Origin of the sequence: Sedimentitalea arenosa (assembly GCF_016428585.1) — a bacterium.
Taxonomy (GTDB): Bacteria; Pseudomonadota; Alphaproteobacteria; order Rhodobacterales; family Rhodobacteraceae; genus Sedimentitalea; species Sedimentitalea arenosa.
In genome coordinates this window covers 112,917-167,935 of record NZ_JAELVR010000005.1, presented here as the reverse complement: position 1 = coordinate 167,935, position 55,019 = coordinate 112,917, and the positions used below count along the sequence as shown (strand labels likewise).

At 62.4% G+C, this 55,019-nt stretch carries 62 protein-coding genes, 1 tRNA gene and 3 pseudogenes (2 of these 66 cut by a window edge); 26 read left to right on the top strand and 40 right to left on the bottom strand.

The features are described 5' to 3' along the window. Positions 1-543 carry the end of a Hint domain-containing protein gene (locus tag JF290_RS19775; RefSeq protein ID WP_199024514.1) on the top strand. 717 nt of this gene lie to the left of the window's left edge, so 543 of the gene's 1,260 nt are visible here — the last part of the coding sequence; its start codon lies off the left edge, out of view; its stop codon occupies positions 541-543. Between the two features lie 15 nt (positions 544-558). Here JF290_RS19775 and olsA read toward each other — a convergent pair whose 3' ends face one another. The 3 genes from olsA to JF290_RS08970 form a co-directional block, all read right to left on the bottom strand. Continuing rightward, positions 559-1,404 carry a lyso-ornithine lipid O-acyltransferase gene (gene olsA, locus JF290_RS08980; RefSeq protein ID WP_199024513.1) on the bottom strand — a complete coding sequence of 282 codons (846 nt, stop codon included), beginning with the start codon at positions 1,402-1,404 and terminating at the stop codon, positions 559-561. Then, complete coding sequence (gene olsB, locus JF290_RS08975; protein WP_199024512.1) at positions 1,401-2,165, bottom strand: L-ornithine N(alpha)-acyltransferase; 765 nt, start codon at positions 2,163-2,165, stop codon at positions 1,401-1,403. The genes olsA and olsB overlap by 4 nt, the downstream gene beginning before the upstream one ends. Positions 2,166-2,282: 117 nt before the next feature. Continuing rightward, positions 2,283-2,465, bottom strand: coding sequence for a DUF3553 domain-containing protein (locus tag JF290_RS08970; RefSeq protein WP_199024511.1), 183 nt, complete (start codon positions 2,463-2,465; stop codon positions 2,283-2,285). Positions 2,466-2,491: 26 nt separating this feature from the next. Here JF290_RS08970 and JF290_RS08965 point away from each other — a divergent pair, with 26 nt between their 5' ends. Then, positions 2,492-3,088: a histidine phosphotransferase family protein gene (locus JF290_RS08965; RefSeq protein WP_199024510.1), complete on the top strand. Its 597-nt coding sequence runs from the start codon at positions 2,492-2,494 to the stop codon at positions 3,086-3,088. 19 nt (positions 3,089-3,107) lie between these two features. Here the strand turns inward: JF290_RS08965 and JF290_RS08960 are convergent, their stop codons facing one another. The 11 genes from JF290_RS08960 to JF290_RS08910 all read right to left on the bottom strand — a co-directional run bounded on the left by JF290_RS08960 (position 3,108) and on the right by JF290_RS08910 (position 12,941). Further along, positions 3,108-4,373 carry a glutamate-5-semialdehyde dehydrogenase gene (locus tag JF290_RS08960; RefSeq protein ID WP_199024509.1) on the bottom strand — a complete coding sequence of 422 codons (1,266 nt, stop codon included), beginning with the start codon at positions 4,371-4,373 and terminating at the stop codon, positions 3,108-3,110. 68 nt (positions 4,374-4,441) lie between these two features. Next, the gene (gene proB, locus JF290_RS08955; protein WP_199024508.1) at positions 4,442-5,548 is read right to left on the bottom strand and encodes a glutamate 5-kinase; all 1,107 of its coding nucleotides are present in this window, start codon (positions 5,546-5,548) and stop codon (positions 4,442-4,444) included. After that, positions 5,536-6,570, bottom strand: a complete 1,035-nt coding sequence (gene obgE, locus JF290_RS08950; protein WP_199024507.1) for a GTPase ObgE — start codon at positions 6,568-6,570, stop codon at positions 5,536-5,538. The genes proB and obgE overlap by 13 nt, the downstream gene beginning before the upstream one ends. 120 nt (positions 6,571-6,690) lie before the next feature. Beyond that, positions 6,691-7,473, bottom strand: coding sequence for a COG3904 family protein (locus tag JF290_RS08945; protein ID WP_199024506.1), 783 nt, complete (start codon positions 7,471-7,473; stop codon positions 6,691-6,693). After that, complete coding sequence (locus JF290_RS08940; protein ID WP_233155223.1) at positions 7,470-8,768, bottom strand: hypothetical protein; 1,299 nt, start codon at positions 8,766-8,768, stop codon at positions 7,470-7,472. The genes JF290_RS08945 and JF290_RS08940 overlap by 4 nt, the downstream gene beginning before the upstream one ends. Positions 8,769-8,946: 178 nt before the next feature. Next, positions 8,947-9,483, bottom strand: coding sequence for a GNAT family N-acetyltransferase (locus JF290_RS08935; protein WP_199024505.1), 537 nt, complete (start codon positions 9,481-9,483; stop codon positions 8,947-8,949). Then, positions 9,480-10,088 (bottom strand): LysE family translocator, encoded by a 609-nt coding sequence (locus tag JF290_RS08930; RefSeq protein ID WP_199024504.1) that lies wholly within the window; start codon positions 10,086-10,088, stop codon positions 9,480-9,482. Before JF290_RS08930 ends, JF290_RS08935 begins: the two co-directional genes overlap by 4 nt. 79 nt (positions 10,089-10,167) lie before the next feature. Beyond that, positions 10,168-10,437, bottom strand: coding sequence for a 50S ribosomal protein L27 (gene rpmA / locus JF290_RS08925; protein WP_199024503.1), 270 nt, complete (start codon positions 10,435-10,437; stop codon positions 10,168-10,170). Positions 10,438-10,448: 11 nt separating this feature from the next. Next, on the bottom strand, positions 10,449-11,090 hold the full coding sequence (locus JF290_RS08920; RefSeq protein WP_199024502.1) for a 50S ribosomal protein L21: 642 nt from the start codon (positions 11,088-11,090) through the stop codon (positions 10,449-10,451). Between the two features lie 184 nt (positions 11,091-11,274). Continuing rightward, the gene (locus JF290_RS08915) at positions 11,275-12,090 is read right to left on the bottom strand and encodes a DUF2059 domain-containing protein (RefSeq protein WP_199024501.1); all 816 of its coding nucleotides are present in this window, start codon (positions 12,088-12,090) and stop codon (positions 11,275-11,277) included. After that, a complete protein-coding gene (locus JF290_RS08910; RefSeq protein WP_425503945.1) occupies positions 12,090-12,941 on the bottom strand; it encodes a DUF2059 domain-containing protein in 852 nt (283 codons plus the stop codon). Before JF290_RS08910 ends, JF290_RS08915 begins: the two co-directional genes overlap by 1 nt. Positions 12,942-13,062: 121 nt before the next feature. Here JF290_RS08910 and JF290_RS08905 point away from each other — a divergent pair. Together JF290_RS08905 and JF290_RS08900 are read left to right on the top strand one after the other, a co-directional pair. Then, a tRNA-Ser gene (locus tag JF290_RS08905) sits at positions 13,063-13,152 on the top strand. Positions 13,153-13,475: 323 nt separating this feature from the next. Beyond that, positions 13,476-14,413: pseudogene (locus JF290_RS08900) on the top strand (integrase core domain-containing protein). A gap of 96 nt (positions 14,414-14,509) precedes the next feature. Here the strand turns inward: JF290_RS08900 and JF290_RS08895 are convergent. The 8 genes from JF290_RS08895 to JF290_RS08860 form a co-directional block, all read right to left on the bottom strand. Next, positions 14,510-15,367, bottom strand: coding sequence for a fumarylacetoacetate hydrolase family protein (locus JF290_RS08895; protein WP_199024644.1), 858 nt, complete (start codon positions 15,365-15,367; stop codon positions 14,510-14,512). A 28-nt stretch (positions 15,368-15,395) separates the two neighbouring features. Further along, the gene (locus tag JF290_RS08890; RefSeq protein WP_199024500.1) at positions 15,396-16,106 is read right to left on the bottom strand and encodes a ThuA domain-containing protein; all 711 of its coding nucleotides are present in this window, start codon (positions 16,104-16,106) and stop codon (positions 15,396-15,398) included. Beyond that, entirely contained in the window at positions 16,103-16,972 is an 870-nt protein-coding gene (locus JF290_RS19770; protein WP_199024499.1) for an NAD(P)-dependent oxidoreductase, read from the bottom strand. Before JF290_RS19770 ends, JF290_RS08890 begins: the two co-directional genes overlap by 4 nt. Then, a complete protein-coding gene (locus JF290_RS08880; RefSeq protein ID WP_199024498.1) occupies positions 16,972-18,483 on the bottom strand; it encodes a sugar ABC transporter ATP-binding protein in 1,512 nt (503 codons plus the stop codon). Before JF290_RS08880 ends, JF290_RS19770 begins: the two co-directional genes overlap by 1 nt. After that, the gene (locus JF290_RS08875) at positions 18,480-19,481 is read right to left on the bottom strand and encodes an ABC transporter permease (RefSeq protein WP_199024497.1); all 1,002 of its coding nucleotides are present in this window, start codon (positions 19,479-19,481) and stop codon (positions 18,480-18,482) included. The genes JF290_RS08880 and JF290_RS08875 overlap by 4 nt, the downstream gene beginning before the upstream one ends. A 15-nt stretch (positions 19,482-19,496) precedes the next feature. Next, positions 19,497-20,471, bottom strand: a complete 975-nt coding sequence (locus JF290_RS08870; protein ID WP_199024496.1) for an ABC transporter permease — start codon at positions 20,469-20,471, stop codon at positions 19,497-19,499. Positions 20,472-20,540: 69 nt separating this feature from the next. After that, a complete protein-coding gene (locus tag JF290_RS08865; protein WP_199024643.1) occupies positions 20,541-21,338 on the bottom strand; it encodes an SDR family oxidoreductase in 798 nt (265 codons plus the stop codon). Positions 21,339-21,419: 81 nt separating this feature from the next. Then, positions 21,420-22,379 carry a sugar ABC transporter substrate-binding protein gene (locus tag JF290_RS08860; RefSeq protein ID WP_199024495.1) on the bottom strand — a complete coding sequence of 320 codons (960 nt, stop codon included), beginning with the start codon at positions 22,377-22,379 and terminating at the stop codon, positions 21,420-21,422. A 301-nt stretch (positions 22,380-22,680) separates the two neighbouring features. On the opposite strand from JF290_RS08860, the gene JF290_RS08855 reads away from it, so the two are divergent. From JF290_RS08855 to JF290_RS08830, 6 genes are all read left to right on the top strand, one after another. After that, entirely contained in the window at positions 22,681-24,429 is a 1,749-nt protein-coding gene (locus tag JF290_RS08855) for an ABC transporter substrate-binding protein (protein WP_199024494.1), read from the top strand. Between the two features lie 18 nt (positions 24,430-24,447). After that, positions 24,448-25,257, top strand: coding sequence for an SDR family NAD(P)-dependent oxidoreductase (locus JF290_RS08850; protein ID WP_199024493.1), 810 nt, complete (start codon positions 24,448-24,450; stop codon positions 25,255-25,257). Positions 25,258-25,322: 65 nt separating this feature from the next. Further along, positions 25,323-26,621, top strand: coding sequence for a M24 family metallopeptidase (locus tag JF290_RS08845; protein WP_199024492.1), 1,299 nt, complete (start codon positions 25,323-25,325; stop codon positions 26,619-26,621). 2 nt (positions 26,622-26,623) lie between these two features. Then, positions 26,624-27,388 (top strand): glucose 1-dehydrogenase, encoded by a 765-nt coding sequence (locus JF290_RS08840; RefSeq protein ID WP_199024491.1) that lies wholly within the window; start codon positions 26,624-26,626, stop codon positions 27,386-27,388. Positions 27,389-27,396: 8 nt separating this feature from the next. Then, positions 27,397-28,140: an SDR family oxidoreductase gene (locus tag JF290_RS08835; RefSeq protein ID WP_199024490.1), complete on the top strand. Its 744-nt coding sequence runs from the start codon at positions 27,397-27,399 to the stop codon at positions 28,138-28,140. Further along, positions 28,128-29,279, top strand: a complete 1,152-nt coding sequence (locus JF290_RS08830; protein WP_199024489.1) for an alpha-hydroxy acid oxidase — start codon at positions 28,128-28,130, stop codon at positions 29,277-29,279. Before JF290_RS08835 ends, JF290_RS08830 begins: the two co-directional genes overlap by 13 nt. Positions 29,280-29,328: 49 nt before the next feature. Here JF290_RS08830 and JF290_RS08825 read toward each other — a convergent pair whose 3' ends face one another. The 6 genes from JF290_RS08825 to JF290_RS08800 form a co-directional block, all read right to left on the bottom strand. Further along, positions 29,329-30,291: a transglutaminase family protein gene (locus tag JF290_RS08825; RefSeq protein WP_328701224.1), complete on the bottom strand. Its 963-nt coding sequence runs from the start codon at positions 30,289-30,291 to the stop codon at positions 29,329-29,331. A gap of 224 nt (positions 30,292-30,515) precedes the next feature. Next, the gene (locus JF290_RS08820) at positions 30,516-31,049 is read right to left on the bottom strand and encodes a hypothetical protein (protein WP_199024487.1); all 534 of its coding nucleotides are present in this window, start codon (positions 31,047-31,049) and stop codon (positions 30,516-30,518) included. Positions 31,050-31,125: 76 nt separating this feature from the next. Beyond that, a complete protein-coding gene (locus JF290_RS08815) occupies positions 31,126-31,461 on the bottom strand; it encodes a hypothetical protein (RefSeq protein ID WP_199024486.1) in 336 nt (111 codons plus the stop codon). 60 nt (positions 31,462-31,521) lie between these two features. Then, on the bottom strand, positions 31,522-32,433 hold the full coding sequence (locus JF290_RS08810; RefSeq protein ID WP_199024485.1) for a hypothetical protein: 912 nt from the start codon (positions 32,431-32,433) through the stop codon (positions 31,522-31,524). Further along, a complete protein-coding gene (locus tag JF290_RS08805) occupies positions 32,430-32,774 on the bottom strand; it encodes a hypothetical protein (protein ID WP_199024484.1) in 345 nt (114 codons plus the stop codon). The genes JF290_RS08810 and JF290_RS08805 overlap by 4 nt, the downstream gene beginning before the upstream one ends. Beyond that, a complete protein-coding gene (locus JF290_RS08800) occupies positions 32,771-33,085 on the bottom strand; it encodes a hypothetical protein (protein WP_199024483.1) in 315 nt (104 codons plus the stop codon). Before JF290_RS08800 ends, JF290_RS08805 begins: the two co-directional genes overlap by 4 nt. 267 nt (positions 33,086-33,352) lie before the next feature. Between JF290_RS08800 and JF290_RS08795 the strand changes: the two genes are divergently transcribed. The 3 genes from JF290_RS08795 to JF290_RS08785 all read left to right on the top strand — a co-directional run bounded on the left by JF290_RS08795 (position 33,353) and on the right by JF290_RS08785 (position 34,596). Further along, positions 33,353-33,784, top strand: coding sequence for a hypothetical protein (locus JF290_RS08795; RefSeq protein ID WP_199024482.1), 432 nt, complete (start codon positions 33,353-33,355; stop codon positions 33,782-33,784). Then, positions 33,781-34,194 (top strand): hypothetical protein, encoded by a 414-nt coding sequence (locus tag JF290_RS08790; RefSeq protein WP_227362631.1) that lies wholly within the window; start codon positions 33,781-33,783, stop codon positions 34,192-34,194. The genes JF290_RS08795 and JF290_RS08790 overlap by 4 nt, the downstream gene beginning before the upstream one ends. Positions 34,195-34,407: 213 nt before the next feature. Further along, positions 34,408-34,596 carry a hypothetical protein gene (locus JF290_RS08785; RefSeq protein ID WP_199024481.1) on the top strand — a complete coding sequence of 63 codons (189 nt, stop codon included), beginning with the start codon at positions 34,408-34,410 and terminating at the stop codon, positions 34,594-34,596. Positions 34,597-34,654: 58 nt separating this feature from the next. Here JF290_RS08785 and JF290_RS08780 read toward each other — a convergent pair whose 3' ends face one another. Beyond that, positions 34,655-35,389 (bottom strand): Crp/Fnr family transcriptional regulator, encoded by a 735-nt coding sequence (locus JF290_RS08780; protein WP_199024480.1) that lies wholly within the window; start codon positions 35,387-35,389, stop codon positions 34,655-34,657. A 147-nt stretch (positions 35,390-35,536) separates the two neighbouring features. On the opposite strand from JF290_RS08780, the gene JF290_RS08775 reads away from it, so the two are divergent. The 4 genes from JF290_RS08775 (at position 35,537) to JF290_RS19715 (ending at position 38,112) form a co-directional block, all read left to right on the top strand. Further along, on the top strand, positions 35,537-35,773 hold the full coding sequence (locus JF290_RS08775) for a hypothetical protein (protein WP_199024479.1): 237 nt from the start codon (positions 35,537-35,539) through the stop codon (positions 35,771-35,773). A 133-nt stretch (positions 35,774-35,906) separates the two neighbouring features. Beyond that, complete coding sequence (locus tag JF290_RS08770) at positions 35,907-36,194, top strand: co-chaperone GroES (RefSeq protein WP_199024478.1); 288 nt, start codon at positions 35,907-35,909, stop codon at positions 36,192-36,194. A gap of 44 nt (positions 36,195-36,238) precedes the next feature. Then, positions 36,239-37,867: a chaperonin GroEL gene (gene groL / locus JF290_RS08765; RefSeq protein WP_199024477.1), complete on the top strand. Its 1,629-nt coding sequence runs from the start codon at positions 36,239-36,241 to the stop codon at positions 37,865-37,867. A 116-nt stretch (positions 37,868-37,983) separates the two neighbouring features. After that, positions 37,984-38,112 (top strand): hypothetical protein, encoded by a 129-nt coding sequence (locus JF290_RS19715; protein ID WP_268911998.1) that lies wholly within the window; start codon positions 37,984-37,986, stop codon positions 38,110-38,112. A 12-nt stretch (positions 38,113-38,124) separates the two neighbouring features. Here JF290_RS19715 and JF290_RS08760 read toward each other — a convergent pair whose 3' ends face one another. From JF290_RS08760 to JF290_RS08730, 7 genes are all read right to left on the bottom strand, one after another. Then, positions 38,125-38,346, bottom strand: coding sequence for a hypothetical protein (locus tag JF290_RS08760; RefSeq protein ID WP_233155222.1), 222 nt, complete (start codon positions 38,344-38,346; stop codon positions 38,125-38,127). Positions 38,347-38,348: 2 nt separating this feature from the next. After that, complete coding sequence (tnpC, locus tag JF290_RS08755) at positions 38,349-39,980, bottom strand: IS66 family transposase (RefSeq protein ID WP_199024475.1); 1,632 nt, start codon at positions 39,978-39,980, stop codon at positions 38,349-38,351. 60 nt (positions 39,981-40,040) lie between these two features. Then, positions 40,041-40,391, bottom strand: coding sequence for an IS66 family insertion sequence element accessory protein TnpB (tnpB, locus tag JF290_RS08750; RefSeq protein WP_090736633.1), 351 nt, complete (start codon positions 40,389-40,391; stop codon positions 40,041-40,043). Continuing rightward, positions 40,388-40,792 carry an IS66-like element accessory protein TnpA gene (gene tnpA / locus JF290_RS08745; protein ID WP_199024474.1) on the bottom strand — a complete coding sequence of 135 codons (405 nt, stop codon included), beginning with the start codon at positions 40,790-40,792 and terminating at the stop codon, positions 40,388-40,390. Before tnpA ends, tnpB begins: the two co-directional genes overlap by 4 nt. Positions 40,793-41,332: 540 nt before the next feature. Next, positions 41,333-41,761, bottom strand: a complete 429-nt coding sequence (locus JF290_RS08740) for a GFA family protein (RefSeq protein WP_199024473.1) — start codon at positions 41,759-41,761, stop codon at positions 41,333-41,335. Positions 41,762-42,655: 894 nt separating this feature from the next. Then, the gene (locus JF290_RS19710) at positions 42,656-42,871 is read right to left on the bottom strand and encodes a helix-turn-helix domain-containing protein (RefSeq protein ID WP_199024641.1); all 216 of its coding nucleotides are present in this window, start codon (positions 42,869-42,871) and stop codon (positions 42,656-42,658) included. Between the two features lie 161 nt (positions 42,872-43,032). Next, positions 43,033-43,650, bottom strand: coding sequence for an AraC family transcriptional regulator ligand-binding domain-containing protein (locus JF290_RS08730; protein WP_199024472.1), 618 nt, complete (start codon positions 43,648-43,650; stop codon positions 43,033-43,035). A gap of 612 nt (positions 43,651-44,262) precedes the next feature. Here JF290_RS08730 and JF290_RS08725 point away from each other — a divergent pair. The 6 genes and pseudogenes from JF290_RS08725 to JF290_RS08705 all read left to right on the top strand — a co-directional run bounded on the left by JF290_RS08725 (position 44,263) and on the right by JF290_RS08705 (position 48,051). Then, positions 44,263-44,574, top strand: coding sequence for a hypothetical protein (locus JF290_RS08725; RefSeq protein ID WP_199024471.1), 312 nt, complete (start codon positions 44,263-44,265; stop codon positions 44,572-44,574). A 15-nt stretch (positions 44,575-44,589) separates the two neighbouring features. Next, positions 44,590-44,859, top strand: a pseudogene (locus tag JF290_RS19705) (DUF1254 domain-containing protein); the annotation flags it as partial. 54 nt (positions 44,860-44,913) lie between these two features. Next, entirely contained in the window at positions 44,914-45,684 is a 771-nt protein-coding gene (locus JF290_RS19765) for a DUF1214 domain-containing protein (RefSeq protein WP_328701229.1), read from the top strand. Between the two features lie 20 nt (positions 45,685-45,704). Then, positions 45,705-46,634 (top strand): DUF1214 domain-containing protein, encoded by a 930-nt coding sequence (locus JF290_RS08715; RefSeq protein WP_233155221.1) that lies wholly within the window; start codon positions 45,705-45,707, stop codon positions 46,632-46,634. 559 nt (positions 46,635-47,193) lie between these two features. Then, positions 47,194-47,607 (top strand): hypothetical protein, encoded by a 414-nt coding sequence (locus tag JF290_RS08710; protein WP_199024469.1) that lies wholly within the window; start codon positions 47,194-47,196, stop codon positions 47,605-47,607. A 78-nt stretch (positions 47,608-47,685) separates the two neighbouring features. After that, positions 47,686-48,051, top strand: a complete 366-nt coding sequence (locus JF290_RS08705) for a zinc-binding dehydrogenase (RefSeq protein ID WP_328701223.1) — start codon at positions 47,686-47,688, stop codon at positions 48,049-48,051. 4 nt (positions 48,052-48,055) lie between these two features. Here the strand turns inward: JF290_RS08705 and JF290_RS08700 are convergent, their stop codons facing one another. Continuing rightward, positions 48,056-48,943, bottom strand: a complete 888-nt coding sequence (locus JF290_RS08700; RefSeq protein ID WP_199024467.1) for a LysR family transcriptional regulator — start codon at positions 48,941-48,943, stop codon at positions 48,056-48,058. Positions 48,944-49,046: 103 nt separating this feature from the next. Here JF290_RS08700 and JF290_RS08695 point away from each other — a divergent pair, with 103 nt between their 5' ends. Next, on the top strand, positions 49,047-49,538 hold the full coding sequence (locus JF290_RS08695) for a lactoylglutathione lyase family protein (protein WP_199024466.1): 492 nt from the start codon (positions 49,047-49,049) through the stop codon (positions 49,536-49,538). A gap of 111 nt (positions 49,539-49,649) precedes the next feature. Continuing rightward, positions 49,650-50,324: pseudogene (locus JF290_RS08690) on the top strand (IS5 family transposase); the annotation flags it as partial. Between the two features lie 154 nt (positions 50,325-50,478). Here the strand turns inward: JF290_RS08690 and JF290_RS08685 are convergent. Continuing rightward, the gene (locus JF290_RS08685; protein WP_199024465.1) at positions 50,479-52,098 is read right to left on the bottom strand and encodes a long-chain-fatty-acid--CoA ligase; all 1,620 of its coding nucleotides are present in this window, start codon (positions 52,096-52,098) and stop codon (positions 50,479-50,481) included. A 189-nt stretch (positions 52,099-52,287) separates the two neighbouring features. Here JF290_RS08685 and JF290_RS08680 point away from each other — a divergent pair, with 189 nt between their 5' ends. Further along, positions 52,288-52,761, top strand: coding sequence for an acyl-CoA thioesterase (locus JF290_RS08680; RefSeq protein ID WP_199024464.1), 474 nt, complete (start codon positions 52,288-52,290; stop codon positions 52,759-52,761). Here the strand turns inward: JF290_RS08680 and pgi are convergent. Together pgi and pgl are read right to left on the bottom strand one after the other, a co-directional pair. Continuing rightward, entirely contained in the window at positions 52,758-54,377 is a 1,620-nt protein-coding gene (gene pgi, locus JF290_RS08675; protein WP_199024463.1) for a glucose-6-phosphate isomerase, read from the bottom strand. The two genes, JF290_RS08680 and pgi, sit on opposite strands and share 4 nt — an antisense overlap. Before the next feature lie 2 nt (positions 54,378-54,379). Continuing rightward, positions 54,380-55,019, bottom strand: the 3' portion of a protein-coding gene (gene pgl, locus JF290_RS08670; RefSeq protein WP_199024462.1) for a 6-phosphogluconolactonase. It continues 32 nt past the right edge of the window; only the last 640 of its 672 coding nucleotides appear in the window; its start codon lies off the right edge, out of view; the stop codon is at positions 54,380-54,382.

The window sequence follows — 55,019 nt, the reverse complement described above, 5'->3', positions numbered from 1 at the left end:
GGCACGCGGGTCGGCACTCCGGATGGCGATGTCCCGATCGAGCAGCTCGCCGCGGGCGACTTGGTCCACACGCTGGACAACGGTCCGCAGCCAGTGCGCTGGATCGGACGGCGTACCGTGCCGGGTCGCGGCCGGTTCGCACCGATCTGCTTTGAGCCGGACAGCATCGGCAACCGGCGGCGCATCCTCTTGTCTCCGCAGCACCGCGTTTTGCTGACCGGCTGGCGCTGCGAGCTTCTGTTTCACGAGTCCGAGGTGCTCTGCGCCGCCAAGCATCTGCAGGACGGCGACAGGGTGTTCTCCGCTCCCTGCGACGAGATCACCTACTTTCACGTGATGTTCGATCGACACGAGATCCTGTTGTCCGATGGCGCGCTGCTGGAAAGCTTCTTTCTTGGCGATCACGTCACCCCCGACGAGCGCCCGACACGCGCGGAACTGCTGGACATGTTCCCAGAGCTTGACGCCCATACCTGCCCCACGCACAGCGCCGCACGTCCTTTTGCAAGGTCCTTCGAAGCCGGTCTGCTGCGTCCTAGCTGATCCGCTCATATGGCTCTAATCCTGAGGGTTCAGAGCCTTCAGCCGCGCGTCGAGACCACGGCGCACATCGCGTTCGCACCGCGCGGCCAGCGTCTTGCGATCAGGAAACTCGGCGACCCTCAGCGCGGCGTGATAGACCAATTCCACCGAACCCTGCCGACGCGCGGCCAGCGTCTTGAGAAGGTGGCTGCCGAAATCCATGTCGCCCCACCAGCCATAGTACCGGGCCTCTTCGCCGGCCGGGGCGTGATAGATCACGCTGACCGGCTGGATCCATGTTTCGTTCTTCAAATCTGGCGTGAAGAACGCGGCGAAAAGCGTTGTCTTGAAGGGCAAAACCCGCAATCCATCGGTCGAGGTGCCCTCGGGAAAGAAAAGCAGCTTGTGACCGGCCATCAGCCGCGCCCGAAAGGTCTCGGTCTGCTCACGCGCCCGGGCCGGGTTGCGTTCGATGAAAACGGTGCCCGTCGCGCGCGCCAGCAATCCGATACCGGGCCAGTCCGCGACTTCGGACTTGGACACGAAATAGACCCGCTTGCGCGCGTTCAGCGCGAAAATATCAAGCCACGACGCGTGGTTGGCCACCACGGCGCCCGGCTCTGGCATCAGCGCACCACGGGTTGCAAAGCCCATCCCGAGCACGCGAAAGGCGTTGCGGCAAACGAACTGTGTGATGTGGGGTGTCACCGGGCGCTGCATTCCGCACAAGGGCCTCTCGATCAGGCGCACCAGCAACAGAATCGCCAGCCCACCAAAGACCAATGTGCCCAGCATCAGCCCGCGCAACGCGACGCGCAACCATCCGGCGGGCCCGATCACGACCGGTTCGGGCGCGCTGTCGCTGTCCCAGGTCGGGCTCATCCCGGGTCGGCTCCGCCATAGGCCTTGCGTTGGCGCGGCGTCATGCGCGCGGTGTCGAGCAGAAGGCAGACATCGGTGGTGTTGAACGCATGATCCACGAACGCACCCTCGCCCACGAAACCGCCCAGACGCAGATAGGCCTTGATGAGTGCCGGCACCTGTTTCATTGCCACCACCCGGTCGATGCAGTCGGACGGAACCAAATCCATCGGCTGGAAATGCTCGGGCCACGCCCGCACCCGCAGATCCTCGGGCGCGAGATGGGCGTGGTGAAGCTGCGACAGCGGCTGCGCCAGGCGCTGCGGGTCGGTGCCGTGAAAGCTGGCCACGCCGAACAGCACATCGATGCGATGCTCGCGCACATAGGCCGCCAGGCCGGTCCAGAGATGATGCATGGCCAGACCGATGCGATGGTCCGGATGGATACAGGACCGTCCGAGTTCGAGCAGCCGCCGCCCCGTGGAGGTCAGGCGCGACAGGTCGTACTCGCTCTCGGAATAGAACCCGCCCGCCGCCTTGGCCTGATCCGAGCGCATCAGGCGATAGACGCCAACGATCCGTCCGCTGGGACGGTGGATCGACAACAGGTGATCACAGAACGGATCGAACCGGTCGCGCTCCAGCCCCGCCGCGTGATCGACCAGCGGCCCGTCGCCACCCAGTTCCCGCACGAAGACATCATAGCGCAGCCGCTGCGCCGCGCGCAGGTCGTCCTCTGTTCGCGCCAGGCGGAGGGAAAAGTCAGCCGTGAGATCGGGCATCGCCTGCGTATCGGTGGCCGTTGCAAAGAAGATAGCAGCCGCTTATCGCGAATTGGTGCCGATTGACAACAGCGGGGCGACGGAGGCGCGCATCCGTTAACCCTTCGTCAACCAGTTTCACGGATCAAAGACCGGAACCAGAGCAACCCGGGCGCCGTCGATGACGACCTTTCCTTCCTCGCGGAAATTCACGGTGATCTTGCCGCCGATGTTGGATTGCACCTGCCCTATGCCCCACTCGGCGAATTCCGGGTGGCGCACCAGCATGCCGGGTGCGAGTATGGCGTTCAGATCGGTCATGTCGGCAGTCCTGACGGAGGAATTTCATGGGGCAAACTAACCTCAATCTGGCCGCCTTGATAGGCTCCAGAATCTGCCATGACCTGATCAGCCCGATCGGTGCGATCAGCAACGGGCTCGAGCTTCTGGAAATGGCCGGCGGCATGCAGGGCCCCGAGAAGGACCTGATCACCGACAGCGTCGGAAACGCCAAGGCGCGCATCCAGTTCTTCCGCATCGCCTTCGGCGCCTCGGGCGAGCAGATGATGGGCCGCCCGGAGATCGTGACCGTGCTCGAGGATGTCTCGCGCGGGGGACGGCACGCGTTTCGCTGGGCCCCGCTGGAGCCGCAGCCCCGCGGCATGGTACGGCTGGCCTTCCTGGCGCTGCAATGCTGCGAGACCGCGATGCCCTATGGCGGCGCGGTCCGCGTGGTGGTCGAGGACGACGCGTGGACGGTGATCGGCGAGGCCGACAAGCTATCGGTCGAGGAATCCCTCTGGGCCGGGCTCTCCGACATGGACAAGATGGCCGAGATCACACCGGCGCTGGTCCAGTTCGCCCTGTTGCCCACCGTGGCCTCGGACCTCGGGCGGCGGGTCAAGTATTCCCACAGCGACCGCCAGGTGATGATCCGCTTCTAGACCGACTTCGTCGCTGTCGTCAGGGACGGACGGTGCCGTTGCCGCGCACCAGGTACTTGAAGCTGGTCAGTTGTTCCGCCCCCACCGGGCCACGCGCGTGCATCTTGCCTGTGGCGATGCCAATCTCGGCCCCCATGCCGAATTCGCCGCCGTCGGCGAACTGTGTCGAGGCGTTGTGCATCAGGATCGCGCTATCCAGCCGCTCGAAGAAGCGCGCGACAGCCGCCTCGTCCTCGGTCACGATACAGTCGGTGTGGTTCGATCCGTAGCGTCGGATATGCGCGATCGCGGCATCAATGTCAGGCACGGTGCGGGCGGCGATCACCATGTCGAGGTATTCGCGCCCCCAATCCGTCTCGGTGGCGGGCGTGGTGCCGTCGATTCCGGCCAGACTGCCCTCGGCATGCACTTCGACCCCGGCGTCGATCAGCGCCTCGATGACGCTGCGCCCCAGGTCCTCGGCGATCTCCTCGTGCACCAGCAGGCATTCCGCGGCCCCGCAGATCCCGGTGCGGCGCGTCTTGGCATTCAGAACCACGTCGAGCGCCTTTTGCGGATCGGCGGCCTTGTCCAGATAGATATGCACGATGCCTTCGAGATGGGCAAAGACCGGCACTCGCGCCTCGCGCTGCACCAGCCCGACCAACCCCTTGCCGCCACGCGGCACGATCACGTCGACGCTGTCGGTCATGGTCAGCAGTTCCGTCACCGCGGCCCGATCGCGCGTCGGAACCAGCTGGATCGCATCCTCGGGCAGGCCGGCGGCGCGCAGCCCCTCGACCAGGCAGGCATAGATCGCCTGCGAGGAATGAAAGCTTTCCGATCCCCCGCGCAGGATCACCGCGTTGCCGGATTTCAGACAGAGCGCGCCCGCATCGGCGGTGACGTTCGGGCGGCTTTCATAGATCACCCCGATAACGCCGAGCGGCGTCCGCACACGACTGATATGCAAGCCCGAGGGCCGATCCCATTCGGCGAGGACCTGGCCAACCGGGTCGTCCTGCCCGGCCACGGCGCGCAGCCCTTCGACGATGCTCTCGATACGAGACCCGTCCAGCATCAGGCGGTCCATCATCGCCGCCGACAAACCCTTTTCGCGTCCGAACTCCAGATCACGCGCATTGGCAGCGATGATCTCGTCCCGGTGGGCCGAAACCGCATCCGCCGCCGCCATCAGGGCCGCGCGCTTGCTGTCGGCGCTGGCAAAGGCCAGTGTCTGGCTCGCGATCCTCGCGCGCCGGCCGATATCGGCCATGACGTCGGATATGGACTCAAGATCTTTCATCATCAGCGCCCCTCGTGATGCCGGGCCGGGTGCGTTCCCCGGCGAAAATGGTTCTAGCCCGAAGCGGATCAGAAGGCCATATCGTCGCGGTGGATCAGCGCGGCGCGGCCCGGGTATCCCAGCACGGTTTCGATCTCGGCCGAGCGACAGCCCATGATCGCACGGGATTCGGCGGCCGTATAGCGGCAGAGTCCCTGGCCGAGGCTGATCGCGTCGGGGCCAAGCACCTCGACCGGATCGCCGCGCTGGAAACTGCCGGTCACCTTTGTGACCCCGGCCGGCAACAGGCTCTTGCCGGTGCGCATGGCGGCGACCGCGCCTGCATCGACAGTGATCTGGCCGCGCGGCTTCATCGCGCCGATCCAGCGTTTGCGCGCCGCCTGCGGGTCGATCTGAGCGGTGAACCAGGTGGCGGCACCGCCCTCCTGAAGCCGCCTCAGCGGGTTCAACGCCGAGCCTTCGGTGATCGCCATCGCGCAACCGCCCGCGGTCGCGACCCGCGCGGCCATCAGCTTGGTCTTCATGCCGCCCTTGGACAGGCCCGAGCCCGCGTCGCCCGCCATCGCTTCGATCTCGGGCGTGATCTGCTCGATCACGTCGAACCGCGTGGCCGTCGAGTCCTGCGACGGGTTGCCCGAATAGAAGCCGTCGACATCCGACAGAAGGATCAGCGTGTCGGCCCCGATGGTGACGGCGACCTGTGCCGCCAGCCGGTCATTGTCGCCGTATCTGATCTCGTCGGTGGCGATGGTGTCGTTCTCGTTGACGATCGGTACCGCGCCCAGCCCCAAAAGGGTTTCCAGCGTGGCGCGCGAATTCAGATAGCGGCGCCGGTCGGTGCTGTCCTCCAGCGTCACCAGCACCTGCGCCGTGGTGATGGCATGAGGCGCCAGCGCCTCCTCGTAGGCGCGGGCAAGACGGATCTGACCGACCGCCGCCGCCGCCTGCGACTGCTCCAGCGCCAGATCGCTGCGCGGCAGTCCCAGCACCCCGCGCCCCAGCGCGATAGAGCCCGAGGAAACCAGGATCACGTCCGCCCCCTGCCCCTTGAGCCAGGCCACATCCGCGGCCAGGGATTTGAGCCAATCCGAGCGCAGCGCCCCGGTCATGCGATCCACCAGCAGCGCCGAGCCGATCTTGACGACCAGCCGGCGCGCCTCGGTCAGGGACGCCACGGCGCATCCTCCACCTGGGGTTTCTGGCGCAGTCGGTCCTCGTCGATCTGCCGGCGCAGGGCCCGCAGCACCTCGGTCACGCCATCCCGGCTGACACCCGACATGGCCAGCACGGGTGCGCCCGCCGCGTCTTCCAGCTCGGCCTGCGCGGCGGCGCGCTCCTCGTCGTCGAGCACGTCGATCTTGTTCAGCGCGGTGATCCGCGGCTTGTCGGCAAGATGGCCACCATAGGCTTCAAGCTCGCCTATGATGGTGTGGTAATCCTCGGCGATCATTTCGGACGTGCCGTCGACCAGGTGCAGCAGCACCGCGCACCGCTCCACATGGCCAAGGAACCGGTCGCCGATGCCGCGTCCTTCATGGGCCCCGGCGATCAGGCCGGGAATGTCGGCGACGACGAATTCGACTCTGTCGACCCCTACCACCCCAAGGTTCGGATGCAGCGTGGTGAAAGGATAGTCGGCAATCTTGGGCCGCGCGTTGGACGTGGCGGCCAGAAAGGTCGACTTGCCCGCGTTGGGCAGACCCAGCAGCCCGACATCCGCGATCAGCTTGAGCCGCAGCCACAGGGTCCGCTCGACCCCCTCCTGTCCCGGGTTGGCGCGGCGCGGCGCCTGGTTGGTCGAGGACTTGAAATGCAGGTTGCCCCAGCCACCGTTGCCGCCACGCGCCAGCAGCACGCGCTGGCCAACCTCGGTCATGTCGGCGACCACGGTCTCTTCGTCCTCGTCGAGGATCTCGGTGCCGACCGGCACCCGCAGCACGATGTCGTCGCCATCCTTGCCGGTGCGCTGCCGCCCCATGCCCGGTTGGCCCGACTTCGCAAAGAAATGCTGCTGGTAGCGAAAATCGATCAGCGTGTTCAGCCCCTCGACCGCCTCGGCCCAGACCGAGCCGCCGCCGCCGCCATCACCGCCATCGGGGCCGCCATATTCGATGAATTTCTCGCGCCGGAAACTGACGCAGCCCGCGCCACCACCGCCGGATCGGATATAGACCTTCGCGAGATCGAGAAATTTCAAGGCCCTGCCCCCGTGTCGCCGACGCGGCACCCCTACACGGGACCCGCTGTCGGAATGTTGAACGAAACCGATGTTCCGCGCCCGGCTCTACTTGATACGCGGCAAGCCGGCAAGACGGCGTCAGTCGGTGACACTGGTCGCAAGCCCGGTCTCCAGGAGTTCGTCGCGGACCAGGGCATAGATCTCCTCGGGCGGAGTCTGCAGCGAATAGAGCATCAGCGACGGTGCGATCCCCATGTCGATCAGGTATTGCAGCGTCTCGCCCTGGCTGAACTGGATGTCCTTGACCGCGAACATCGCGGGCAGAACCATCGTGGCGTCATAGTAATGCTGGTGCATCCCGACGATGCCGCTTTCCGACACTTGCCGGTCGATCCCGGCGGCGAGGACATAGGGACAGGCCGACACGCAATAGCCCCCCGCCAGAACGGCAGTGGACAGTTCGCGCGCGCGCAGCATTCGCCCGATCTCCTGTGCGTCGCCGACACTGCCGCCGGGACTATGCAGGACCACGCGCTCCGGCAGGCTGCTGCGCGCCTCGAGTTCCCGCTCGAACCGGTCGGCATCGCCCGGCGCGATCTGCCCGCTCAACATCAGGACCGCGCCGAAAGGATCGACGTCGCGGTCCAGAAAGGCCAGCCGGTCGGGAAATTCGCCCGGATAATCCGCTCCCGGCGGACCCGTCATCAGGTCGGGCGTCGGGCGGTCGGTGCGGTATTCGCGCCGCTGGTCGCCGGGCGTGACCGGACCGGTCGCGGGTGCACTGCGCTGCCCGGGGCCGAGCGCGGGCCAATGCTCCGACACCTGGAACAGCACCAGCAACCCCGCCAGCGCCACCTGCGACAGCATCGCGTAGCGGATCGCCTTCTTGACGTGGAGATCTTCAAGAAAGCCCGGCTTCATGTCGATTTCCCCGGCGCCTCGCCCTCCGGTGCACGCTCGCCCCGTTCAAGCCGCGCGGCATCCGCCGCGCCCATGGTCAGCTCAACCTCCTTCATCGCGTTCATCGCCGCCTTGAGGTCCGCCAGCGTCAGCGTCTGTTCGATATCCATGCCATCGCGCCCGTTGCGGATCGCCGACTGGGTGATCGCCAGCACGAAGACCAGCACCGCGGGCAGCAGATCGATGGCGATGGCCCCGGCCCAGGAGGGCACGAAATTGCCCGCATAGCGGATCACGGCGTCGGCGCTTGAGATCGGGTTGTAGGCGGTCTCCAGCGGCGGCTCCAGCGCCAGCACCTCCTCGGCAGCCCGTTGCAGGGTGCGGCTGCGCTGGTCCAGCGCATCGAGGACCGAGGTGATCGTGGCGGATTGCGCATCGCGGATGCTGGCGTTGCGCCCGTCCAGCTCGGGCAGGACGACCGAGGACGGCAGGTCCTCGGCGGCGCGCACGACCAGCGGCGCCACGTTGTACTGGTTCAGCCGCGAGATCACCCCGGCAAGGCGCACGCTTTCCTCGGAAAACCGCACCGAGCGCTGATCGACCGGCCCGGCGGCCACGGTAAGCTCGCGCATCCGCGACAGGATATCGTTGCCCTCGCGGAAGGCCTCTTCGATCAGCGGCTGCTGGGCAGCGATCTGTTCTTCGAGCCCGCGCAGTTCCTCGGTCTTTTGGGTCAAAACGCGGAACACCGCGCCGCGCCCGGCCGTGCCGGACAATTCGCCCGACTGTTCCTGCGCCGCGAGATCCTCGAAGCTGCGCCGCGCCCGCTCGACCTCGCGCCCCAGAGACTGCCCGCTCAGCGCGATGTCATGGGCGCGCTGCACCGCGGTCTGGTAGTCGCGCACGGTGTTCTCCAGATGCTGCTCGACCGCTGCCGCCCCGGCCAGCGCAGCGGCGTTCAGCCAGCTCGACATGGCGATGATCGCCAGGGAACCGACCATGGTCGACACGGTCAGCCCGATGAAGCCCGCCGCCGAGCGCATCGAGGGCAGCAATCGCAGGATATAGCTCCAGAACACGAAGATCCCGACCGACACGGCGATCGAATAGGCGACGGCTGCGAAGAAGGACACGGCGCCATTATCCTCCAGCAGCGAGGACACGCCGAGATAGGTGTAGATTCCCGACGCGATGGCCAAAACGCCGAGCGCTGCCGGGGTGAAGGTGTCAAGCCAGGCGAGGTGGCCTTCGAGCTCCCGTGCAGTGCGCAGCCCCTTCGTTTCCTCGGCCGTCAGCCGCCCGCGTTCGTCCACCATGACACACCCCTTGCGATACCCATCCGACGCCAACGGCGCGGAACGGGCTTTCGGCCCGGCTCCGCGCCACCGACGTTCGGTTCATATAGGTATCCGCAAGAGGCATGAAATCGGAATCTGGGCCAAATCAGCCGGTTGTGATGGCGGATCGGCGCAGAATCGCTGCCCGGGGCGCGTATCAGAGCTTCTTGCTGTAGGTCCAGGTCGGCACCGTCGTGTCACGCGCGACCGAGTAACCCTCCGCATCGCCGAGATACTGGAATCCGCAATGGGTCAGCACCCGCGCCGAGGCCGGGTTGTCCTGAAAGACCGATGCGAACATGGTCGCGCTGTCCAGCGGGTTGGCCGTGACCAGCGCCTGCACCGCATCCGAGGCGAGCCCGGTGTTCCAGAACGGCGGCGCCACCCAATACCCGACCTCGGACTGGTTGCGATCCATCTTTTCCAGCGAGATCAGGCCCATGAGCTCGGAACCGCCGGACTTGGTGCCGTCCATCGCCCAGATATCCTCGTCGCGCTCCTCGGCCATGGCACGGGCGACGAAGGCCTCGGCAACACCGGGCGGCAACGGATGCGGAATCGACGTGGTCATCCGCGCCACGCGCGCGTCCCCGCCATACATCTCGATCAGGCCCATGTCGGACCTGCGCAGCGGGCGCAGGTCGAACCGCTCCGTCTCGATCACGGGTTGGTTGATGATCTGGTCCAGCTTCATGCGCTTGCCCCTCCTCCGAACAACACAAAAACCACGGACAGGACCGTAAGGGCGGCCAGTGTCCACATGAGATAGGCTTCCGCCGGCGTTCCCGCAACGGTCGCCGCGATCCGGTCGCCCGCGAAGGTCCAGACCGGGTGCAGCAGCAGCTGGCAACCCAGCAGCACCGCGGCGATGATCCCCGTTGCCTCGACCGGCGGCGTGCCTGCCGCGACGAAGCTGGTGAATCCGGTCACGATCATCGCCCAGGCCTTGGGATTGAGCGGATGCACGATCAGCCCGGCCCAGAACCCCGGCGGTTGTACGTCTCCCCCCTCCTGCGTGAGCCGCAGGTTCGCAACCTTCCAGGCCAGCCAGCAGATATAGGCCGCCGACACCCATTTGAGCGTCTCGAACACCCAAGGCGCGCGGCTGGACAGCTCCATCAGGCCCAGCCCCACCGGCCAGATGACCAGTTGCTTGCCGAGCGCCACGCCCAGCACGAACGGCAGCGCGGCGCGAAAGCCGAATCGCGCGCCCGTCGCCAGCAGCGCCATGTTGGCAGGGCCCGGCGTGCCGACCTGGCTGGCGGCGAAGACGATGAAACTGGCAGTCGCGACGGCCATGACGGCTCCTGCGCAAAGAGAAGGGGACCGGCGGTTCTCGCCGATCCCCCTTAATTTTTCATTAAGCTCCGGTTTCGGCTTACTCGGCGGCCTCCGCCGCGGGCAGGACCGATACGAAGGTACGGCCTTTGAGGCCCTTGTGGAAGGTCACGCTGCCTTCAGCCGTCGCGAAGATGGTGTGATCCTTGCCCAGGCCAACGCCCTCGCCCGGCCAGAACTTGGTGCCGCGCTGACGCACGATGATGTTGCCCGGAATGGCGGTCTGGCCGCCATAGAGTTTCACGCCAAGGCGGCGACCTGCTGAGTCGCGACCGTTACGGGAGGAACCGCCTGCTTTCTTGTGTGCCATGCTTTCTCTCCTTAGCCTTTGGCCAGCTCTTTGGCCTGTTCGATCCAGCCTTCACGCTCGATCCGGCCCTTGAACGACAGTTGCTCGTCAATAGCAGCAACATCGGCCTCGGTCCATGCCGCGATCTGGGCGAAGGAAGTGACGCCAGCGGCGTGCAGCTTCTTCTCGAGCGCCGGACCGACGCCCGACAGCTTCTTGAGGTCATCCGCACCGGCGGGTGCCTCGGCCTTTTCCGCAGCTTTCGGCGCGGCGGCCTTCTTGGCGGGCTTCGCGGCCTCGACAGCGACGGACGACACCGATCCGGCCCCGACAGCGGCCTTGACGCCGGTCTTGTCGGCACCCGAGGTCAGGATGTCGGTCACCTTGATCAGGGTCAGCTTCTGACGGTGGCCCTTGGTGCGCTGGCTGCCGTGCTTGCGGCGGCGCTTGACGAAGTGGATCAGCTTCTCGCCCTTGACCTGGTCGATGACCTCGGCCTGGACGCCCGCGCCGTCGATCAGCGGCGCACCGACAACCGGGCTGTCGCCGCCCAGCATCAGGATCTCGTTGAACTGAATGGTTTCGCCAGCGTCAGCAGCCAGTTTCTCGACGCGGAGCGTGTCGCCCGCCTGAACCCGATACTGCTTGCCGCCGGTCTTGAGGACCGCAAACATGCGCTTCTTCCTTTATCTCTCGCGTTCTGTGGTCCCCGGAACCGGGCGTTGCGACCCTCTGGCGGGGTCACCTCGAACAGCGCGCCCGTGTGTGGGCGTAGTGACGAATAGACCCGGCGCGATGCGTCGGGCCGGGATGCGCGCTTATGGTCGGATCATCCGGCCCTGTCAACCGTTTTCGGGATCAGATGTCGCTGCCGTCCAACGCCCCCGAGGTGGCCAAGCCGAGTGCATGGGAAATCGTGCGATACATCTCGTCGAACCCCTCGAAAAACGCGCCGTTCAGCACCTGCCCTGACTCTGTTTCCGAGAAGTCGATATAGGCGTCCAGCTCGTCCTCCGTCAGCGGCCGGTAGGCCATCAGCAGGAAACCGAACAGCCAGTTCTCGGTGTCCTCGCGCAACTCCGTCTCCTGCGCCCAGACTTGCGCCAGGATCTCGTCGTCCGACAGCCTGTCGCCGCCCCCATCGACGAAGCCGCGAAAGAAATGGTAGTTTGAGTTGAGCGCTGAGGCGACGTTGCGGTCCACCAGCTCGTTCACCTCGACGAAGCGCGCCACTTGCGCCAGGCGCGGATCGTCGCTGTCCCTGAGGTCGTCATGGTTGGCACGGGCGATCTCCTCGACCGCGGGATCGGACATCGCCTTGCGCGCCGCGTTCTCCAGCGTCAGGATGCGCTGGCCCAGATCGGATTCGAAGAACGCCGTGGTGGCGGCGATATCCTCGGGCGCCATCTGATCCGCAAGCGCCGAACGCACCACCCCAGACATCGCCTCGGCATCGTAGATCGCGCGGACCCGATCGCGGAAATACTCTCCCCCGGTGCCGGCCAGCATGTCCTCGTCCAGCGACTCGCCATAGCGCAGCCCCTCTTCGCGCATGACGGCGATGACCTCGTCCAGCTTCAGCACGTCGGCCAGGTGGTCCATGTCGGGCGCCGCACCGGCCGGCAGCGCGAGCAGCGCCGCCACTCCGAATGCGGCTGCGCGCAGCGCGCCCATCAGATGTCCTGACCCGGGTGCAGTTCGGCCATCCGCGCGGCCAGCACTTCGAACCGGTTCGCCATCACCTCGTATTGCACCGCGTTCAGAAGTTCATACACCCTCTTCATCTCAGGCTCCTCGAGCGCCTCGGTATAGGCCTGCACGTCCGCGTCCGAGAAATCCCGGTAGGTATAGGCCGCACTCGCCATCGAGGACATTTGGATCAGCCGCCGCATCTCGCGTTCCTGCGACTTGAACATCGCGCGCAGCTCGTCGGGATCCATCTTCAGATCGACCACCCCCGCCGCACTCGCGGCCAGCAAGAACCGGAACTGGATCTCCTGCAGCGCGCGCACGCTGGTGCCGGAACTGTCGATCGCCCCGTTCATGCGCTGCAGCATCTGCGCCCGCGGCGACCCCTCGGCGACGAGGTCTGCAATGATCCGCTTGCCCTGCTCCTGCTTGCCGGCATCGTCCTCGATCATGTGCGAGGCGTTCTCCGCTTCGACCAGACGCTGCCCAAGGTCGGACGCATAGAACGCGGCAGCATGGTTCAGAAGATCGTCCGTCAGCGTCTCCTCGAGGATGTCGAGCGCGAGAGCCCGCATCGTGCTCGTGTCGAACACTTCGGCCGTGACGCGCTCCCAGCTCTCGCCGAAATCCTCCGCGTCCAGCCCCAGCATCGCCGGAGCCGACCCCGCCGACAACGCGATGCTGTCCAGCGCCACGTCAAAGCCGGTGACGTTGAGAAATGCCCTGATCCTGTCCCGATCCGCCGCCCCTGCAGCACCGGACATCACGATCTGCAGGCATAGCCACAACAGCAGCAGTGGCAGAAGGGGGCGGGTCATGAAACGACGTGTGTGCATGTGGAGGATCGTAAGGCTTTTCCGAGGGCGGGCAAATGAATTTCACGCTTTGGCGGATGCAGCCCAAAACGGTCTTGCCAGCCCCGACAATCCCGATTACACGCAACGCCCAGACCCCCGCGGAGAGGTGCCGGAGTGGTCGAACGGGGCGGTCTCGAAAACCGTTGACCCTTCACGGGGTCCCAGGGTTCGAATCCCTGTCTCTCCGCCAATTTGTCAAACGAACAATTGCTTTTTAAAGTATAATATTGATGTAGAAAAATTCTCCGACCAACAAACTACCGATCGAATGTGCGGATCGAACCCTCTGTTTTTTGCCCGAATGCTCAACACGGGATCGCACCGGGACATCAATTTCCTGATAGAACATTCTTGCTCTTAGAGAACTGAACGTCGCCACTTTGTAGATGATACATGGTGGAAAATTTTGTGTACAGCATTCTGCACTTGCATCAAAACGTAAGCTCGGAAGGCTAGGTGTTTGATCCCACGGATTGATGGTGTGATCCTTTCACAGGAATGGAAGGAAGCACTATGGGACAAGTTCGCCACGGCTTCACAACGACCACGCACGCCGTCAGAGCTGCGATACAGCGATCGCAAGCTTCGACCGCGGCGCTAAGCCGGGACCTCGGGATCAACACGAGGACGGTCGCGAAGTGGCGCAAACGCGAGACGAACAAGCACCGCAAGACTGAGCCCAAGGAGCCGCGTTCAAGTGTTCCGAGCGAAGAGGAAGAAGCCATGATCGTCTGGTTCCGTCGGCAAACGCGGCTACCGCTCGATGATCGCCTCTACGCCTTGCAACTGTCGGTCCCGCACCTGACACGTTCCGCGCTACATCGGTGCCTTCGACGTCATGGCATCTCGCGCTTGCCTGAGGTCGAAGGGAACCAACCGAAGCGTAAGTGGTTCAAACGCTATCCAATTGGCATCTTTCATATGTGTATCGCCGAAGTGCAGACAGCCGAGGGCAAGCTCAGACTATTCGTCGCCATTGACCGAACCAGTAGGTTCGCGGTCACCCAACTCGTTGAAAAGGCGGACAGCGTGGTAGTTCCTGGTGCATCTGCTCAAGGCCGTTCCATATCGTATCCACACGATCCTGACCGATCGAGCCATTGGTCCGAGAGATAATGGCGAGGGGCATCCAGTTCGCCGAGCAGACCCGGAACCGCAACACCGCCTACTCCCGGCAGATGCGCTTTGACATGAACTGTGAAGCCAATCGGCTCGAGCACCGGCCCACAAAACCCAATCATCCTCGGACCAACGGCCAGGTCGAACGGATGAATCGCACGATCAGGGACGCGACTGTCAAGCGCTTCCACGACGACAACCATGATCAGCTCCGCACCCATCTCGCGGACTTCATGGCTGACTACAATTTCGCTCGAAGGCTCAAGACCCTCAGCGGTCTCACGCCTTATGATTGTGTCTGCAAAGTCTGGATTGGACCTGTCACGTTCTGATGCCGCTCCGGTTTCTCATTTAAGCAGCCTGAGCTTCGAAGGCCAATGGGCTTTTCCAGCTGACAGCTGACTGCTGGCCAAATCGCCGGGTCCAACTCAGCCATCCGGTAGAACCTTCGATCTCTGCTCACCCAGACCGGCGATCCCCAGTGTGACAACCTCGTCCCCGTGCAGATAGCGCTGCGGAGACTGGCCCATACCGACACCCGGAGGCGTACCGGTGGAGATCACATCCCCTGGCTGCAAGCTCATGAATTGGCTGCAATAGGACACCAGGTGCGGGATCTTGAAGATCAGCGTCGCGGTCGAGCCTGTTTGCATGCGCTCACCATCCACATCCAACCACATGTCCAGCCCGTCGATGTCGGGGATTTCATCCAGTGTCACCAGCCACGGACCCGTCGGTCCGAACGTGTCGCAGCCCTTGCCCTTGTCCCATGTGCCCGCCCGCTCGATCTGGAATTCGCGTTCCGAGACGTCGTTGACAACACAGAGGCCGGCGACATGTGCCATCGCGTCGGCCTCATCGATATATGACCCCGGTTCCCCGATCACGACGCCCAGTTCCACCTCCCAATCGGTTTTCCGCGATCCGCGGGGTACTTGGATCGGATCATTCGGGCCAATGATCGCTGAGGTCCACTTGTTGAAGATGATCGGTTCTTCGGGGATCGGCATCCCTGCCTCTTCGGCGTGGTCGGCGTAGTTCAGGCCAATGCAGACAAATTTGCCGATGGCGCCCACGCAAGGCCCGAGGCGCAGATCATCCTGCGGCGTGCCGTCCACCACGGGCAGCGTTTCGATGTCGATCTGCCGCAAAGCGTCCAGGCCGGCGGGGCGAAGGGCCTCGCCAGCGATATCCGGGATGCATCCGGACAAGTCACGAACACGCCCAGAGCTGTCAAGCACTCCGGGCCTTTCGGCACCCGGTACGCCATAACGGAGAAGTTTCATTGGCTGTCGTTCCCTTCGCAGTGTGATTTCATTCGGAATGGCCTGCGGCAGCCCAGAGGCTGCCACGTCGGATGATTTCTGTGACCTGCGGCAGTTTTAGATCATCAAGTTCATGACCGATGGAGCAGTAGAAGACGCGGCCCTTGTCCCAGCGCCGTTTCCAGACGACCGGGATAACCGTGCCCTCGATCCACCACAGGTGGTCGCCGGAAAAGGTCGTGGTGGCCAGAACCTCGTTGGAGGGATCGACCAGCATGTAATATTGCTCTGATCTCAACCGGAAGCTCTTGATTCCATGCACGATAGGATCGTCGGGTTTGCAGATCGTCACATTATAGTCGATGTAGTCCTCGCGCGGTTGCAGGTTGTCGGGCCAGCCGGGCGGGTGGGCGACGAACTGGCCACCGATGAGGAAATGATAGGTAGGCCGGTCACGAAACGCGTCGCCCATGTGTCCATGCCAGCCCGCGATCCCACAGCCATCGCCGATCAACTTGAGAAGCCCGTCTTCCTGCGGCTTGGTCATGTTGCCGAATTCGGTGCGGTGGCCAGAGCGGGCCGAGGACCAGATCGGCGTGATCAGGTCCACATCGGCGAGATCCGAAGGGCGTTGAAGGGGCTCCATCGTGTCGTAGACATCGACGTCAAAACCGTTGTCTTCGAGGAGCGCCTGGTACCAGTCTGCAAATGCGGTCGGCGCATGGCCCTCCCATCCGCCAACAAATAAAGCCGCCTTCATTGGCTTTCCTTTCGCATGTAATCGCGCATCGCGGCCATGTCCCGTTGGCCGTAGCCACGCACTTCGGCATCCTGCAGACGCGCGAGGGTTTCGCGCCCTTGCGGGAAGGCCGCACCCAGACCGCGCGCCAGCGCCGCCGTGATCTCCATGTCCTTGCGTGCCAGCGCGACGGTGAAGGTGACCTCATGCGCCCGATCATCCAGATAGAGCGGGCGACGGTAGGACAGCATCGGCGCGGCGGCAGCGCTGGCTTCGATCACATCGAAAGCCAGTTCCGTCGCGATCCCGGCCTTGTCCGTGAGGCTCAGCGCCTCGGATACAGTCTGGTTCAGTCCGTGGATCAGGGCATTGACCGCAAGTTTCATGATCGCACCAGCACCGGTCCGGTCGAGAAAGACGGTGCGTTTCCCCATCGCGTCGAACAGAGGTGCAAGGACCGCACCGTTGTGTGCCGTACACCCGGCCATGATCAGCAATTGCGCATCACGTGCCGCTTGCGTCGCGCCCGAAACCGGCGCGTCGATGACGATGGTTCCTTCAGGTGCGGCATCTACGAGGGCGCTAATGTGATCCGGACTCATCGTGCCCATCACCACCACAAAGGACGGCGCATTTGACGCAAAGACCCCTCTCGCACCCAGGTGAAAATCCTCGGATGCGGCATCGTCCGCCAGCATGCTGATCACGACATCGCAGCTTTCTGCCAGATCGCTCGGTGTCTTTGCGACGGCGCCTCCGGTCTGGCTCGCAAACACACGCGCCTTGGTTTCGGTGCGGTTCCAGACAGTCAGATCGAATCCCGCGGCTGCGATGTTGCGCGCCATGGCCGCGCCCATTCGGCCAAGTCCGGCAAAGCCGATCCGCATCACGCGGCTTGTCCGGACTTGATGCCCGAGATGGCTTGGATCAGGTTGTCCTCGGTCACCTCTTCGGATGTAAACGTCCGCATGATCCGCCCGGAATACACGGCCACGATCCGGTCCGAGACGTGCAGCACCTCGGGCATCTCGGAACTGATGACCATCACCGCATAGCCCTGCGCCGCCAGCTCGCGCAGCAGTTTGTGGATCTCTGACTTGCTGCCCACATCGATGCCGCGCGTGGGTTCGTCGACAATCAGCACGTTGGGATGCATGGACAGCCATTTGCCGATGACGATCTTCTGCTGGTTGCCGCCGGACAGATTGCCCACCTGCTGTTTCCAACCCGGTGTGCGGATATCCAGCCTGTCACGATACTGGTCGAAAATCGCGATCTCGGCACCTTCGGCGATGAACGGTCCGGCTTTCAGATCATCCACCTGCGGCAAGGTCATGTTGTCCCGGCAATTCATCCCGAGCACGAGCCCCTGTCCCTTGCGGTCTTCGGGCACAAGGCTGATGCCGCGCTTGATCGCGTCAGCGGGGGAGTGGATACGGACCTCTTCGCCATCAAGCAGGATCTGCCCGCCAGAAGGATCACGCAATCCGAACAGCGTTTCGGCGATCTCGGTCCGACCCGCACCGACAAGGCCGTAAAAGCCGACAACCTCGCCGCGTCGGACGGTGAAACTCACGTCCTGGTAAAGCTTGCCGCAACTCAGTCCGCGCACTTCGAGCGCAACATCACCCAATTCGTGATGCGACGCGTTCCGGCTGAGGTCGAGCGTGCGCCCGATCATCATCTGGGTGACGGCTTCCTCGTCCGTCTCCGCCGTTGCCACGGTGCCCTGGTACTGCCCGTCCCGCAGGATCGAGATGCGGTCGGTGATCTTGAAGATCTCCTCCATCCTGTGCGAGATGTAAATGATCCCCACTCCTTCGGATTTGAGATCGGAAATCACGTCGAACAACACGACCTTTTCCGCATCGGTCAGGGATGCCGTCGGTTCATCAAAGATCACCGCCTTGGCGTCCACGGTCAGGGCGCGGGCGATCTCGACCATCTGCTGGTTGGCGATGGACAGGTCGCCGACACGGGTAGTGGCGTCGAACCCGACATTCAGCTTTTTCAGGATCGCATTCGTACTCTCCGCCAGTCTCATCCAATCGACGCGGCCAAAGCTCTTTCGCGGCAGTTCCCCGAGATAGATGTTTTCCGCAACGCTCAGTTCTTCTGCAAGGCTCAGTTCCTGGTGGATGAAGACGATGCCCTTGGCTTTCGCCTCGAGCGGCCCGGCCATGACCACCTTGTCGTCGCCCATGAAGATCGCGCCGCCATCGGGTTGGTAGATGCCGCCGAGCACTTTCATCAGCGTCGATTTCCCGGCACCGTTTTCGCCCATCAGCGCGTGAACTTCGCCCGGCATGACCGAAAAGGACACTCCGTCCAACGCTCGCACGCCGGGAAAGGTCTTGACGATATCGTCAAGGTGCAGAACGGGTTTCGCGCCGGTCATACCTTCAACTCCTCTTTGCCTTTGACATTCAGTTGCCGGTCAAGAACCAGTACTGCGATCAGGATCAGGCCGATCACGAGATTCACGGTCGATGTATCCGCCCCGATATGGCCGAGCCCCTTGCGCAGAAGCTGAATCGCGATGACGCCACCGAAGGTGCCGATGACGCTGCCCGCGCCGCCGGTGATCTTGGTGCCCCCCAGCACAACCGCCGTGATGACCCAAAGCTCGTAGAGCTGGCCGTCATTCGGGTTCACCGATCCGGATTCAGAGTAGAACACCACCGCGGACAGAGCCGCCAGAAAGCCGATGATGGCGAAGTTGATCATCATGTGCGGCCCGACACGGATACCCGCATTCACGGCCGCCTCGCGATTGTCGCCGATGGCATAGGCGTTTCGACCATGCACCGTCTTGGCCATGACGAACCAGATCACCAGGGTCATCGCCAGCAGGAACCAGGATGCCGTGGCGAGCCCCAGGAACTCGGCTTCGGCGAAATCGACCAACGTCCAGTTCAGGTGACTGGTCGGGTTCTCACCGTTGAACATGAAGACGATTCCCCGAAAGCCCAGCATCGAGCCGAGCGTCACGATAAAGGCGTCCACGCCGGTTTTCCAAACGATCAGACCGTTCAGCGCCCCCAGAAGCGTCCCCACTGCAAGTGCCAGAAGGCAGGCCACGGGGATAACCCAATCGCCGAGACCCGCGAAGACCGGCCAGGTCATGCTGTCCAGCAGGATGATGGCAGCAATGGCATAGGTGGCGCCGACGCTCAGATCGATATTGCCGTTCACCATTACAATGGTCATGCCCATGGCGATAATGCCGATCGGTGCCGACTGCTTGAGCAACAACAGCATGTTGTCGTAATCCATGAAGGCCTTGTCAGACAGCGACAGATATTCGCCAGCCACGCTGAAGAAGATCAATTCGAGAATAATGAAGCCCCAGATCGCGCCGTTCTTCAGCGCCTTGGACAGTGCACCCGGTTGCATGGTTCCCGCTCCCTCTTACGCGATTGGCGACAAAAGCTTGCCACGCTTGGCTGCGATATCGAGCCAGACAGCAAGGATGATGATGATCCAGGTCACGATGAACTGGACGTAGAATTGCAATCCCAGAAGCAGCAGACCGTTCTGAATGAACCCGAGGATCAGCACACCGATGACGGTCTTGAAGATCGTGCCGGATCCGCCAAGAAGCGACGCGCCCCCCAGAATGACGGCCGCCAGGACTTCGAGTTCGAGCCCCTGACCCACGGTGTTCTGCGACCCCAGCGACCGGCTGGCCTGGATCAGCCCGGCGGTCGCTACGCAGGCGGCCGAGATGATGTAGCAGGTGAAGACGGTGCGCGCGCGCTTGATGCCCGAGAACGTCGCAGCGGTGCCGTTGCCGCCGACGGCATAGACCTTTCGACCAAAGGCGGTTTTCGCGAGCACGAGGCCCAGCAACGCCGCAAGCCCCGCGAAGATCAGGATCGGGACGGGAATGCCAAGCGCCGTGCCCTGTCCAAAGACGCTGAACCACGTGCCTTCCTTGTCAGCGATGTCCATGTTCTGACCACCGGAATAGGTCAGGGTAAGCCCGTGAATGGCCGACAGCATGCCAAGGGTGACAATCAGGGAATTCAGCCTCAAATACCCGACCAGGAACCCGATGAACGCCCCAAGGCACAAGGTCATGCCGAACATGGCCGGAATGGCGAGCAACGGGCCGATCTTGTCGTGCAGATCCAGCACCACGATGGTCGAGAACGACATCATCGACCCCACCGACAGATCGAGATTGCCGCTGATCACGACAAAGGTGACCCCTATCGCCATGACGCCCAGAATGGCCGACGACCGCACGACGCTGAAAACGTTGTCGACAGACAGGAATTTCGGATTGGCGAGTGTGAAGGCGATGATGAACACGGCAAAGGCAATCAGGATTCCCTGCTTGGCCAGAACGCCGCCGATCTGTTGTTTGGTCAGTGTGGCCATGATGCCCTCCCTAAGGTCGTTGGCGTTCTGTTATGTCCCGGACACGCATCGCGCCCTCGCGGCGCGGTGTCAGACCAAGGTCATTCCTCCATCGATCATGACAATTTGACCGGTCATGTAATCGCTATCCCTTGAGGCGAGATAGGTCGTGGTTCCGATAACATCCTGCGGCGTTGCCACGCGGCCTTTCAGGATCTCGGCCGAAAATTCTTCCATCGCCTGCCCGGGCCGTTCCGCGGCGCCGATGTCTACCAGGTCCTGATCGACCTGTTCCCACATCTCGGTCGCGACAACGCCGGGGGCAAAACCCGTGACGGTGATATCATGCTTCGCCAGGTCTCGTGCCGCCGATTGCGTCAGCGACACGACCGCGAATTTCGAGGCACAGTAGGGGGCGACGTTGTCAAAGCCCTGCCTGCTGGCGATAGAGGCGGTGTTGATGATCTTGCCGCCGGTTCCCTGCGCGATCATCTGGCGCGCGGCTTCCTGCATGCCGATCATGCAGCCGAGCCCGTTGACGCCCATGATGAAGTTCCAATTGTCCTCGGTCACGTCCATGAAGTTCATCGGCTTGTTCACGCCGGCATTGTTGAACTTAACGTCCAGCCTGCCGAAGGTTTCAACCGTGTGGGCCACCATGGCCCGCACCTGGTCGCGATTGGTGACATCCACTTGTGCCCAGGTGACGGCATCGGCGCGCCCGTTCATCCGGCTGCGATTGCCCTGGGCGACCTCGGCCACCTTCTCGCCATTGATATCGGCGAAACAGACCTTCGCCCCCTCATCGAGCAGGGCTTCTCCTATGGCTCGACCAATGCCCTGTGCGGCGCCTGTCACGATGCAGACACGGTCAGAAACACGTCCCATGCCGCATCTCCCTGAAAAACTGAAGTGGAAAACAATCATGCGGGGCGCAGACGATGCCACACCCCGCATGCGGGAGGATCCTCAGAACACCGGCTTGGTGAATTCGCCCATATTGTCCTGCGTGATCTTGGGCGTGTCGAAGTAATTGAGGAACGGCACGTCCTCGCCATTCAGCACGTCGATCGCCGTCTTCAATGCGGCCTCGGCGTCATCGACCGGGGACTGGTAGATCGATCCCCAGTAGTCGCCTGCTGCCATTGCCTCGTAGCCGACGGCGAAATTGGTGGCGCCGACAAAGATGATGCCGTCTCGGCCCGCGGCCTTGGCCGCGTTCAATGCACCGACGCCCATGTTGTCATCACCGGCATAAACGCCGTCAATGTCGTCATACTTGACGAGAAAGGCTTCCATGACCTGCTGCGACTTCTCGCGGTTCCAATCCCCCGGCTGAGTGTCGACCACGGTCACGTTCGGGCAGACCTCAGGCAGGCGGTCCTCAAATCCCTTGGCGCGTTCGATGGCCGTGGTATAGCCCGGCTGGCCGGTGATGTGCACCACCTGCGCCTCGTCCTCGATGCCCATGTCCTTGAACTTGTCGCACATGATCTCGGCCGAGCGCGACCCCTGGGTGATGTTGTCCGGCCCAGAGAACGACTTGACGAAGTCAAAGCCGGCTTCGGCGATGTTCGAATTGGTGACGATAACCGGAATACCGGCCTGGTGCGCCTTGCGGACGGCCGGGATCACCGCCTCACCATTCGTCGGCCAGATGATGATGGCGTCGACTTCCTGCTGGATCAGGTCTTCCATCTGCGCGATCTGGCGGGCCACGTCGCCGCCGGCATCCAGAACAACCGCTTCGACCGCATCGTTCGCCTCGGCGGCGGCGATGAAGGCCTTTTCATAGGTGGTCTGGTAGCTGTCGACGCCGACATTGTTCTGGGTGATGCCGATTTTCATCGTTTCCGCGCCGGTCGCACAGGTGGCGCCGACCAGTGCCACGGCGGCTGTGGATGCTGCAAGAATATTGCGAATTTTCATCTGGGTCTCCTCCCGGGTGATGACATTTCTTCTTGTGTCCAGACGCCCCTCCCAGGCGTCCACCACCACTCGGATCTCCGAGCGACTGACAGCTACTGTGCAGGGGTTGCCGCGGCGGCAACGCATCAATCTTGTCCACTTTGGATAATAAAAAATCCATTTTGGACAAATGGGTGGTACGCTCTGAAAGCCATATTGAACATTTTGAGGGGAGCGGTCCATGCACCGTCAGAAATTATCCAAGTCGGATAAAGCTGCCGCGACAAGGCGGCCGAACGCAGGGAAAAGGCGCAACGCCAAGATGAATGCCATGACAGGACATAGACAGGCCAGACCGGTTTCGCCACAAGCGCAAACCGAGACGCTCGAGATCTTGTCCTTTCTGGAGGAATTCAGCGATGAGCTGGAAGGCGCGCTCGATATCATCGCGCCGAACGCACATCTGCGCATGGCCTTGCATCTGTTGCAGGGCCATTTCGAAGCAAAGACCATCACACCCACATCATTGATCAGCGCCAGCCGGGTGCCCTATGCGACGGCCAATCGCCGCATGAAGGAAATGATCGAGGACGGGCTGATCGAGCAGCGTCCCCGCACGAAGACCGGCAAGAGTTTTTCCATGCATCCCAGCGAAAGGCTTCTGGCGCAATGGATGCAACTGTCCGGACGTATACGCCGGCTGGCCGAAACGTGCTTCGGCGGTGAGACCGACGATCAAGGCACGCGGGACTATTATTTTGGGGGAAGCTACGCCGCCGCCAAATCCATCCCCCCGCTTCGTGTCCGCAAAGCGCGGCTGAAAGTACCGGGCGGCATCCGCGTTCTCGTCCACGGCGACCCGACCTTCATGGTTATGGACAACCTCAAGCGACAGTTCGAACAGGTCATCGGCACGGACATCAGTCAGCGCGCCTTTTCCATCGACCGGCTGCGTGAAGAGGCGCTGCGCAACGCGCAGCGTGAGACCAGCCGCTACGACATCATTGCGGTCGATCTGCCCTGGATCGGGGAGTTTGCAGAAAAACAGGTTCTGATGCCGCTTGACGAAATCATGGACCTGGCACGGCTCGATCCCGCGGACTTCCACACCGCGGGCTGGATGGCGGCGCACTGGGGTGGGCGCGCCTATGGCGTGCCCGCGCAGACGACCCCCGAACTGCTGTTCTATCGCCGGGACCTCTTTGCCAAGGCCGGCCTGGAACCTCCTGCGACCACGGACGCGTTGCTCGACGCCGCACGCGTGCTTCACGAACCACGGCGTGGGCGCTACGGCATCGCGTGGAACGCCGCGCGGGGCACGGCCCTTGGTCACACCGTGCTGATGACCATCGCCGATTTCGGTCAGCCCATTCTTGATCTGCCGGAAAACGCCGGTGGTTTTGACACCACGCACCTGGCCGAAAGAACCTATCGCGCCACGATCGACACCGAGGCAGGTCTGCAAGCTGCGAAATTCCTGATTGAGCTTCTGAAATACTCGCCACCCGATATCCTGTCGATGTCGTGGTACGAACGCGTGCGCCCCTATGCGGCGGGCAATATCGCGATGGCCTATGGCTATACGCTCCTCGCCCCATACTTCGAACTAGACGAAAGCTCGCCGGCCTGTGGCCAGACCGGGTATTTGCCGCACCCGGCCGGACCAAACGCCAGTCCGGTTGCGCCTGTGGGCGGCTATGTCATGGGCATCCCCGCAAACCTGCCGCCGGACCGCGTACCGGCCGCGGTCGAGGCCTTGACCGTTTTCGCCTCGCCCGAAGCGCAGAAACTCTACGTGCAGAACGGAAGCCGCACCAATCCGCGCTACTCGGTGGCATCCGATCCCGATGTCCGCCGCGCTTCGTCGATCTTCGAAGCCGTGGACGCGATGTCCTGGCGCGACGAACTGCAATTCTGGCCGCGCCCGCCAGTGCCGGAAATCGGCGGCATCATTCAGGTCTGCGGGGAAGAATTCCACGACATGCTGCGCGGGCTCACATCCCCGCGCGACGCTTTGCGCAAGGCCCAGTCCCGGGCCGATGCGCTGATCCGAACACACGGGACGCCTTAATTTCTGGGAGGAGAGACCATGGACCCCAATCGCCTGAGAGGTAAAAATATTCTGATCACCGGTGCCGCACGTGGCATGGGCGCGGCCAATGCCGAAGCCTTCGCCGCGCAAGGGGCGAATGTGTGCGTTGGGGACCTTGATCTTGACGCGGCGAAAGAGGTCGCCGAAGCAATCAGCGGCGCAGGCAACGGCCGCGCCATCGCCGTCAGGATGGACGTCACCAAACGCGAAGACAACGCAGCCGCCGTGGCCGCGACCGTAGATGCGTTCGGATCGATCAACGTTGGTCTCTTCAATGCAGGCCTGAACAAACCCCGGTTCTTCATGGATATCGACGAAGACAACTGGGACATGATCATGAACGTCAACACCAAGGCGATGTGGCTGGGCATGCAGGAGACCGCGCGTCAGATGATCAAGCAAGGCGCGATGGAGGACCATCCCTACAAGCTGATCAATGTCGGCTCCATCGCATCGCGCAAGCCGCTCGTCGATGTGACCGTCTACTGCACCTCGAAATACGGCTGTCTGGCGCTGACCCATTGCGGCGCGATCGGGCTTGCCGAACACAACATCACGGTGAATGGCTATGCCCCCGGTGTCGTGGTGACCCCCCTGTGGGAACAGCTTGACAAGGACCTTGTCGACATCGGCTTCAAAGAGCGAGAAGGTCAGGCCTATGACGACATCGTTCGCGATGCGCTTCAGATCAAGCGCGTGTCCTATCCCAAGGACATCGTCGGCACGGCGTCTTTCCTCGCCAGCGACGACAGCGACTACATGACGGGCCAGATGGTCCATATCGACGGCGGTTGGTGCATCCAGTAGCCCGCTGAATTTCCCACATCTCAACCCAATCAACGGGTCGCGGACGCGATCCGAAGGAGTTGCCAATGTCTCGCGCACTTATGCCCAACTTGCTCACCCCGCAGGATCTCGAACCCAACTGGGAATGGCGGGAACGCCTGCCCGCCTGGGGGCACACGTCGGTCGATTTCGAACGCCGGGTCGATCACGACCGGCTGCGCCGCTATCGTCTCGCACGGACACGGCAATCCCTGCAGAACTCGAATGCAGGATCGCTCTTGCTGTTCGACGTGAACAACATCCGCTACGTCTCGGCGACCAAAATCGGCGAATGGGAACGGGACAAAATGTGCCGGTTCTGCCTGCTCACCGGCGACGACAGCCCCTATGTCTGGGATTTCGGGTCGGCCGCCGTCCACCACCAGCGCCATTCCGACTGGCTTGAGCCGGATCATTGCCTGGCCGGTGTCGTCGGTATGCGCGGAACGATCCCACCGGAATTCGGGCTGATGCGGAAATACGCCAAGATGATCGCGCAACTGATCAAGGATGCGGGCATGGCGGACATGCCGGTGGGCGTGGATTATGCCGAAACCGCGATGTTCCACGCGCTGCGCGAAGAAGGCATCAACGTGGTCGATGGTCAGCAGATCATGCTGTCAGCCCGCGAGATCAAGAACTGGGACGAAATCCAGTTGCTGACGCAGGCCGCGGCGATGGTCGATGGCGTGTACCACATGATCTACGAAGAGCTGAAACCGGGCGTGCGCGAGAACGATATCGTCGCCATGTCCAACAAGATGCTCTACGAAATGGGCAGCGATGATGTCGAGGCGATCAACGCGATTTCCGGCGAACGCTGCAATCCGCATCCGCACAACTTCACCGACCGTTTGATCAGACCGGGGGATCAGGCGTTCTTTGACATCCTGCAAAGCTACCAAGGTTACCGAACCTGCTATTATCGCACGTTCAACGTGGGACGGGCCACCCCGGTGCAAAACGACGCCTATGTCAAAGCGCGCGAATGGATCGACGCGTCGATTGCGATGATCCGACCCGGCGTGACCACCGACAAGGTGGCCGAGGTTTGGCCCACCGCCGAAAGCCTGGGCTTCCCCAACGAAGACGCGGCCTTCGGGCTGCAATTTGGTCACGGGCTGGGCCTCGCCCTGCACGAACGGCCGATCATCAGTCGCGCGGTCAGCCTCGATCACCCGATGGAGATCCAGACCGGCATGGTCTTCGCACTGGAAACCTACTGCCCCGCTGCCGACGGCTATTCGGCCGCGCGGATCGAGGAAGAGGTCGTTGTGACAGAGACCGGATGCGAGGTCATTTCGCTCTTCCCCGCCGAAGAGCTGCCCATCGCCAACCGGTACTGATCATGGGCAATGCATTTGATCTGACCGGCCGCAAGGCCCTTGTGACCGGCGGCGCAACCGGCATCGGCGAGGGCATTGCACTCGGCCTTGCCGCCGCCGGGGCGCACGTGGCGCTGACCTATCGCAGCCATGCGCCTGATGAAACATTGGCGAAGATCGAAAAACTTGGTGCCCGGGGGGCTGCCGTCAAAGCCGATTTCATGGGCATGGATCAGGCCGCGGCAGAAGACGTCGTGGCGTTCGCTGCTGAGGCGTTGGGCGGGCTCGACATCCTGGTGAACAACGCCGGGACAATACACCGCGAGGACAGCATCGACTTGCCGCTTGAGGATTGGCGCAGGGTGCTGTCTGTCAATCTCGATTCGGTCTGGCTGTTGTCGCAGGCCGCAGGCAAGCGCATGGTCGCGCAAGGCGCGGGCAAGATCGTGATCGTCTCTTCGGTCCTTGGCTCACAAGGCGGAGTGCGCGTGCCCGCCTACGCGTCCAGCAAACACGCCGTGATCGGTCTCACCCGTGCCTTGTGCAACGAGTGGGCGCCGCATGGCATCAACGTCAACAGCATCGCGCCCGGCTACACCGCCACGGACAACACGCAGGCGCTGCGCGATGATCCCGGACGATCAAAGGCGCTGCTCGACCGCATTCCCGCCGGTCGCTTCGCCGAACCGGAGGAAATCGCCGGGGCCGCCGTCTTTCTGGCGTCCGATGCCGCCAATTATTGCCACGGGAGCGTGCTCACCGTCGATGGCGGCTGGCTCGCACGCTAGGAGAGATCATGGAACAGAGCCTGAAGGGAAAAACAGCACTGGTTACAGCGGCAGCGAATGGTATCGGAAGGGCCAGCGCCGAGGCGTTGGCTGCACGCGGCGCGCACGTGATTGCCACCGATATCGACGAGTCAGCCGTCGCGGCAATGGCCAAAAGCTCCGACAGTATTACTGCGCGTCAGCTGGACGTGCTGGACGCAAAGGCCATTGAGGCGTTGGTCGCATCGGTCTCACCCGTCCAGATCCTGCTCAATTGCGCGGGGTGGGTACATGACGGGACGATCCTTGATTGCGACGAGGCGATCTGGGACCGCGCCTTTGATCTGAACGCCAAGGCGATGTATCGTGTCACCAAGGCGGTCCTGCCAAGAATGCTGGATAGCGGTGCCGGCTCCATCATCAATATCGCCTCCATTGTCTCAAGCGAAAAAGGCGCGCCGCGCCGCTTTGTCTACGGCGCGTCCAAGGCCGCGATCATCGGCATGACCAAGGCCATCGCTGCGGACTTCGTCAGGGACGGCATCCGGTGCAACGCCATCTGCCCAGGCACAGTCCAAAGCCCTTCGCTGAACGACCGGCTGGCGGCAACAGGGGACTTTGACGCCGCTCTGGCCGCGTTCAAGGACCGCCAGCCCATGGGGCGGCTCGGCCAGCCCGAAGAAATCGCAGAGATGGTGTGCTACCTTGCGGGGGATCTGTCCGCCTTCACCACCGGCCAGGCCTTTGCGGTCGACGGCGGGTGGTCGATCTGATGGGACTGGATCGCGACGCGTCCATTGACGACCTGCGACGTCGGGCCAAACGGCGGATTCCACGCTTTGCCTTCGATCTGGTCGATGGCGGTGCCGAGAACGAGCGCAACCTGCGCCGCAACCGCGACGCCTTTCAGGAGGTGGAACTGACCCCGTGCTATATGGTGGATGTGTCGAGAATCGACACACAGGCCACCCTGTTCGGCCAGACCTTCGCGGCGCCGTTCGGCATGGCGCCAATCGGCATGCTCAACGCGTTTTGGCCGGAGGCGGACCTGACGCTGGCCAAGCTGTGCAAGGCGCAAAACATCCCCTATGTCGCCAGCTCCGCTGCCTCCACCACGCTGGAAACCCTGGCAGAGGCAGCAGACGGAAACGGCTGGTTCCAGCTCTATGTCTCAAGCGATGCGGACGTCACCGAAGGCCTGATCGCGCGAGCCGAAGCTGCGGGCTATACCACGCTCATGGTGACAGCAGATGTTCCTGCAGCGGGTAAACGGGATCGCGACATTCGCAACCAGCTGTCCGTGCCCTTCCGCTTCACGCCGGACGTCGTGATGCAATGCATGGCCAACCCGTATTGGGCACTCTTGAACTTGCGCCATGGCACGCCGAATGTGGCCAACTATGCCGACCTCCTGAAAAGCGCGACATCCTACGCTGACGTTCAGAAAACCCTGATCACTCCGGGTTTCACATGGGAGGACCTGAAGCGCCTGCGCGCGCGATGGAAGGGCAAGCTCTTGGTCAAGGGCATCCTGCACCCGAAAGACGCCGCAACATGCGCCGACCTGGGCTGTGACGGTATCGTCGTGTCCAACCACGGCGGTCGGCAGGTCGCGTTCGGCCCAGCCACGATCGAAGCCCTTCCCGCGATCGCTGACGCCGTTGCAGGACGCACGACACTCATCCTCGACAGCGGGATTCGCCGCGGCGCGGATATCTTGCGGGCAAAAGCGCGCGGCGCGGATTTCGCTCTTGCCGGGCGCGCATTCGCCTTTGGAATGGGCGCAGGCGGACAGGCCGGCGGCGAGCGCGCCTTTGAAATTCTACATCTGGAATTGATCCGGGCTTTGGGTCAAATCGGAGTGCCGAGTTTCAACGATGTGGGCCCCTCACAACTCAGTACCGTGCCGTGACAGCCCTGTTATATAGCGTGGATCCCATCTTCGGCTTGAACGCTTCGCCCTAGCGACTTGGCTGAGCTTTCGAATTGGTCTTATCCTCCATAGCAGCTGCATGATCGTGCGCTGAAAGTCGAACCGCAACACTGACCGCAAGATCAGAAAGAGCACTCCGACCTCCTGAAAAGCTTCCAGAAACCGGCACGATATGGTGAATATCGCGACCGACTGCGACTGGAATCAGGTTCTGCGACCCGACGCTTCGGTTCGTTGGATCAAAGGCGATCCATCCAGCTCCGGGGACAAATATTTCAACCCAAGCATGGGTAGACCCTGAATTTGCCGACCCAACAAGGCCGTCCTCCGGATCGGACAGATAGCCGGACACGATCCGGGAACCGAATCCAAGAACGCGCGCAGCTTCGGCGAGCAGGACCGCGAAGTCGCGGCACGAGCCCGATCGCCGGTAGAGTGTCTCAATCGGCAACTGGGTTCCTTCTGTGTCGCGGCTCTGGTAGGAAATCTGCGTGAATACGCCAGTGCTGATGTCCTTCAAAAGAGACAGGGTGTCGGTCGGGCGGGCCATGACAAAGCCTTCGACCCATCGGGCAAGGCGGCCATCGAGGTCGCCGTATTGCGGAATAGTCAACGCACCCAGATCCGTCCATTCGTCGGCGGCGTACACAAAGGGGTATTTGACGGCCGAGTCAGCTATGGCAAAGACCGGCCAGGCTGGCGCGTTCAGTTCCACGCTGGCGCGGCTTTCGATCACCAGATGATCTGTCTTGCCGTCAAAGACGGCGGTGGCGATGGCGTTGCCGGCCACATCATGCGCCCAAATTACGTTCGCCATCGGAGAAATGGACAGAGAGTGCGAGAACAGTCGCAATTCCCGTGTTTCCCGGGGACGCAGCATCAACCTGTGCGGCCCGAGAGAGACCCTGTGACGGTATCGGTAGGTTGTGGCGTGAGTGATGTCGAGACAGGCCAAAAATGGTGTTCCAATACGGTTCGAGGCAGACGGCACGCACGCCGATGGAGATCAGCGGCGGCGAGATGCGCCCGGGCTTGCGGGAACGGCGTTTCGCCAGGCGTTCAACCCCTTGCAGCGCCGGCAAACCCGCTCTCCGAAACCTTCGCTCCGGAACAAGGTATCGCATCGCAGGCATTGGCGTTCTTTCGGAACGTCGCCGAGAGCCTTTGTGGTCGCGATGCCTGACGTTGCACCATCGGCAATGGTCTTGTTCGCCATCACATTTGTCCCGATGCGTCGCGGGCACGCAAGGGCGACCATGATTCCGGTCGTGAAGGCATGCCTTCGTTTTCGGCGGCTCGGATTGACTCATCGTCGCGCGCCCTTCGGGTAGAGGTATTCGACTCCGGCACTTTCAAGTCGGAGTCCGGCGTCTTCTGCCTGGAGTAGAGATGTCGCAGATGTGACTCCGAAACGCCGTCGGCCTTCATCACGAGACGTACCATCGGATCAGACAGCATTTCCTCCAGGAAGATGTCGGACAACGCCCTGCCCGTCAGCTTGTCCTTGGCGCGTGCATCGTCCAGGGCGGCAAGGGAAACGGTCAGAGTCCGCACAAGCCCCGGATGCGAAATCCGGGGATGAAGTTTCACCAGAACGGAGGCTTTCCAGGCTGTGGGATCCTGTTGATCCGGGGGGGATACCAACTCCGTTTCGATCTCGTATTCTCCCGCCGGGAGCGTTTCGGAAAAACCTGGAACGGCGAACGGTCGGGAAAATACCGCAACGGTCTTGCTCGTCAGATCGTTCATTGGCGTGATCCTCTTCCTTGCTGCTGCGGGTGGGCCGCGCAACCCATAACAATGGGGTGCACGGCTATCTTGCGTCTCAAGACGTCTTGGATTTCGCTGGCGCTTCTTTTCCGGCGGCCTTGGAGTCGCTCTCCTTGGCAGGGGTTTTCGCGGCCTTCGCAGGCTTCGCCTTCATTGCCGCCGCTGCCCAGGCAGTCACGTCCTTGAAGGACATGTCATCGATCCTTTGATTGGCCAGCGCCAACTCCCTGTCCATGATGGACCGGGATGCTTGCCACCAGTAATACCGATATGGGGATCGGCGACCCGATTTACGATGGCGCATCGAAAAGGAAGCCAAGGTCAATCCGGCCAATTCATCGGTCCAGACCTTGAATTTCGTCAAAGTGTTCTGACCGAATTTCTGGGTCAATGGAACATCGGCGGCATCGTGGCCATGCCGAACACACGGCCTCGCATCGTCTTGTCGCTTTCATCTTCCTGGCATGCATGCTCCGTCAGTGAGCTGGAAGCCTCGATTGCAGCTCCACCGGTTGCCGGATTGGCCGAGATAGGCGTTCTCCGGCAGATCGATAACAACGCAGCCGCCGTTCAGAGGTTCGTATCCACGCTCACAGATCCAGCCCGGTCCATAGGATGCCTGGTCAAGAAAGGCGTTCGCAGGCAAGACAATAGCGTCGCATCGGTCTCCGATCTTGACGAAGCCTCTCTCGCAAGCCCAAACAGCGCCATAGTCTGCGTTGGTAAGATATGCGTTCGCTGGCACGTCAATCGGTGTGCATGTCCCTGCTACGGCCGCATAGCCGCGATCGCAGGTCCATCCCGTCCCCGAGCTGTCTTTTGTCAGATAGGCATGCTCGGGCAAAACGAGAGCGACACATGCGTCGCGCTCCTGCCGGTACCCGCGTTCGCATTGCCACTCGTACCCGGAAGACCGGAGGAAGGCATTGGCGGGTACTGGGATGGGATTGCAGGACGTCCCGTTCACCTCTTCATATCCGCGGTTGCACTCCCAGCCCGTCCCATAGGAGCGCCCGGTTGGATAGGCATGCTCAGGAATGTCGAGAGCAAGGCATTCGGAACCTTCCACCCGGTAGCCAAGATCGCAGTCCCAGCCGTCGCCATAGCTGCGTAGCTGAGCGTTCTGAGGAATCGCGCCGGTGCCACTCTGCGCAAAGACGGGAAAGGCAACGGACGCGACCACACCGGCGACAAACGCCAGTTTCAAGATCAGTCGTGCCAGCAGAGGTCTCGTAGTCTGGTTGCCACCCGCACGCGTTTCGGGATCGGTTGTTTCCGATGTTGGCGCCGGCAGAGTGTCCGCGTGTATCACGACCTGTTTCTCTCCGAGTGACTTGGCCCGGGGCATGAGTTCATGGCTCAAAGATCAAGGGCCGCAAGACAGGCTTGCGCGATGTCACGGTCCGCTGCATCGGTTCCGGGAACCGTCGCCCAGCCGGCCGCCATGACGGCATCGCGCCGCTGATAGTTCGAAGCGGCCCGGATCGTTTCCAGCTTCTCTGCCCTGGCCGGGTCGGACCGTGACATGTCGAGGCAGACCGGCACCATGGAAGCGACGACATCGTCTCGGGACATCGCCATCGCCCTGTCATTCGCGGTTCCGCCGGTCACCCAGCCGCCCCATGTGAATCCGGCGACACCGACGAAGGCCGCGCCAATCAGCGCGCCATAGATGCCGGGTTTGAGCCATTCGGGAGTATTCATTTCAAGTCCTCCTGCGGGGAAAGCGCCGCATCGCTCCGGGTTTTCGTTTCGGTTGCGGCGGCATCCCGGCACAGCGCCTCTTTGAGGTCGTTCTCGTTCGTCACCCGGAGCTCACTTTGCCCCGCGCGAGCGCCCGTTCCCCGTACCATGAGATAGGTTGCCGTCCGTCTATACGCCTCGAAGCTCAGCCCCTGGAGAAGTTCCTCTTCGACGAGAATCTCGTATTCGCCGGCGGGCAAATCGCCAGGGTATCCCGACAGGGTGAACGGGTTGGAAAACGTCACCGTCGATGTGATCGACCGGATGTTCATCTCTGGTCTCCGCGATACTGGCAAATCCGTCGCTCATCACTGGTGACGACCCCTTGGATTTTGGGCCTGACCGATCGAACGATTTCTCCTCTTGTACGTCGGGATCGTTCAACTGACGCTGACACATGTTAGCCCCGAGCAACCGTACCGGTGGCGAACTCCTCAGAGACAACAGCCAGCACTGACCTGTGTAAGGGCGTCGGGCCTAGCCTGCATGTACCCTTAAGGAAACGGGGGCGATTTGCGTTCCTGCTACGAAGGAACGGAATGACGATGATCGAACAAAATGGTCTCAACTTGCACCCGCCCGAATTCGAGCGATTTCTCTTTGCGTCGGTCGGCGAGGACCGAAACGGATATGGCGTGGCGGTCATTTCCACACTCGCGCGACTGGGCCTCGATCCATGGAAAGAAACCGCTGAACTGGTCACGCTGGGGCGCGACGCCGCGCGAGCACGGTTGGGAGCGATGCTTGCTAGATTTCGGGGTGTTCCCACGCACGCAAGCGATTTCGGAAGGGTTGCACAAGACCCGAGCCAGTTGCTTCCCGAAACTCCGACTTCAGGTACCCAACAGCGGGCGGCCTCGACGGGCGCTCACGGTCGTTTGGCCGAAAGCGGAGCGATCCGGGCAGTGCTCGCGCTCATCTTCGCCCTGTCTCAAATGTTCCTGGTTGGCGGGTCGGGGCAAAGCGAATGACCGTTTCCACCAAGACAGCAATGGCGCCAGCCCATGCCGCGCACCGCGCCGGCACCCTGTCCCCGAGTGAACGGGACATTCTCTGGGACATGGAGGAACACTTCTGGACCAGCGGGGCCGACAACGCCCGGGCGACCACTGCGACCAACGCGGTGATGATCTTTCCCTATCCGCCCGGTATCCTCCAGGGTGACCATATCTGGACCCATCTTCGGCAGAGGACCGGGTGGCATTCCGTCGTCATGGCCGAACGGCGCGTGATGCGGTGCGGCGACATCGCCATTCTCACCTACCGTGTCTCGGCAGAGAAGCCGGAGGTGCCGATCTTCAAGGCGCTGTGCGCTTCCACGTATCTCCAAGACGAAGACAGATGGGTGAGAATTTCCCACCAGCAAACTGTGGTGACTTGAGAACCGCAAAGGCAATCGGCCGGTCGCACACGCGGGGACTAACCTGCGTCAGTGCGATATGGCCCCGACACCAGTTATGTGAGACGTGCCCACCGAATGTTTGGTGGCGCATTTTTTCGAGTACAAGAGAAGCGTGTGGGCGTACCGATCCCCAAAAGGTCGGCATGTCGGCACGCTTCTTATTCTCGGAACGTCCATGAAAGGACAATTCCAATGACTCCCGAACAGAACAAGACTGCCGAGAAGATGACATCCGTGAAAGCCGCGTGGGACAAGGCGCCCGCTGGTCCGAAGAAAGACGCGGCCCTGAAGCATTACCAGGCCGCCGAGAAGGCGAACACGGCCAAGAACGACGCCGAGACGAACAAGGAACTCGACGCGGCATCCCACGCCCTCGTGTGACCATTCGCGTCTGACCAGATTACCGGGACCGTCTTCCAAGCCATGGCAGACGGTCCTTTCATTTCAGGAGAGGACCGGTCTGATCCAGATAGGCCGGGTCGAACTCGGCAAGTTCCACCAGTCCTCTGTAATCATGAAACGTCACACGGCCGTCCCGAAAGGTCACCAGCCCATGTTCGCGAAGCTGCCGCAGGACGCGGTTCACATGAACCGCGCTCAACCCGAGCGTGTCAGCGAGGTGATACTGCGTCAACGGGCAGTCGAACCCGTCTTTGCTTCCCATGCCGACCAGCGTCAGCCTCGATCCCAGTTCCAGCAGGAAATGCGCCATGCGGGCGTCCGCATCGCGCCGACCGATCCCCACCAGATGCTCCACGACCATCGCCTCGTCCCTTGACGCCGCCCAGAGTATGGCGGTCGCCAGGCGAGGAGTCTGCGCGAACGCCTCCAGAAGGTCGCTCGTCAGCACTTCGGCGGCTTGGATGTCCACGATGGGTTCGAAACTGTGGTCCGAGGTGCGCAAGAGGACACTCCGCAACCCCAGAAAATCCCCAGGCACCTGAAAATCCACGATTTGCCGAGTCCCGTCGGCCTGCAGCTTGTAGGAACAGACCCACCCCGCAGACAGTATATACGCGGCCCGGGCCGACTGGCCCTGATGCACCATGTCACGCCCCGCGACGAAGGAGCAACGACGCTGGTGCAACCGTTCCAGAACGGCCAACTCGACATCAGAAAGAGCCACGAATGCCGAAAGCTTGCGGGTCAGGGGGCTGTGCTCTGCTGATGTCATCATGCCTCCCGGCGTGTCGCGACCAAAGAGCAAAAATCGGTCCTGACACTGCTTTGGATCAGTCCAGCATAGAGCACTTCCTGCGAGAAGTATGGATGCATTTGAGCCTCCCGTCCCCGGTTCGCGATGCCAAGGAAGGAAACCCGGATGTCCACGGCGAGCGAATATGCAGGTCAGGCCGCGCTATCGATCTGCGAGGCGCTCCTGCTTGCCATGAACGATCGAGGGGTGCTGCCCGAACACGAGATCGTGGGGGTTTTGCGTGACGCAGCGGCGAGCCACGAGAATGTCGTCGGCACCGAACCCGAAACGGAAAGTCACCGTGCGGTCGCGGACCTGATCAACGCGATCATCGCCGGCGGAAACTCGGTGCGGCGCTCGTGACCCACTTCGGCGACGGATTCGATCCGTATTCCCGAAGCAGACCCCGAACAGGGTCGCGCCGCCTTGCGCATACCGAATCCGGGCATTCGACCAAAGTCATTTCGCCTGACAATCCTCGACAAGGAGCGCGTCGATGTCTTTCACTCCCCTCCACGACCGAGTTCTTGTGCGCCAGATCGACGGCGATGAAACGACCAAAGGCGGTCTCATCATTCCCGATTCCGCCAAGGAGAAACCCCAGGAAGGCGAAGTCGTCTCCGTCGGTGCCGGCAGCAGACGCGAGGACGGCGAACGCATCCCGATGGACGTCACCTCCGGCGACCGGATCCTGTTCGGAAAATGGTCCGGCTCGGAGATCAAACTCGATGGCGAAGATCTTCTGATCATGAAGGAGAGCGACATTCTCGGCGTGATCGCCTGAGTCCGTATTCCCTCATTGCAACCTCAGTCTCAGGAACTCACACCATGTCTGCCAAGGAAGTTCGATTCAGCACAGACGCCCGCGACCGCATGCTGAAAGGCATCAACACGCTGGCGAACGCCGTCAAGATCACCCTCGGCCCCAAGGGCCGAAACGTCATTCTCGACAAATCCTACGGCGCTCCGCGCATCACCAAGGACGGCGTCACCGTCGCCAAGGAGATCGTTCTTTCGGATCATTTCGAAAACATGGGCGCGCAAATGGTGAAAGAGGTGGCGTCGCGCACCAACGACGAGGCCGGCGACGGCACCACGACCGCGACCGTTCTGGCCCAGGCCATCGTCAAGGAAGGCATGAAGGCGGTCGCCGCCGGCATGAACCCGATGGATCTGAAGCGCGGCATCGACAGGGCGGTGGCCGCGGTCGTTGCCGAGATCAAGACCATGTCCAGACCGGTTGGGGACAGCGACGAAATCGCCAAGGTCGGGACAATTTCGGCCAACGGAGAAGTCGAGATCGGTCGGCAGATCGCCGACGCGATGGCCAAGGTGGGCAAGGAAGGCGTGATTACCGTCGAGGAAAACAAGGGGCTGGAAACCGACACCGAAGTGGTCGAGGGCATGCAGTTCGACCGCGGCTATCTGAGCCCCTACTTCATCACGAATGCGCAGAAGTTGGTCGTCGAACTGGAAGACTGCGCCATCCTGCTTCACGAAAAGAAGCTGACCTCGCTTGCGCCCATGGTGCCGCTGCTGGAGGCGGTCATCCAGGCCGACAAGCAGCTTCTGATCGTCGCCGAAAACATCGAGGGCGAGGCATTGGCGACGCTGGTCATCAACAAGCTGCGCGGTGGCCTGAAAGTCGCGGCCGTCAAGGCACCGGGCTTCGGGGATCGCCGCAAGGCGATGCTTGAGGATCTCGCGGCATTGACAGGCGGACACCTCATCTCGGCTGACCTCGGAACGAAGTTGGAAACCGTAACGCTGGACATGCTCGGCTCCGCGAAGAAGGTCGTTCTCACCAAGGACGATACGACGGTCATCGATGGTGCGGGCGACAAGGCCGGGATCGCCTCGCGCATCGCTCAGATCCGCAGCCAGATCGAGGACACGACCTCGGACTACGACAAGGAAAAACTGCAGGAACGTCTGGCCAAACTGTCGGGCGGCGTTGCCGTCATCCGGGTCGGGGGTGCCACCGAGATCGAGGTGAAAGAGCGCAAGGACAGGGTCGACGACGCCCTCAACGCGACGCGCGCGGCGGTGCAGGAAGGCGTCGTACCCGGCGGTGGGGCAGCATTGATCCATGCAGGCAAGGTCCTGGCAGGTCTGAAAGGCGACAACCCCGATCAGGATGCGGGCATCAAGATCATCTGCCGCGCGATCCAGGCACCGCTCCGCCAGATCGCGGAAAACGCAGGCGTCGACGGGTCGGTCGTCGCGGGCAAGGTCATCGAGAACGCCAGCACGACCTTCGGTTTCGACGCACAATTGGAGAAGTATGGCGATATGTTGCAGGCCGGAATCATCGATCCAACCAAAGTCGTGCGGATCGCATTGGAGGACGCGGCCTCGATCGCGGGTCTGCTGATCACGACGGAAGCGATGATCGCGCAGAAGCCGGACAAGGCCGGCGGGATGTCCGAAATCGATACCATGGGCGGCATGATGTAGACTGACCTCGTGCATCGAGCCGGGCGTACCGCTCACGCCCTGAACCTTGCGGCGCGGAAAACCGACCTGCCAACTCGGGTCCAAACCAGCCACAATTCAACTTTGAAGGAAATCACATGTCCAAAGGCGACAAGACGCGCGGAAATCGTGAAGCGAAGAAACCGAAAAAGACAAAGGAGAAGGTCGTAACAACGGCGGACTTCTCAAAGGGAAAAACGCCGATCAATAGTAAGCATCCGGCGTAGGCCACAGCGAGGTCAACGCGCGTGCTCATGGTCCATTTCGATCAGTTCGCGCAGGTTTTCGATACCGAACGGAGAGAATGCGATGACGCTGTCGTCGCCGGGGCCGTAGACCCAGATCACGCCATCTTCGGGCTCCATATCGATGGCGAGATCGAAGATCCGATCGACGGTTTCACCCAATTCGGCTGCAACGCGGTCGATGGTCTTTACGGAATGCACTTTGTTCAGCTGCATGATCATGCTGCCTTGGCGATGGGCCGGGATTTCCAATTCCAGGGCAGAAGTTCGTGCAGCCGCGAGACGGGCATGTCGGGCAGCCGGGCGAGAACATCGGCGAGCCACGCCTGCGGGTCGATGTCGTTCATTTTTGCCGTAACGATCAGGGTATACATGGCGGCGGCCCGCTCACCGCCGCGCTCGGATCCGGCGAACAGCCATGACTTTCGGCCCAAGGCCACGCCGCGCAGGGCACGTTCGGCCGCATTATTCGTCAGGCAGATGCGCCCGTCATTCAGGAACGCCGTGAAGGCTTGCCAACGGCCATCTTTCTCGAACATGTAGTTGATCGCCTTGGCCACCTTGTTGTGTCGGGACAGATTGGCGCGCTCTGCCAGCAACCAGTCATGGAGGCTGTCCACCAAGGGGCGGGAGAGCTCTTGGCGGGCGGCAAGGCGGGCATCGGCATCCAGCCCGCTGATCTCGCGTTCGATGTCGAAGATGGCGTCGATCCGTTTCACCGCTTCCAGCGCGGCCAGCGAGATCTGATGGGAGGGTTTGCCCTTGCGGATGTTGCCCGCGATGTCGGCCAGTTCGAAGAACTTCCGGCGTGCATGCGACCAGCACAGCGCACTGGTCACGGGCCCCGCATCGCGATCGGCACGATAGAGATCGTTATATCCGCCATAGGCGTCGGCTTGCAGCACGCCTTGCCATCCGGCCAGGTGCTGATTGGGATTGGTCGCCGCGCGATCTCGGGAGAAGCGGAAGAACGCCGCCGGTGGCGCGCCGCCATTCCAGGGGCGGTCATCACGGACATAGGTCCAGAGACGAGCCTTTTTCGCGCCACCCCGCGCCAGAAGCGGCACTGTCGTATCGTCGCCATGCAGACGGTGGGCGGCACGAACATGGGTTTCGATCAGGGCGTGGATCGGCTGCAAGGCGACAGTCGCGTGACCGACCAGGTCTGCCAGGGTGGACAGGCTCAGCTCGACGCATTCACGGGCAAAGCGCTCTGCCTGCCGGTTCAAAGGCTGGTGCTGACCATATTTCTCAAAGACGAGCATGGCGATCAGGCTTGGCCCGGCCCATCCACGCGGGATCGCATGGAACGGGGCCGGCGGTTGGCTGATCTTCTCGCAGGCCCGGCAGGTGAACTTCTCACGCACGGTCTGGATCACCTTCCAGCGCCGCGGGACCACCTCCAGCGTCTCGGTGACATCTTCGCCCATTTTCACGAGACGATCCGAGCCGCAGCAGGTGCAGGCGGTAGGGGCCTCGACAACAACCCGCTCGCGCGGCAGGTGATCGGGAAAGGGTTTGCGCACAGGATGGCGGCGCGTGAAGGCGCGCACCGTGCTGGCCTTTTCAGCCGCCTCGCCGGCGGTCAGGACATCTTCGGTTGCCGCCGTCTCCAACTCCTCAAGCTGCAATTCCAACTGATCGATCAACCGCGCACGTCGTTCTGACGAGATACCGTATTTGTCACGGCGCAGTTTGGCGATCTCGAGCTTGAGCTCTTGGATCATCGCTTCCGAGCAGGAGACAACCGCTCGGGCCTGTGCCAGCTCGCTTTCCGCAACATCTGCACGAGCCTCAGCGGCGGCCAGGGCAGCGCGTAATCTAGCGAGTTCGGAGGCGGCATCAGACATGGCCGATATTTACCAGCCGGAGCCACGGGACACCAATAAAAATAAGCTTGTAGTCGAAATTTATCCAGCCTTTATAGGGCGTTGCGTCCAACGTGGATTGCGCCAGTCAATGCCTTCCAGAAGATAGCCCAACTGCGCCGCCGAGATCTGCACCGCTTCGCCCGACCGGCTCACCGGCCAGATGAACTTGCCTGCCTCCAGGCGCTTCAGGTAAAGCGACATGCCCACGCCATCATGCCAGAGGATCTTGACCAGATCGCCCTTGCGGCCCCGGAAGCAGAAGATCTCACCCGCATGGGGATCGCGGCCGAGCCCTTCCTGCACCTGTAGCGCCAGCGTGTTCATACCTCGCCGCATATCGGTGGTGCCGCCCGCAATCCAAACCTTCACGCCAGCCGGAAACGCGATCATTGCCCGTCCACCACTGCCAGGATCCGCGCAAGCGCTGCGGGCTCCACCCCCACCGGCACGATGACCCGGCGACCATTCGTCAGGGCTATCTCAACCTGACAGTCCAGGGGCAGACAGGGATCAGCTAAATTGGTCTGCGACGCGGGCGCTTTCGTCATGGTCACCGGCGCGAACGATACCCGGCGAGAAGACCCAAGCTCACCGTTGCGATACTGCCGCCGCCAGGTTGTCAGCAGTGATCGGCAAATGCCATGCCGCCGCGCTGTGGCTGCCGCTTGGCGGTGGCCGACGAAGCTTTCCTCGACAATGCGCAGTTTATCATCATCCGACCAATACCGGCGGCGTTCACCATCGGCAGCAGACAGAACTTCGATTTGAGGGCGGTTGATAAAGTCGGACATAAGGTCGGACTTACCATCGGAGCGAACCCAAGATCAGACGGCCGCCCCCGGAGGCTTACGATCAATATCGGGAACAAACGGAAGTAAACTCTGATCTTCGGCGTGCAAACAGCCAAGCTCAATTGTTTGCCGCCTCAGCCTCGCAAGGAGCACGAGACGGCACGATATCGTGCAATCCAAACGTGAACACGTGCCGCACACGCTATCTCTCAAGCTACCGAAATTACGAGAGAATCGCCATCATCCATCACCGGACAGGTTCCGATCAGAGGTCACACTGCAGTATCGCACCGGATTTCAGATATTGGAGCTCTGTGCGCCATTCGGATGGTTTGGGCTAAGAACTGACCTGCTCCGCAGGCGCAGCTGTCGGTGATATGGTTGAGCGCCAACGTCGGATTCACATGAGCCAGTATCTGGTCAAATGCCGGCTTTGTCCGCAGAACGGCCATAAGACCGAATCCGCCGGGTGCTGCCCCCGAGCCCGGAACCGTCTCATGTTCCCTTCTCTTCAGGAACCCGGGCGCAGCTTGCTGACGTCTATTCCGGAACGGTCTCTCCACTGCCTCCCATTTCAGATGGGAAGTCCTTCATCTTCGGAAGGCCGTCAACCATCGGAAGGACCGTTTCGGCATAGTTGACGTGGATGCCAGGTTCAAACGTTTGGCTTGGGATGGTGGCGGCGTACACGTCCATTAATCCCCACAGCGGGTGGTAGGTCATCACATGGCCACCGCATCGCGAGCAGAACTGGCGGTCAGAACGGTCGGTCTTCTTGAAATGACCGATATGGTCTTCACCTCGTGTGACTGCCACGTTTTCGTTCTTGAACAAGATGAATGCATTGACGGGCCCCGCCGACCAGGATCGGCAAGACGCGCAATGACAGTATCCCATCGCCTCCGGATGTCCTGACACTTCGATTTCAACCGCGCCGCAGAAGCACGTTCCTTGTACCGGGCCTGACATTTCTGAGATCTTTCAGTCGCAGATGTAGCGGGCGCATTGCCTTCTCTCATCGCGAGCACAAACCATAGCAGCCTTCACCCACCCAGTGGAATCTATTTGAACGCGCCATGCTGGCAGGCAAATTTCTCGGAGCAATTAGATCGCCGAACTGCACCGAAACGCCGGCGCAAACAGGTCGAACGGCAACTCCGCCCGCAACGCCGCCACTCGAGCCAAGCGCAGCGAAGGTCGGCTCTCCGCCCTACCTTTTGGAAATGCCAAGAACGCGCATGCCAGAAATAACTGTCGAGTACGGTCTGGGACCAGAATATCAAAGCATTTCGTTCGAAAGCCCGCTCCAGACCGGGCGGCGGCGGCACTCAACTGGACACATGGATGGACGCCGCGTCGACTTTGATCCGCGCCGACAGAGTGAACAACAACCCCATCCTCAACCTCGGCCAATCTCCTAAAACGCAGTTAGCATGCGGTGCGAATTTCCGGCATGTAATAGGTGCCCAGAGAGGACCCAAGCGGCACAGACCCAGACTGATCTAATAGTCTCGACCGAATGGGCGGAATCCGGTTATGCGCCGCAGGTGGGCTCTATTCATGCCAAGACAGACGAAACCGACGTGCATCCGAGCTTGGCAGGGCTTCTTTTCGCTGCATCGCTGAAAGTCGACTCAGAACCCCATTGACCAATACGACAAAGACGGGGGCTCGCAGACCTAGCAGACCGGCGGCACAAAGGATGGCCCACACCTGCCGTTTGGCCGCCCGAGACTGCTTCACCGAAGCGGTCATCTGTTTGTTTCGCAGCGAACGCCACTTGCCATATCGGTACTGAAAAACCTTTCCGCCATTCCGACGACGTCGTTGCGCGATGCTGAGCCTGAAGTACCTGCGACGTCGTCAGAAGTTGGGCGCCTTCGCCGTCTCCGTCCCGCCCACGAAACAGTGATGGCGATATTGCGATGGCGTGACCCCGGTAAACCGGCGGAAGGCGCGCGTGAAGTGTTGCGGGCTCTCGTAGCCCGCCATCATGGCGACCTCGATGATCTTCATGGAAAGATCGTTGAGGCCCTCAAACGCAAGCGCAAAGCGCGCGTCCTGGAGTAATCTGCGAATAGGAACTTCCGCTCAGCTTGAGCCTACGCTGCAATGTGCGCGTGCTCATTCCCGCCATTTCGGCCGCGAAGGCGATATCGTGGCGTCCGTCGTTCAGGTAGGGCTGGACCATCATGCGCAGGAGGGTGACGAACGACCACGGCGTCGAAGAATCGTCCTGCTCATCTCCTGGCACCGACGAGGCCAGCGGAGCGTTTGCAGACGCGATCGCTTCGGGCGTCGGTCGTGCGCCCGACGGTGACGGATGTGTGCGGCTGGTCAACCAGAATGCGCGTGTCGGGAAACGCCGCCTGGACGGCCTCGGTCGGATGACTGCGCGACGCGAAGCAGATTCCGCGTGGGTTCCATGACGGTCCCGCGACGCTGCTCACGACCGAAATGACCGCCTGCAGGTTCAGCCATTCCGCCAGGCACATGAAAGGGTGGCGCCCCAGCCCCGCCATGTCGCAGATGACGCGCACATCGTCCCCCTCTTGCCGGATGCCCATCTCCAGAACGCTGTCCTCGAACCGCGACGATGCGGCGAGGGCTTCCAGACGCTTCAGGCCGGTCTGCGTGGTGTTGAGGGCGGCCTGCTGGGCGGGACACAACGAGGACAGAGAGGCCTTTCGTGCAGCAAGCAACCCCAATTCCATGGGGTGAAGGTCGTGACCCGTCCGCGCGATCCACTCCAGCGCCGCGGGAATGCTGATATACAGGTCCGGCGTCGCTTTGATGTGCTGCGGCAATTTCGAACGCGCCAAGTCACGATCAACCGGCGCGCCTATCTCGCGCAGCACCGATATTTAGTCGTTCAGATAAGTCGCCCTGACGAGCGCAAGTCTGCCGGCCAAATCATGTTTCCCAGGCTCGCCCGCCCGAAATTTGGTGCGCATTGGTCAGAAGCTGTATCCCGGATCGGTCAGCATTGCGAGGCGACATCCCTTGATTCCGGTTAGAGTACATGGCCCATCGAACGAAGGATTGCCAACCGGGACTCGCCAGGATCAGGTCCGTGGTCGCGGCTCTCGCCCTTGATGGGGCAGTCTCGCTCGACATCGCGGCCCGACGTCTCGGGACAAGTCCACGAACGCTGCAGCGCCGATTGAACCGGCGCGGAACAAACTTCTGGGCGCTCGTCGAACGTTCGAGATTGCCGGGGCGCTACTGGGTAAGACGGATCTCAAGGTCCGGGAGATCGCAGCCAGAATCGGGTATCGCAATCCAAATGCCTACAGGCGCGCGCGGACAAGTCTAAAGCCCGTGGAGCAAGATTGGCGCGAAAAGGGCAGAAGTGCGCCGCGCCCGTCAGTAGCGATGCAGAGCTTTGCAGAAATATCCAAGGAGACTTGACGGATGATACGCCTTCCAATTCTGAACGCTTTCGCACTCGCCGTCGCCATGGGACCCGCTTGGGGGAAGTCTCGCAGACCGAACTCGACGCCATCTCCATCCCTGACAAGGTCGAGACGGCGATCGGAACGCTCGAATTCTTCGATGGCGTGCCGACCGATGCCAGCGTCGCCACGATCTTTGTAAACCTCGACCGCATGCGCGGCATGGAAGTGTTCCTCGACAATGTGGGCGCGGTGTCGATGTACAGCGTTCGCAAGGGGCTGGCCGATGCCGGGGCCGAGGGCGCGAACCGGATCGCCCTGTTCGAGCAGTTGCTGGATTCCCAGATTCTCGTCGTTACTGCCAACACATCGACGCTCTATGCCTAGACCTATACCGATCTCGCCAAGGACGGACCGACCGTCATCGATTTTCCGCGAAGCATGCTCGGCTTTCTGAACGACGCCTGGCAGCGCTTCATTGGAAACATGGGCGTGACCGGGCCGGACAAGGGCAAGGGCGGCAAGTATCTTGTCGTGCCCCCCGGCTACACTGGCGAAATTCCCGAGGGATATTTCCTGCTCAAGCCCGCGACGAACCGGAATTTCATGTTCCTGCGCGGTTTGATCGCGAGGGGCCTGGAGCCTGCAGTGAAAACCATCACCTCCAAGCTGCAGGTCTATCCGTTGAAGGATGTGGCCAATCCCGCTGCGACGGAATTCGTCAACATGTCGAACAAGGCCTTCAACACGGTCTTTGCCAGCGATTTCTCGTACTTTGAGAACCTCAACGAGATCGCCCAGGAAGAACCCATCTACGCGATCAGCCCGGAGGTGCGCGGCGCGATCGCATCCATCGGTATCGTCAGGGGTCAGCCCTTCGCCCCGGACGCCCGAATGAAGACGCTGCTGACAGAGGCGGCCACTCTGGCAGACGCCACGTCGCGCGCCATCACCTACAATCCGCGTATTGACGGTGTACGGATTTATCCCGATGACACGAACAGCGTCTGGTCCACGGCCTTCGCGAACGAGAACACCAATTTCGAAGCCGACGGCACGATGGGCCTCGACGCGCGGGTGCTCTACTACTTCAATGCCGGCGGTGTCACCCCGGCCATGGCGACCTCGCGCGCAGGCGAAGGCTCGGACTATGCGCTCGCACTTCTCGACGCCAACAAGCAGGCGTTCGACGGCGCAAAGACCTACAGGCTCCATCTTCCCAAGGACGTGCCGGTCAACGACTTCTTGGCGGTCACAATCTACGACACGCAGACCCGCTCGCAGCTTCAGACCAGCCAGCAATTCCCGACCATCGGCAGCCAGACCAACGGCATGACCGCAAACGCAGACGGCTCTTATGACATCTCTTTCGCCCCCGAGGCCCCCGAGGGCAAGGAAGGCAACTGGCTGCAAACCGTGCCGGGCAAGAGCTGGTTCACGATCCTGCGCATGTACGGCCCGCTTGAACCCTGGATCAACAAGACCTGGCGGCCCTGACCGCTTATGGCGTCGTGCGGATGGCCGTCGAAACCGGCTCCGAAGCCGAGATCACGGAGATCAACGGCTATCAGGATGAAACCACCATAACGCCCCTGGCCGACTGGCTCGCCAATGGCAACAAGGGCATCGCCCAAGCCGATAGAGAGATCGTGAAGGGCGATTTCCTTATCCCCGAAGGTCTGCCCGACTATCAGTTCGGTCAGGTCGACAAACAGACCGCCGAACAGTATTTCACTCTGCTGAGTGTAATCCTGAACGATCCGACCATGCCAACCATGAAGGATTCCATCATGGAAGCCGACATGCTCAAGCAGCTTGAAACGTTCAACATCGGCAAGGGTCTGACCTTTGACTGGGCCAAACTGACGGCAGCACAGCAAGCGGCATTGGAGACCGGGTTCAAAGCCGGGTTTGACAACGTGCGCAAGACGCTGAAGTCCAACATGATCAACATGAACGGCTGGGGTGTCGTGCGCAATGATGGCGGATTCGAAACCCGCTGGATGGACCGCGCGATCATCGCCGATGCCGCCTGGGCCGCACCGGACAAGAACATCTCGCATGGTGGCGCGTTCCTGTTCACCGATTCCGAAGGCAAACCGTTTGACGGCAGCCACAACTACACCCTCACCTTCGACATGAACGATCTGCCGCCGGTCTCTCAATTCTGGTCCATGCCGATTTACAGCGCCGAAGGCCATTTCGTAGCCAATGAGATCAACCGCTACACCGTCAACAGTTTCATGCTGAATTCTGGTGAACTGGTCGCCAAGGACGGCAAGCTGGAGATCCATATTCAAAACGAAAAGCCCTCCGATCCGGATCAGGCAAAGAACTGGCTCCCGGCGCCGCCAGAAGGGTTCCGCTTCACCGCACGCTTTTGCGGCCCCTATGCTCCGCTCGGGAACGGGGCCCACGACATGCCCAAAATGGTCAAAGCGCAATAAGCCATCACAGGTGACTGCGGATGGGGTTTGCCAACCAGGCTAGCCCAACCCGGTTCCGCTTGTATGCCTCGCTGGAGTCCTGGTTCAAAAAATCCTGGCAGCGTGACGTGAAAGAAACTGGCGGCGGCGCATCCACCGCACCAATCAAGGTAACCCAATGAAGTCTTCCCATACCGCGGCAGCATCGGTTCGTTTCGCGCCCTCCCCAACGAGAGCTGCGCCAGCATCATTCAAAATATTGCGTCTGCAGCGAGTGGCCGAAAGCTCCATGTTGCTGGTTGCTGGAAGCCTCCAACTTTTGCACTTGCAGCGAATGGTCGGTTCGACGGGCCGCAACGCAGCAGGATGAGATCAGGTCGAGTGACCGCTCTGGGCCGCTAGCGACACCAAGAAGGAAGAGTCAAAAGCGTGCATCTGCGGCGAGGGATCGAATGATGTCTCCGCAAGGGGAGGAAGCCATCCTTGGAGTGAAAAGAGTCGCGTGTGAACGCTAGTGATATGGCCTTCACATAGCGCAAGATGCTTTGAGCCTGGCCAGCTCTTTAGAATTGCGGTCTCCTTGCTTTGGCAATTGGGCTGCTGCACCGCTGGGCTACCGCCAGCGCGCGGCCAGGAACCCGGCCAGTCGCCGTGGCATGCCACCGTCGAATTCCATAATGGCGGCTCGCTCCTCGAAGGCATCTTCCCGATCGGTCAGGACCTTGCGCGCGGGCGTTTGTTGCTGCGGCAATTGCGGCATTTGCGGCAAATGCCTGGATGGGTCGGCTGGGTTGCCTTCTTATTTGTCTCGTGGATCTTCGGCGGCGTAGATTTCGATCATGTTTTCAAAGCACGCCCTGACGCGCGCCTTGTCAGCGAGGGTCATGACGTCGACCCCGCGCACACGACCCGCCAGTATGTCTTGCTTACAGAACCGTCAATCAACTGCTTGCCGGCTTCACGAGCAAGCCAGCCATGCTCTTCCAGTTTCTGAATGCTGCGGGACAAGGTGCCGTCGCACAGGTGCCCGGGGCCGTTTTTTCATCATCGTGCGCTTGTCGATGGAGTCCTCGTGCCACTTCTGGCGGATCCAAGACCGCAACTCCTCCGCTTGGCAGAGTTCTTCGTCGGGTCGCCTCCTATCGGTCATGCACAGCATTTCCGACAGGTCCCATTCCATCATGCCGATGCCATTCGACATCGCCTCCGATGTGCCCGCGGGCGCGTTTTCATCGGCGAATATGGTTTGGATACCGGCAACGGGACGTCACACGACCCTGGCAAAGAGGTCTTTCCGAACCTCTCGTCCTACATCGAGAATGATGAGATCCGGCTGCCGGTCGCGGCGACCTATCCCTTGGAGCAAATCGCGCAGGCGCAGGAGGATTCCAGCAAAAAGGGCCACGCAGGGAAGATCGTGCTGATCCCGCCGCAATAAGCGCTCAAGCGAGGTCTTTGGCGATCTCGCGGAAGACCGCCATCGCAGCCTTCGCCCGGGCGCTCGGAACGCGCCCGCGACGGCTGATCGCCCAAAGGTCGAGATGGCGCTGTACCGACAGTTGCGCGACGCGCACCCGATCCGCCTCCGTGAAGGCGGCGAGCCCACTGCGCGGCAGCAACGTGTAGCCCACCCCCTCGGCAACCGGCGCGGGGATTTGCCCAATCTGGTTCACCGTCGTCCGCACCTTGAGCCTGTCCGCGCCCGCGTAGTCCTCGGGGAAGTTTTTCGCCAGCAAATCGTCTGCATAGCCTCCGGCATCGGGATGGGAAACCAACCCGAGCGTTTCGAGGTCTTTGAGACTGCGGGGAGTCTCCGCGTGCTGTGGCAGAAGCAGGCACAGTTCTTCGCGCCCGAGATGCACGGCCTCGATCCGGGGATGCCCGGGGTCCCGGCCCATGAGTCCGAGGTCGAATTCCCCTTCCAGGATCCCCGCCAGAACCCGCCGCTGAGGCGCGGCCTCGACATGGATGTTGAGGCCCGGAGCAGCGCGCATCATCGCGATGGCACGCGGATAGTAGAGCATTGCAAAGCTGCCCGAGCAGGCGATGCTCAAGGTACCTTTTTCCGGATCGTCCCGTGTCAGAGCGTCTTGCAGGTGCCGCTCTTGTACGCGCCGAGACAGGCCGAGATCACGCAGGGCCTCGCCCGCTGCGGTCAGGGTGAAGCTCTTGCCGTCCTGCGCGATCAGGGGCTGACCGACCTGCCGCTCCAGCTTGCGCAGGTGCTGCGACACCCCCGGCTGCGTCATGTTCAGCCGCTGCGCCGCGCGGGTGAAATGGCCCTCTTCGGCCAGCACGGTAAAGGTCTCGATCCAGGTGGCGTTCAGCATGGTATGATAGCGTTTCGTTTGGATCTTGATGATAAATGATAATTTCACAAAAGGGCTCGTGCTGTCTACATCCCTGACAGACGCAAACGCCAGGAGACGCAACATGACACCGCGCATCTTTTCCCACATCGGCCTCTCGGTCCCGGATCTCGACGCCGCCGTGAAATTCTACTCCGAGATCATGGGCTTCTACGTGCTCATGCAACCCAGCGAAGTCACAGAGGACGACACCGCCATCGGCGTGATGTGTACCGACGTCTTCGGCCCCGGCTGGGAGCGGCTTCGCATAGCACACCTGTCCACCGGAGACGGCATCGGGATCGAGCTTTTCGAATTCGCGGGCAACCACGCTCCGGAGGACAACTTCGCCTATCGTCGCCACGGCACCTTTCACTTCGCGATCCAGGACCCCGACCTCGAAGGCCTGCTGGAACGGATCGTCGCGGCAGGTGGCAAGCAGCGGATGCCCGTGCGCGAATACTTCCCGGGCGAGAAGCCCTACCGGATGGTCTACGTCGAGGACCCCTTCGGCAACGTCTTTGAACTCTACAGCCACAGTTACGAGCTGACCTATTCCGCCGGGGCTTATGCCTGAATGGCTTGATCGTTCCGGAAAAGAGAAGGTTTCGGAAATCTGAACAACCGGGACAAGTCGACTTTTCGCGCAACAGCGGCATGAGGCTGCAAGCGAGGAGAAGACCATGGCAAGTCGCACGGCAAGACATGCGTTGTTGGCCACCGTGTATTGAGTGGTATTACCTCCAGAAACTTCAATGGCCTATGGTTGCGCGACGCACCCGCTGCCACCGGCCCGCACAAGACATTCCAAAATCGTTGCAAACGTTGGAGCGACAAGGGCAACTTCGCCGGAATGATGGCCGGTCCGGCCGCCGAGCATGGCGAGAAAAATGCGGTGATGGTCGACACCATCTACCTGAACGCGCACCGCACGACGACCCGCTTGGGCGTCAAGAAGGCGGCGTGGACGTCTGATTGGCCCAACCGAGGGCAGGATCCACGCCGGCTGCACGCCATCTGCGGCAGTCCGGGGCGTCCTCTCGGCCTCTTCTTCCCGTCAGGGCAAGTCAGCGACAACCTCGGCGCGCGACCCTTGTTGGGCCGATTGCGAATAACGGTACGGCGTCTCGGGGGCAGTGACCATGACGCCGATCGGTTCCGGGACGCGTTGAAAGACAAAGGCATACGCGCCTGTATCCCTTGCCGGGAACAGAGAGAAAACGGTGAAATACGACAAGCGCCGCTACAAACGGCGCAACCGGATCGGGAGATGTTTGGCAAGTTCACCTTCTGGCGGCACGCGGCGACCCGATCCGAGAGATGCCCAAGGGTTTTCCTGCCAGTCATCGCACTCGCGACAACCAATTTATCGGCTATGAGTGCTGAGCCCCGGGGACCGCACTACGCCATCGCCAAACAGATACGGCAACAGATCCGGACCAGACCGAATGACCCCGCGGACATATCCGCGGGGCAAGCCTTACATCTCCGCACTGAAAGACGCCGGTCCGTCCCGCTCAGTGCTTCAGCACATCGGCGAACTGGTCGCGCAGGTCGCGTTTCAGGACCTTTCCGGTCGCGTTCAGCGGCAGCGCGTCGATGAAGACGACCTTGTCGGGCACCTGCCAGCTGGCGATCTTGCCTTCGTAGAAGGCCAGGAGCTCCTCTTCGGTGGGCGCCTCTCCCTCGGCCTTCACCGCCACAAGGACCGGGCGTTCGTCCCATTTCGGGTGATGCACCCCGATCACCGCGGCATTGGCCAGTTTCGGGTGGGCGACCGCGATGTTCTCCAGCTCCACCGAGCTGATCCATTCGCCGCCCGACTTGATGATGTCCTTGGAGCGGTCGCGGATCGTCAGGAACCCGTCCGCGTCGATCGTGCCCACGTCGCCGGTGGCGAACCAGCCGTCCTGCAGCAGCGTCCGGTCCTGCATGCGGAAGTAGCTGTCCAGCACCCAATGCCCGCGCACCATCAGGTCGCCCTGGCTCTTGCCGTCATTGGGCAGGGTGTTGCCCTCGTCATCGACGATCTTCAGCTCGACGCCGAAAGGCGGACGTCCCTGGCTCTCGCGCAGGCGATGCTGCGCCTCCTCGGGCAGCTCGCGATGCTTGGCGAGCGGGATGTTGACCGACCCCAGCGGGCTCATCTCGGACATGCCCCAGGCGTGGATCGTGTCGACGCCGAAATCGTCGCGGAACTGCTTCATCATCGAGGGCGGACAGGCCGAGCCGCCGACCACCGTGCGCTGCAGGCTCTCGAGCTTGCTGCCCATGCCCTTGGCATGCGCCAGCAGCCCCAGCCAGATCGTCGGCACGCCCAGCGCCATCGTCACCTTGTGCCCGTCGATCAGCTTGACCAGGCTCTCCCCGTCCAGCCCCGGCCCCGGCATCACCAGCCGGCTGCCCGCCATCGCGGCGCAATAGGGCACGCCCCAGGCGTTGACGTGGAACATCGGCACCACCGGCATCACCACGTCCATCGCCGTCAGCCCCAGCGTGTCGGCGAGGTTGGCGGCGAAACTGTGCAGCAGCGTCGAGCGGTGCGAATAGAGCACGCCCTTGGGGTTGCCCGTGGTGCCCGAGGTATAGCAGAGGCTCGACGCGGTGTTCTCGTCGAATTGCGGCCACTCGAACTCCGCATCCCCGGTCTCGATGAACTCGTCATAGAACAGCAGCCCTGGAACCTGCTCGGCCATCGCCTCGTCGCGCGGCCCCATCAGGATCACGTGCTTCAGGTTCGGCAGGTGCTCGCGCAGCTTGGCCGCAATCGGCAAAAAGGTCGCGTCCAGGAACAGCACCTGGTCGTCGGCATGGTTGATGATGTAGATCAGCTGCTCGGGAAACAGGCGCGGGTTGATCGTGTGGCAGACGAACCCGGCACCCGACACACCGAAATAGATCTCCAGATGCCGCCGGTTGTTCCAGGCGATGGTGCCGCAACGCGCCTGCGGGTCCAGCCCCAGCTTGCTCAGCGCCGAGCCCAGCCTGCGCGCATTGGCGGCCACCTCGCGCCAGGTGGTCGTCGTCGCGCCGCCGGCGGTCTCCACCGACACGATCTCCGTGTCGCCATGGTATTTCGCGGCATGGTCGATCAAGGACGAGATCAACAGGGGGGCGGTCATCATCTGGCCCAGCATGGCAGGTTCCTTCCTCGGTCCGGCGCGGTGGCCGGCGACTGGTTTGCGTTGTCTTGAAACAGCGACCCTCGCGCATCATCCGGTGCGCGCGTCGGGGTCTGTCTCCTCCCTGGCGTCAAATTACAGCGAATGCGCGGCTTGGCAACATCGGGCTTGCCCCTTTCGCCGGCTGTGGATACCGCTCGGCGCATGATCCTGCGATATCACACCCCGCTCACGCCCGAGGAGCAACGCGCCTTCGGCATCGAAACACCGCAGCCCGTCGCGCTGGCCGACAAGGTCCGCTATGCCGAGCTGGACGTGCTCAACCACGTCAACAACAAGGCCTACATGGGCTGGTTCGAATCGCTGCGCGTCGCGTATTTCTCCCGCGTCTGCGCCCCCTTCTACGAAGATCAGCCGCTGCCGCGCACGGTGCTGCGCAGCGCCGAGATGCAGTTCCTGCGCGAGATGGTAATGGGCGAGGATTACGTCGCCACCGCCCGCGTCACCGCCTTCCGCACCACCTCCTTCACGATCCGGCAGGAATTGTGGTCGGGCGATCTGCGCGCGACGATGACCGGCATCATGGTCATGATGCGCCCGGACGGATCGGGCAGATGGCCCCTGCCCGACGCCCTGCGCCAGCGGTTCCTGCAGGACGGCGCGACCGCCGAAAGCTAGGCGGGCCGCCCCGCGCTCCGCAGAAAATCGATCAGCGCCGCGGTCGATCCGTCCTTGCCATCCGTGCCGTCTTGGCCATCGACCATCGGCCCCAGCGAGGTGGCCAGTTCCTTGCCCAGTTCGACGCCCCACTGGTCAAAGGAATTGATCCCCAGGATCACCCCCTCGACGAACACCCGGTGTTCATAGAGCGCGATGATCCGGCCCAGCGTGAACGGGGTCAGCTGCGGATAGGCCAGCGTCACCGACGGCCGGTTGCCGGGAAACACCCGGTGCCGCGCCTGGCGTTCCAGCTCCTCCGCATCCAGGCCCCGATCCGCCAGCACGGCGCGCGCCGCATCCAGCGGGCGCCCGATCATCAGGGCTTCGGACTGCGCGAGGCAATTGGCGACCAGCAGCCGGTGCTGGTGCGCCAGGTCCGGCTCGTGTCCCCGCGCCGCGATCAGGAACTCGCAGGGCACCACGTCCGTCCCCTGGTGCAGCAACTGGAAAAAAGCGTGCTGGCCGTCGGTTCCGGGTTCGCCCCAGACCACGGGAGCGGTCCGGCCTTCGACCACCCGGCCGTCGATCTCGACCCGCTTGCCGTTGGATTCCATTTCAAGCTGCTGCAGATAGGCCGGCAACCGGGCGAGGCGCTGGTCATAGGGCAGCACCGCGCGGGTCGGATAACCGCAGACATGGGCATGCCACAGCCCGACCAGACCCAGCATCACCGGCAGGTTGTCCGTCCAGTCCGCAGTGCGGAAATGCGCGTCCATCGCCTGCCCGCCGCGTAAAAAGGCGTCGAACGCATCCGGCCCGATCGCCAGCATCAGCGCAAGGCCCACCGGCCCCCAGACCGAATACCGCCCGCCGACCCAGTCCTCGAACCCGAAGACCTGCGCGCTTGGCACCCCGAAGGCGGCGGTGCGCTCGGGCGCGGTCGACACGGCGGCGAACTGGGTTGACGCGTCGCCGCCGCCCGCCTCCATCCAGGCGCGCGCGGTGCGGGCGTTGGTCATGGTCTCGACGGTGGTGAAGGTCTTTGACACCACGATGACCAGCGTGCGCGTCGCATCCAGCCCGCACAGCGTGTCGGCGATATCAGCCCCGTCCACGTTCGACACGAAATGACAGCGCGGCCCGTCGTGATAGGGCGCCAGCGCCCGCGTCGCCATCGCCGGACCCAGGTCCGAGCCGCCGATGCCGATGTTCACCACGTCGGTGATCGCCCCCCCGGCCCCGCGCAGCTCGCCCCGTCGCACGCGGCCGGCAAAGTCGCGCATCCGGTCGAGCGTGGCGCGCACCCCCGGCATCACGTCGCGGCCCTCCACCCGCACCGGACCACCGTCGAGGTTGCGCAGCGCCGTGTGCAGCACCGCGCGGCCTTCGGTGGTGTTGATCGCGGCCCCCGTGAACATCGCCTCGCGCCGCGCGGCCAGCCCGGCTGCGTCACAGAGCGCGATCAGCGCGCGCCGCACCTCTTGCGTCACGGCGGTCTTGGAAAAATCGAGCAGCATGTCGTCCAGCCGCAGACTGAACGCCGCGGCCCGGCCAGGATCCTCGGCAAAAAGATCGGCGATGCGCTGCCCGGTACCCGCGGCGTGCAACGCCTTCAGAGGGGCCCAGTCCACCATGGCTACTCGGCCCAGTGCACGGTCATGTCGTCCATCACCGCCCGTATCGGCGCCTCTTCGGGCGGCAGCGTCATCGCCCGGTCCAGCGCCGCACGCTTGTCGGCGCCGAAGATCACCAGGTGCTTGCTCATCGCGTCATCCAGAACCCGCGCCGACAGGCTGATCCGTGGTTCCGGCGCGGCGTCCGGGCGCATCGCCACCACCGTCGGCGCATCCGCCGCCAGGGCCGCGTCCAGACCCGCGCACCCGGGAAACAGCGACGCCGTGTGCATGTCCGCCCCCATTCCCAGCAGCAGGACCGAGATCGGCAGGTCCGGCGCGATCCGCGCGGCGATCTCCGCCACCGCGTCCTCGGGGCGTGCGGTGTCGGACTGCAGCGACACGTAACGCGCCGCCGCCGCCCGCCCGGTCAGCAACCGCTCGCGGATCAGCCGCCCGTTGGCGCGCGGATCGTCCGGCGCGACCCACCGCTCGTCCGTGGGCAGCACGTGCAGCCTGTCCCAGGGCAGGTCGGCGGCGCAGAGCACGTCGAAGATCGGCCCTGGCGTCGTGCCGCCGGGCACCGCCAGCGAGGCTTTGTCATGGGTCAGCAGACAGGATTTCAGCGCCCCGGCGAGCATGTCGGCGATGCCCACGGCGGCC

What these genes read in the sequence shown, in the direction of transcription:
- olsA (WP_199024513.1), bottom strand. Translation starts at nt 1,404, where the DNA reads ATGAGCCCGACCTGGGACAGCGACAGCGCGCCCGAACCGGTCGTGATC.
- JF290_RS08800 (WP_199024483.1), bottom strand. Translation starts at nt 33,085, where the DNA reads ATGAACATCCGGTCGATCACATCGACGGTGACGTTTTCCAACCCGTTC.
- JF290_RS08770 (WP_199024478.1), top strand. Translation starts at nt 35,907, where the DNA reads ATGTCTTTCACTCCCCTCCACGACCGAGTTCTTGTGCGCCAGATCGAC.
- JF290_RS08860 (WP_199024495.1), bottom strand. Translation starts at nt 22,379, where the DNA reads ATGAAAATTCGCAATATTCTTGCAGCATCCACAGCCGCCGTGGCACTG.
- JF290_RS08935 (WP_199024505.1), bottom strand. Translation starts at nt 9,483, where the DNA reads ATGAAGCTGGACCAGATCATCAACCAACCCGTGATCGAGACGGAGCGG.
- JF290_RS08785 (WP_199024481.1), top strand. Translation starts at nt 34,408, where the DNA reads ATGACTCCCGAACAGAACAAGACTGCCGAGAAGATGACATCCGTGAAA.
- JF290_RS08715 (WP_233155221.1), top strand. Translation starts at nt 45,705, where the DNA reads ATGGCCGTCGAAACCGGCTCCGAAGCCGAGATCACGGAGATCAACGGC.
- JF290_RS08840 (WP_199024491.1), top strand. Translation starts at nt 26,624, where the DNA reads ATGGGCAATGCATTTGATCTGACCGGCCGCAAGGCCCTTGTGACCGGC.
- JF290_RS08760 (WP_233155222.1), bottom strand. Translation starts at nt 38,346, where the DNA reads ATGCAGCTGAACAAAGTGCATTCCGTAAAGACCATCGACCGCGTTGCA.
- tnpB (WP_090736633.1), bottom strand. Translation starts at nt 40,391, where the DNA reads ATGATCGCGTTTCCGGCTGGCGTGAAGGTTTGGATTGCGGGCGGCACC.
- JF290_RS08890 (WP_199024500.1), bottom strand. Translation starts at nt 16,106, where the DNA reads ATGAAGGCGGCTTTATTTGTTGGCGGATGGGAGGGCCATGCGCCGACC.
- JF290_RS08940 (WP_233155223.1), bottom strand. Translation starts at nt 8,768, where the DNA reads ATGGTGGACGAACGCGGGCGGCTGACGGCCGAGGAAACGAAGGGGCTG.
- JF290_RS08970 (WP_199024511.1), bottom strand. Translation starts at nt 2,465, where the DNA reads ATGACCGATCTGAACGCCATACTCGCACCCGGCATGCTGGTGCGCCAC.
- JF290_RS08895 (WP_199024644.1), bottom strand. Translation starts at nt 15,367, where the DNA reads ATGAAACTTCTCCGTTATGGCGTACCGGGTGCCGAAAGGCCCGGAGTG.
- JF290_RS08915 (WP_199024501.1), bottom strand. Translation starts at nt 12,090, where the DNA reads ATGGGCGCGCTGCGCGCAGCCGCATTCGGAGTGGCGGCGCTGCTCGCG.
- JF290_RS08835 (WP_199024490.1), top strand. Translation starts at nt 27,397, where the DNA reads ATGGAACAGAGCCTGAAGGGAAAAACAGCACTGGTTACAGCGGCAGCG.
- JF290_RS08865 (WP_199024643.1), bottom strand. Translation starts at nt 21,338, where the DNA reads ATGGGACGTGTTTCTGACCGTGTCTGCATCGTGACAGGCGCCGCACAG.
- JF290_RS08910 (WP_425503945.1), bottom strand. Translation starts at nt 12,941, where the DNA reads ATGCACACACGTCGTTTCATGACCCGCCCCCTTCTGCCACTGCTGCTG.
- JF290_RS08855 (WP_199024494.1), top strand. Translation starts at nt 22,681, where the DNA reads ATGAATGCCATGACAGGACATAGACAGGCCAGACCGGTTTCGCCACAA.
- olsB (WP_199024512.1), bottom strand. Translation starts at nt 2,165, where the DNA reads ATGCCCGATCTCACGGCTGACTTTTCCCTCCGCCTGGCGCGAACAGAG.
- tnpA (WP_199024474.1), bottom strand. Translation starts at nt 40,792, where the DNA reads ATGTCCGACTTTATCAACCGCCCTCAAATCGAAGTTCTGTCTGCTGCC.
- JF290_RS08945 (WP_199024506.1), bottom strand. Translation starts at nt 7,473, where the DNA reads ATGAAGCCGGGCTTTCTTGAAGATCTCCACGTCAAGAAGGCGATCCGC.
- JF290_RS08960 (WP_199024509.1), bottom strand. Translation starts at nt 4,373, where the DNA reads ATGAAAGATCTTGAGTCCATATCCGACGTCATGGCCGATATCGGCCGG.
- JF290_RS08965 (WP_199024510.1), top strand. Translation starts at nt 2,492, where the DNA reads ATGGGGCAAACTAACCTCAATCTGGCCGCCTTGATAGGCTCCAGAATC.
- JF290_RS08700 (WP_199024467.1), bottom strand. Translation starts at nt 48,943, where the DNA reads ATGCTGAACGCCACCTGGATCGAGACCTTTACCGTGCTGGCCGAAGAG.
- JF290_RS08740 (WP_199024473.1), bottom strand. Translation starts at nt 41,761, where the DNA reads ATGTCAGGCCCGGTACAAGGAACGTGCTTCTGCGGCGCGGTTGAAATC.
- JF290_RS08805 (WP_199024484.1), bottom strand. Translation starts at nt 32,774, where the DNA reads ATGAATACTCCCGAATGGCTCAAACCCGGCATCTATGGCGCGCTGATT.
- JF290_RS08790 (WP_227362631.1), top strand. Translation starts at nt 33,781, where the DNA reads ATGACCGTTTCCACCAAGACAGCAATGGCGCCAGCCCATGCCGCGCAC.
- JF290_RS08775 (WP_199024479.1), top strand. Translation starts at nt 35,537, where the DNA reads ATGTCCACGGCGAGCGAATATGCAGGTCAGGCCGCGCTATCGATCTGC.
- groL (WP_199024477.1), top strand. Translation starts at nt 36,239, where the DNA reads ATGTCTGCCAAGGAAGTTCGATTCAGCACAGACGCCCGCGACCGCATG.
- JF290_RS08685 (WP_199024465.1), bottom strand. Translation starts at nt 52,098, where the DNA reads ATGCTGGGCCAGATGATGACCGCCCCCCTGTTGATCTCGTCCTTGATC.
- JF290_RS08820 (WP_199024487.1), bottom strand. Translation starts at nt 31,049, where the DNA reads ATGAACGATCTGACGAGCAAGACCGTTGCGGTATTTTCCCGACCGTTC.
- JF290_RS08930 (WP_199024504.1), bottom strand. Translation starts at nt 10,088, where the DNA reads ATGGCCGTCGCGACTGCCAGTTTCATCGTCTTCGCCGCCAGCCAGGTC.
- JF290_RS19765 (WP_328701229.1), top strand. Translation starts at nt 44,914, where the DNA reads ATGTCGAACAAGGCCTTCAACACGGTCTTTGCCAGCGATTTCTCGTAC.
- JF290_RS08780 (WP_199024480.1), bottom strand. Translation starts at nt 35,389, where the DNA reads ATGACATCAGCAGAGCACAGCCCCCTGACCCGCAAGCTTTCGGCATTC.
- JF290_RS19770 (WP_199024499.1), bottom strand. Translation starts at nt 16,972, where the DNA reads ATGCGGATCGGCTTTGCCGGACTTGGCCGAATGGGCGCGGCCATGGCG.
- JF290_RS08875 (WP_199024497.1), bottom strand. Translation starts at nt 19,481, where the DNA reads ATGCAACCGGGTGCACTGTCCAAGGCGCTGAAGAACGGCGCGATCTGG.
- JF290_RS08845 (WP_199024492.1), top strand. Translation starts at nt 25,323, where the DNA reads ATGTCTCGCGCACTTATGCCCAACTTGCTCACCCCGCAGGATCTCGAA.
- JF290_RS19715 (WP_268911998.1), top strand. Translation starts at nt 37,984, where the DNA reads ATGTCCAAAGGCGACAAGACGCGCGGAAATCGTGAAGCGAAGAAACCG.
- pgi (WP_199024463.1), bottom strand. Translation starts at nt 54,377, where the DNA reads ATGGTGGACTGGGCCCCTCTGAAGGCGTTGCACGCCGCGGGTACCGGG.
- JF290_RS08695 (WP_199024466.1), top strand. Translation starts at nt 49,047, where the DNA reads ATGACACCGCGCATCTTTTCCCACATCGGCCTCTCGGTCCCGGATCTC.
- JF290_RS08870 (WP_199024496.1), bottom strand. Translation starts at nt 20,471, where the DNA reads ATGGCCACACTGACCAAACAACAGATCGGCGGCGTTCTGGCCAAGCAG.
- JF290_RS08795 (WP_199024482.1), top strand. Translation starts at nt 33,353, where the DNA reads ATGACGATGATCGAACAAAATGGTCTCAACTTGCACCCGCCCGAATTC.
- JF290_RS08680 (WP_199024464.1), top strand. Translation starts at nt 52,288, where the DNA reads ATGATCCTGCGATATCACACCCCGCTCACGCCCGAGGAGCAACGCGCC.
- tnpC (WP_199024475.1), bottom strand. Translation starts at nt 39,980, where the DNA reads ATGTCTGATGCCGCCTCCGAACTCGCTAGATTACGCGCTGCCCTGGCC.
- JF290_RS08920 (WP_199024502.1), bottom strand. Translation starts at nt 11,090, where the DNA reads ATGTTTGCGGTCCTCAAGACCGGCGGCAAGCAGTATCGGGTTCAGGCG.
- JF290_RS08850 (WP_199024493.1), top strand. Translation starts at nt 24,448, where the DNA reads ATGGACCCCAATCGCCTGAGAGGTAAAAATATTCTGATCACCGGTGCC.
- JF290_RS08880 (WP_199024498.1), bottom strand. Translation starts at nt 18,483, where the DNA reads ATGACCGGCGCGAAACCCGTTCTGCACCTTGACGATATCGTCAAGACC.
- rpmA (WP_199024503.1), bottom strand. Translation starts at nt 10,437, where the DNA reads ATGGCACACAAGAAAGCAGGCGGTTCCTCCCGTAACGGTCGCGACTCA.